Below are 55654 nucleotides of genomic sequence, written 5' to 3'. Positions count from 1 at the left end.
TTTGCTAGTCGCTATGGTCAAACCGAGCGCATTGCTAACCGAATTGCCAAGCAATTAGCGCAGCAAAACTGCGATGTGTTGTTACATAACATCGTACTAGATGGTGCATTACCTAAGAGCGATTATTACATTGTTGGCGCCCCCGTAATGTATGGCAATGCTTGGACACCCATGCGTAAGTGGCTAGCAGCGCATCGCGAGACACTCAGTGCAAAAGTCGTTGCCGTGTTTAATGTAAATCTCACAGCGCGCAAACCAGGTAAGCGCCACATCGACAACAACCCTTATCTTGCCAAGTTACTTGCCTTATTACCCGAGGGTATCCAACACAAACAAGTGTTTGCTGGCGCCTTGGATTACCCAAGCTACCCTTGGTACGACCGGCTAATGATCAAACTGATTATGCACATCACAGGTGGACCCAAACGCTGCGGCCACCGCATCGATTATACCTATTGGCCAGATGTTGACCGCTTCGCCGAACAAATCGCCAGTAGCACACAATAAAAACGCTTAATTACCAAATTGGCTGGTTGAAGCGCCATTAACTTGCCACCATGTTAGAGTAAACGAAACAACTCGAGATGGTTTTATGGCAACAGAAATAAAAAATGTGACGGCAGAAAGCTTTCAGAACGATGTAATGACTGCCTCAACCGAGCGCCCGATTGTTGTAGTGTTCTGGGCGCCTTCGGTTCCAGAAAGTGAGCAATTTTTACAACAGTTGCAAACCACGATCCAAGACTATGCCGGTGGCACTGCGTTGGCCGTCGTGAACGTAGAGCAAGAACAAATGTTGGCACAAAGCGTTGGTTTGCGCGCACTACCAACCACGCTGGTGGTGAAAGATGGGCAACCGCTAGATTCGCTTGAGGGCCCACAGCCTGAGCCAGCCATTACTCAATTGCTTGATCGTCATATCAGCAAAGGGCCAACGCCGCTTGATCAAGCCCGCGCCCTGATTGAGCAAGAGTCCTACACGCAAGCATTGGATATCTTGCAGGTAGCATGGAGCGATGAGCCTCGCTCGGTGGAAATTGCCGCCAATATTTTGCGTTGCTTAATTGAACTACATCGTTTGGATGAAGCGCAAAAAGTACTGTCGAGCTTGGATGCAGGCGTTGCTAGCGACGATATTATTCAAGCGTTGGCTGCCGAAATTGAGCTAGCGAGTGCGCAGGCGGATTTACCTGAAGTTGACGAAATGCGCCGCCAGTTCGAGGCGGACCCATCGCCAGAGAACTGCAAGTCTTTGGCGCTTGTGTTAAACGAAGCAAATCGCTACGAAGAAGCCATGCAGGTTTTGCTAGCTGGTATCAAACGTGATCGAGCGGCAACTGAACTGCGTCCGGTATTGCTAGATATCTTTAAAAGTTGTAAAGATAAGAGTCTGGTTACGCAATATCAACGACAGCTATTTACGCTGATGTATTAAGCAAGGAGGGCAGCGATGCCCATGTGGGAAAAGATTAAGCACACGCTAGTGCGACATCTTTTGAATGTATCAAACCGCGTCATTTTGCTCGCGGTTTTATTATGGGCGCTTGTTGGCTGGATAGGCCTTTGGTTGCTAGGTGAGCAAGACCTATTGCCACTTACCGACTATGTCTACTGGCTAATGGTGACTGCTTCTACCGTTGGCTATGGCGATATGTCGCCAGTCACGCATGGCGGCAAGCTATTCGTGATGCTTTATATCATCCCGTTTGGCCTGTCACTTTTTGCCCTATTAATTGGCCGTGTAGCAGCGGTGTTTACTGACTTTTGGCGACGCGGACTGCGAGGAGAACGCGCTGTGGATATGGATAATCATATTCTTTTGTTGGGGTGGCAAGGGGATCGCTCGCGCCTACTTAGCAAACTAATCAAAGAAGAAGCTTTAGCTAATCGCCAGCGCAGAGTGGTGCTGGTGGATGATACTTTAGAGGAAAATCCACTGCCAACGGTGCTGGATGCCTTTGTTAAAGTGAAAAGTTTTACCACAGATGAAGACATGCAGAAATGCAATTTGGCTAAAGCATCAACTATTGTGATTGCTATGCCATCTGATAACCAAGCCTTCACTGCTGCATTGTATAGTGCCAAAGCGAACCCTAATGCTCACCTAATTGTAAGCCTGCAAGACGATGAACTCGCGCGCATGCTACGACTGCATTGCCCTAATGCTGAGCTAAGCCCAAATATGGAAGTAGAAATCTTGGTCAAGGCGGCAATGGATCCTGGTAGCTCAGAGCTGCATTATGAGCTCATTCACCTAGGTGACGACGAAACCCAATATTCTGTACAGTACCCAAGCGACTTGCCAGCCAAACCAATCGAAGCGTTATTTTTGCAGTTGAAAAAACAGCATAATGCAACGATTCTAGGGGTACGCAGTGGCGACAGTGGAAAACTAAACGTTAACCCGGCGCTGGATATCAATATTCAGCCGGGCGATATTATCTATTACGTTGCAAGCCAACGAGTTAAAAACTGGCAGTGGTAGCCAAAGGAGCACCAATCATGATTATGGAATCTTTGTATGGCCTTGGGCCATTCGCCTTATACTTCGCCATTGCACTGGCGTCGTTGTTTGTTTTTAAGTTTGTTTACACTCTCATCACACCGCATGATGAATGGAAGTTGGTAAAAGAAAACAACGTGGCCGCGGCGGTTGCACTAGTGGGAACGCTTATTGGTTTTGCCATTGCCCTAGGCAGTGCAGCGTCTAACTCAGTCAGCCTAGTCGACTTTGTTATCTGGGCCGTCGTTGCCTTGGTAGCGCAGTTGATCGCTTATGCCATTGTGCGCTTTGCTCTATTGCCAAAAATCGTGCGCCGCATTGAAGAGGGTGAAGTGGCCGCTGGTGTGATCCTGGGTGGTTTATCTATTGCAATCGGTATCTTAAACGCTGCAAGCATGACATGGTGAGGCCGATGACTAAACGATCTCAAAACGTCAACCTGGCGGCCATGCGCAAGCCAGTCGTGTTCCCTTTATCGGCATTGGCGGCAGCGGTTGCCCTGTCTGGCTGTGGTAGCAGTGGTGAGGAAGCCTATTTGTATAACTCGGTCAGTGAATGTGTTGCCGAGCATCCTGATAGCGCCGATATTTGCCAGCAAGCCTATGAAGAGGCTCAGTTAGCTGCACTGGATAGTGGTCCACGCTATGCCAATCAAAACCTTTGTGAAACCGAGTTCGGTGCTGGTCAATGTCAGCCACAAGCAGGTGGCAGCTTCTGGACACCATTTGTCGCTGGTTATCTGGTGGGTGAAATCATTGATGAAGTCGGAGATTACGCTGAGTATAAGTTGAAAAAACGCAGCGGCTACTACTCATCAACCCCTGTCTTTCTGTCAACCAAGTCAGGTCGACCTGCCTACTATGGTATGAACGAGCAAAAACTCGGTAACTTTGGTGATAAAACTGTGCGAGCGTCAAGCTCGGCTTATCAGCGCCAAGCACCAAAAGTTCGCACGGCTTCGACCGTAAGCCGAGGAGGTTTTGGTACAACGGTGCGTAGCTCCTCGTCTAGCAGTAGCTCGCGCAGCTGGGGCGGTTAATGCAGCGCCATAAAATGTCCCCTAGACCTGACTGGCAACAGCAGGCTAGGGAATTTGGCTTTCATTTCCATACCATTGATGGCGATTTGTATTGGGATGAGTCTGTTGCTTGGCAGTTTAGTTTGGCGCAGGTTGAAAATGACCTAGAGGACCCAACGGCCGAACTACAGCAAATGTGTTTGGCTGCGGTCGATGACATTGTCCAGTCGGAAGAATGGTTAACTAAGTTTGCCATTCCAAGTTTTGCGTTTGATTTGGTCAAAGAGTCTTGGCAGCGCCAGCGCTTTAGTTTGTATGGGCGCATGGATTTTAGCTATCACGGGCATGGCCCGGCTAAGTTGCTCGAGTACAACGCCGATACCCCAACAAGTTTATATGAGGCAGGCTTTTTTCAGTGGCTGTGGTTAGAGCAGCAAATTGAGCGAGGAGCGCTGCCGCCAAATGCTGATCAGTTTAACTCTTTGCAAGAAAAGCTTATTAACCAGTTTGCCGCGTTTCGCAAAAAGTTCGCTGGCCATGGCTTGCATATGTGTTGCTCTCCAGACACGGTTGAAGATCGCGGTACTGTGCAATATTTGCAAGATTGCGCCCTGCAAGCAGGTTTGACCAACAAGTTCTTGTATGTCGACGACATTGGTCAATCGAAAGAGGGATTGTTTACCGATAATGACGATGAGGTCATCGAGGCATGCTTTAAGCTCTACCCTTGGGAATTTATGTTGCGAGAGCCAGCTGCAGTGGACCTAGCGTCGGCAAACGTCTGGTGGCTAGAGCCGCTATGGAAGTCGGTGTTATCAAATAAAGCCATCTTGCCTTATCTTTGGCAAAAGCACGAAGGGCACCCGAACCTGCTGCCAAGTTATTTTGCCGATGACAAAACTGCGTCATTGTCTGGTGAGTACGTTCGCAAGCCGATTTTTTCACGCGAAGGGGCAAATATCGACTGGTTGAAAGATGGCGAAGTGGTGACCTCGAGCACTGGCCCGTACGGCGAAGAAGGCTCTATTGTGCAGCAAGCGCATCCACTACCAGTGGTAGATGGCCAGCATATGCTAATTGGAGCATGGATTGTTGGCGATGAGCCGGCGGGTTTAACCATCCGTGAGGATGCTTCGGCGATTACCCAAGACACCTCACGGTTTGTGCCGCACTTTATTGTTGATTGATATGGCGCCCTCCTGCCATATCAATCTTTAGGTGTTAACAATCGTCTTTAAACGAACGGTGTGAGCGCTTGCTGTGTTGATCGATTTCACGGAAAGTTTTCATCGCCTCATCCACATCACCCTCGGCCAGTTGTGTATCCATGGTGGTTAGGTAGGCTAGCAATTGATCCATGCCTTCTTGGTAATTCGCTAAAAAGGCTTCTTTGTCTTCGCCTTCGTATTCGCGCGTTTTAATCGGTTGATAGGTTTTAGACTCTTCTGATTTTTCAATCAGTATGGCAACTTGGTTGCGCGCTTCCTCCAAGTTGCCTTGGCGCATTTCAAAAGCAGTCATGCGCATTGCCGACTTCATATCTTCCATAGCTGTGCCAAGTTCGGCATGGCACTCCCCATCGTGTCCCATCGCTTGTGCCGATGTCGCCAATGCCAGTGCCATGGTTATGGCTACTTTGCTAACGATCGATTTCATTGTTGCTCCGCTCTTATTGTTGATTATGGTTTGATCAAGACAAAATGCCTTACGCACAATTTATAAGATAAGCGCACCAAGAATTGCAATGATTGCGTAGTGAGCAGTTGGAAAGTGTTCAGTTACTCCGCGACGGTATTAACTAAGCGGGCCGACATCTAAGAATGGCGAGGCGTCTAAATCTTCGGCGTCCATCATGCTGGCAACCTTGGTGAGGGCTGCAAGAATGAAATGCTGCTCCCACTCTTCTAAGTGATCAAAACGCTTAGAGAAAGCCTCTTGGAAGGGCAGCGGTGCGCCAGATACGACTTGCTCGGCTTGTTCGGTAAGAATAAGGTTAACTTTGCGCTTGTCTTGATCATTGCGCTGGCGGGTAATTAGCCCTTTGGCTTCTAAACGGTCAAGAATGGTAGAAACGGTTGCTTGGCTTAACGAAATGCTTTTGGCCACTTCGTTTACCGTTGCAAAAGGAATTTTATTGACCGTTTGCAGAACCAGTAGCTGAGGGGTAGTTAAACCCGTACTTCGGCCTAGGCGCTTGGAGTGTAAGTCGGTTGCCCGAATGATTCGGCGCAAAGCAATTAACACTTCTTCCTGACGATCCATTTTATACTCACTTTCAGTTAAAAAAGGCGCCTTGTCGGCGCCTAAATCAGTTAACCGCGCATGCTATCGAAGAACTCATCATTGGTCTTCGTTTGCTTCAGTTTGTCGATTAAGAACTCAATTGCTGGCACGTCTTCCATGTCTGATAGAAGTTTGCGCAGAATATACAAACGCTGCAAGGACGCCTGATCAATGAGGCGGTCTTCGCGGCGCGTGCCTGAGCGGCGAATATTGATGGCTGGGAAGGTGCGCTTCTCAGCGATCTTGCGGTCTAGATGGATTTCCATGTTACCCGTGCCTTTGAACTCTTCAAAGATCACTTCATCCATTTTCGAGCCGGTATCAACCAACGCCGTTGCAATAATTGAAAGCGAGCCGCCTTCTTCCACATTACGTGCCGCACCAAAGAAGCGTTTTGGGCGCTCTAGGGCGTGCGCATCAACACCACCAGTTAATACCTTGCCTGAAGATGGTTGCACTGTGTTGTAAGCGCGGGCCAAGCGAGTGATAGAGTCGAGTAGAATAACAACGTCTTTTTTGTGCTCAACCAAGCGTTTCGCTTTTTCGATTACCATCTCTGACACCTGTACGTGGCGAGCTGGTGGTTCATCGAACGTTGAGGCAATTACTTCGCCGCGAACCGAGCGCTGCATCTCAGTCACTTCTTCTGGGCGCTCATCGATGAGCAGCACCATTAGGTGACATTCTGGGTTGTTGCGAGTAATCGATTGAGCTACGTGTTGTAGCATCAAGGTTTTACCTGCCTTCGGCGGCGATACAATCAAACCACGCTGGCCTTTACCAATAGGCGCCACCATGTCGAGAATACGGCCCGAGATATCTTCAGTAGAACCATTGCCGGCTTCAAGCACTAAGCGATCTTCTGGGAATAGCGGCGTTAGGTTTTCAAACAAAACCTTATTGCGGCTATTGTCTAGTGGCTCGTGGTTGATTTTGGCAACTTTGAGAAGTGCGAAGTAGCGCTCGCCGTCTTTTGGTGGGCGAATTTTTCCTTCAATGGTGTCGCCAGTACGCAAGTTGAAGCGGCGAATTTGGCTTGGCGATACATAAATGTCATCTGGACCAGCTAAGTAAGAGCTGCTTGCTGAACGCAAAAAGCCAAAGCCATCTTGAAGAATTTCTAATACGCCATCGCCATAAATATCTTCACCGCTTTTTGCGTGTTTCTTCAAAATGGTGAATACAAGGTCTTGGCGGCGCGAGCGGTTTATATTGTCGATTTGCATTTCCTGAGCGACTTCGATCAGCTCAGGCATCGATTTCATCTTTAGTTCACTGAGATTCATATTTTTTGTCTAGGACAGATGCCTATAAAAAGGAAGGAAGGAGTTGTGATTAAATTTAGTGTTCAATCGTTATACTTGGCTATTAACGTTGATTAGTCAAGTGCGGATTGGTTCCGCACTTGATTTTTTTGTTACAGATTGCTGTCTATAAACTCTAAAAGCTGTGATTTGGTGAGTGCGCCGACCTTAGTTGCGGCCACTTCCCCACCTTTAAAAATCATCAAAGTTGGGATGCCACGAATACCATACTTAGGTGGCGTGTTTGGGTGCTCATCAATATTGAGCTTGGCAACCACCAGTTTGTCGGCGTACTGCTCGGATACTTCATCTAAGACAGGTGCAATCATTTTACATGGTCCACACCAAGGCGCCCAATAATCCACTAGAACAGGTCGATCGCTCTGCAATACATCCTGCTCAAAGCTATCATCAGACAGTGTCTTAATATGCTCGTTCATTATCGCTTCCATTAGCTTTTAAAAAAAAAGATCCTCTGCAAAGATAGGGACTTTTGCTTCGAATACAAGACTAGCGACGCAATTGTTCTGCTACGCTAATCGCAAAATATGTCAAAATGCCATCTGCGCCGGCACGTTTAAAGCATAATAGCGCCTCATGTACACAGGCTTGCGAAAGCCAACCATTGGCGATGGCTGCCTGCAGCATCGCATACTCGCCGCTGACATGATAGGCAAACGTTGGTGCTTTGAATGTTTGTTTTACTTCCCGAATCACGTCCAAATAAGGCATGCCCGGCTTGATCATCACCATGTCGGCGCCTTCTTCAAGGTCCATTGCAACTTCATGCAATGCTTCGTCAATATTGGCAGGATCCATTTGGTAGGTCGCTTTGCTGGCTCCTTTTAAGTTGCCTGCCGAGCCGACTGCATCGCGAAATGGGCCATAAAATGCCGATGCATACTTGGCTGAGTAAGCCATGATACGCGTTTGTTGATAGCCACCGCTCTCTAATGCAGCTCGGATTGCGCCGATACGTCCATCCATCATGTCGCTCGGGCCTATTACATCCGCCCCTGCTTCGGCGTGTGACAAGGCTTGTTTTACCAGGGCGTCAACGGTGCGATCGTTATCTAGATCGCCGCTGTCGTCTAATAATCCATCTTGGCCGTGCGTCGTGAACGGGTCGAGGGCAACGTCGGTCATTACGCCTAGCTCTGGCACGGCAGCTTTAATGGCGCGCACGGCTCGTTGTGCCAAACCATTTGGGTTCCATGCCTCACTGGCGTCGTCGGATTTCACCTGCGCTGGGGTCACAGGAAAAATAGCGATCAACGGAATGCCTAACTCATGTACGTATTTGGCTTTTGCAACCAATAAGTCAATGCTTAAGCGCTGCACACCAGGCATAGAGTCAACATCTTCAGTTTGTTGCTCGCCCTCAATCACGAAGGTTGGCCAAATTAAGTCGCTTGCGCTTAAGCGGTGCTCTTGCATTAGCTTGCGGCTGAAGCGCGCTTGGCGCATGCGGCGAGGGCGAGTTAATGGATAAGTACGGTTTACCATGGCTTCCTCTAAAACAGTGACATTGGGTCGGCACTAGGCGCTGGCGTTGCTTCTAGTGGCGTCTCACCAAAAATTGGTAAGACGTCATTATTGGTTGGTGCTTGTGGTGCCTGCCTGGTTTGGGTCGGGGCGTTTTCTTCGCGGAACCACTCATCATAACCATCTTGGTCACTGCGCGGCGTTAGCTCGCCAGTTGTGCGATTAACGTGGCGGCGTACTAGGCCTGATGGCTGGGTGAGCTGCTTTTCTGGCACATTGGCGAGTGCTTCACGCATAAAATCAACCCAAATAGGTAGGGCGGTAACGCTACCAAACTCGCTGGCACCTAATGATTCGGCCTCATCGAAGCCAACATAAACAGAAGCGACAATATCTGGGTGGTAGCCAGTGAACCAGGCGTCAACACCATCATTCGTAGTACCTGTTTTACCGGCTAGATCATCGCGCTCCAAAACTAGCGCTCGTCGCGCTGTACCGCGCTGCACGGTGTCTTGCAGTATGCTGTCCATAATGTAGGCAATACGAGGGTCGATTACTTGCGGGGCGATCGGGTCTTCGCTAAATGCTTGCTGGTCACAGCGTTGGCATACTTCCGATGGGCGATGTTGATAAACGATATTGCCCGATCGATCTTCAATTCGATCAATAAACCACGGCTCAACTAAATAACCACCATTGGCAAAAACAGCATAACCACGAACCACTTCTAGTGGTGTCATGCTGTTGGTTCCTAGTACTAAGGATAAGTCTTTCGCAAAGTCTTCTGGGTTGAAACCAAAATTCGCCATGTAGTCAACGGCATTGCGAATGCCCGTTTGCTCGAGTACGCGCACTGATGAGGCGTTGCGAGACTGGTATAAGGCTTGGCGCAGTGGAATGGGACCCAAGTATGAGTCGCCGGCATTTCTAGGTCGCCAAGTGGTCTCTAGCAAACTATCACTGTAAATCACTGGTGCATCGTTAATAATGCTACCCGCTGTTAGACCTTCTGCTAGCGCTGCTGCATAGATAAAGGGTTTCACTGTTGAGCCTGGTTGGCGCGTAGCTTGAATAACCCGGTTGAACTGATTGTAGGAATAGTCATAACCACCAGAGAGCGCCAGAATGCCACCATTCATTGGGTCGATGGCAACAAACGCGCCTTCAGCGGTTGGCAATTGCGCCAAACGCCAACCATTGTTGGTGTTGCGCAGGCGAATGACATCGCCTTCGCTGACCACGTCCGAAGCTGATTCTGGTGCTGGACCTTGGCGATTATCACTGATAAACGGGCGTGCCCATTCCCAGCCAGAGCGAGCAACTAGCACCTGTTCGCCATTGCGAAGGCGAGCGGCGAAGTTCTCTTCCGAAACGGCCATGACGACAGCAGCTTCTAAAAGCTCAGCGTTCGGGCGATCATCTAACGCTTGTTCAACAACTGAAATATCAGTGATGGCATCGAGTTTGGCTTCTGGGCCGCGATAGCCATGACGCTCGTAGTAATCAATCAAGCCTTGGCGCAGCGCTTGATTTGCCGCAGTTTGTTTGTCGGCGTGAATGCTGGTGTAAACATTGTAGCCATTGGCATATACCTGTTCTTCACCATAGCGGTCAATCAGCTCTAAGCGTACCATTTCCGCTATGTATGGCGCCTCGAACTGCAAAGATGTGCGAGTTCTTGTAGCCGTGATGGGCGTGTTAACGGCTGCTTGGTGAGCTGCCGCACTAATATGGCCTACCTCAAGCATGCGATCTAGTACATGATTGCGACGCTTCAGCGCACGCGCTTCATTGGTAAATGGATTAGCCGCAGAGGGGGCTTGGTGCATACCTGCAATCATCGCTAGCTCTGCCAGGGTTAAATCACCGAGGTCTCGGTTGTAGTAAACTTTTGCTGCTGCAGCGATGCCATAGGCGCGGTGGCCTAGGAAGTGCTTGTTTGCATAGAGTTCAAATATTTCGGCTTTATTTAGTTCGCGCTCCATTTGCAAAGCAAGCAAAATTTCGGTGAACTTGCGAGTAAATGTTTGTTCTCTATTTAAGAAGTAGTTGCGGGCAACTTGTTGCGTAAGTGTAGAACCCCCTCCCACATAGTTACCGGTGAGGTATCCTAGGGCTGCGCGGCCAAAGCCGATTGGATCCATGCCGAAGTGTTCTTCGAAGCGCGCATCCTCGACAGCAGTTAATGCTTGCACAAACTGTGCAGGCATTTGCTCAAAGTCGACGGGGTCACGACGTTCGTTGCCATATTCTGCTAATAATTCACCGTCGGCGGCAAAAATACGCAGTGGTTGGCTGAGTCGGTAGTCCTGCAAAGCCTCTACGGCAGGTAGTGTTGGCGTTAAATAGATGCTAACAGCCATGCAAGTCATGGCAAAACCTGATAATAATAGCAAGGCTAAGAGTGCGAACTCGCGCAGAAAAGTAAGAAATCTAAGCATTAAACTATTCGCCTTAGTCAAAAGTTAGCGCCATTATAGGGGTGTCTGGCAAAAGGATCGACCTTATATATGTTGACCTTAGTAGCAATCGCTACTTAATCTAAGGACTACAAGATACATTTATCACTGATGAACGGGGCCTTTGACGTGCGGTTCAGAAAGAAAAATAACATGATGTTGGGCATCGATATTAGTTCGACGTCCGTTAAGCTGCTGGAAATCAGTCGCAGTAACAGTGGCTATCGAGTTGAGAGTTATGCGCTCGAACCGCTGCCTGAAGGCGCTGTAACCGAAAAAGACATCAAAGAAACCGAGGCAGTTGGGCAAGCGATTGCAAAGGTTGTGCAAAAATCGCGCACCAAGCTCAAAAATGCCGCGGTGGGGGTTGCTGGGGCATCAGTGATTACTAAGTTGATTGAGTTGTCGGAGGATCTCGATGAAGATGAGATGGAGACACAGATCAACTTGGAAGCCGATCAGTACATTCCGTTCCCACTTGAAGAAGTGCGCTTGGACTTTGATGTGCTAGGGCCGTCAGAGAGCCATGATGGCATGGTGGAAGTGTTGCTGGCAGCTTGCAAAAGCGAAGATGTTGAATCGCGTGAAGACAGTCTTGAACTTGGTGGCTTGATTGCCCACGAAGTAGATTTGGAAGCCGAAGCACTGCAACGCTCATTCCGATTAATCGCCGACGATCTTGGTGCTGATCTAGATAGCGAGTTGCCAATTGCCATCGTTGATATTGGTCACACCACTACTACGTTAACGGCACTGCAGGGGTCGCGTAACTTATACACGCGTGAGCAATTGTTCGGTGGTAAGCAGTTAACCGAAGAAATTATGCGCCGCTACAGCATGAATGTGGCGGAAGCTGGTTTGGCCAAAAAGCAAAATGCACTGCCAGATGACTACCAGGATGAAGTGTTGTTGCCATTTATGGAAAACGTAGTCCAGCAGGTGCAACGTTCATTGCAGTTCTTCTATGCTGCAACAAACTTTAATGACGTTGCCATGGTAGTGTTGGCGGGCGGCACATCGTCGCTACCTGGCTTAGCAGAACTGATTGAAGAAAAAATTGGCCCACGTACCGTGGTTGCGAACCCATTTGCCAATATGGCGGTATCGTCGAAAGCCAACGTGACAGCATTAACCAATGATGCTCCTGCATTAATGATTGCCTGCGGTTTGGCGCTAAGGAGTTTTGAAGATGGCAAATATTAACCTACGCCCATGGCGTGAGGAACGCCGCAAGCAGCGGGCGCGAGAGATGATCTTAATGATGATCGGTGCGCTGGTGTTTGCTGGTGCGTTGGCATTTGGCTGGCTAAGTTACATGGACAGCCAGATTAATGCCCAAAAAGCGCGCAATAATTATTTGGATCAGCAGATCGCAATTTTGGATCAGAAAATCGTTAAAATTCGCGAACTGCAAGACCAGCTGCAAGCCTTGATTCAGCGCGTAGAAGTGATTCAGTCACTAGAAGCCGAACGAACCCTAATTGTGCAGTCATTCGATGAATTGGTTGAAGCCATTCCAGAAGACGTGTATCTCACTAGCTTTAGATTACAGGGCAACACCTACACGCTGAACGGCCGCGCTGCTTCAGCACCTAACATCAGTGCTTTTATTCGCAATCTTGAGCGCCAAGCAACCTTGTTCGATTCAGTTGCCCTACCTGAAAGTAGTGCTGAGCTAGACGCGCAAGGCGCCGAAGTTGGCCGTGTATTTGTTATGGAAGCCAAACGTGTGAATCCAGCCGCGCAGGAGGAGGAATAATGGCGAAGTCTCCAGTAGCCGATTTTTTCGCCGGCTTTAAAAAATTCGATCCAAACAACGATTTGGGCAACTTTGGTGTATGGCCGCCGGTTGTGCGTGTTACCGCGTTGATTTTAATTGTTGCCTTGGTATTAGGCGCCACCTATTACTTCCAAATTGGCGACAAGCAGGCGCAACTAGAGCGTGAGCAAGCCGCGGAAGTGCAGAAAAAGAATACCTTGCGCATTAAAGCTGGTCAGGCAGCCAACCTAGAAGAATACGAGCGTCAAAAAGAGCAAGTAGAAGAGCAGTTTGAAGTGCTTAAAAAGCGCTTGCCGACTGAATCGGAAATCAGTGAGCTCAACAGCAGTCTAGGTTTTAGTGCCCGCCAAACAGGCCTTGAGCTCATTAGCCAACGCATTGGCTCGCCGGTTTCGCGTGACGAGTTCTTTGAGCAGCCAATCAACCTTGAACTGGTGGGTAGTTATCATGAAGTGGGTAACTTCATATCGGCAGTCGCACGCGAACCCCGCATTGTGACACTGCACGACTTTAGTATTGCCCGCGAAGGTGATAGTTCACCAGAGAAGTTACGCGTTACCATGCAAGCCAAAACCTACCGTTATAAGGAGACAGGACAGTGAAACGCTTAGTACCCGCTATACTGACCCTGTCGGCAGTAAGTATTTTGTCTGGTTGTGCTGAAACAGATATCTCAGACTTGCAGGCTTATTCACGAGAAGTGCAGACACTCAGTGCACCACCAGTGAAGCCATTGCCTGAGTTTCCTGAGCCAATCGCGTATCAGTATCAGTCGTTTGAAGATCGCTCACCTTTTATGCCTAAGCAATCGGTGGCAGATATCATTCAAAGTATTAACAGCCAAGGCGTGCGACCAGACAGCAACCGTGCCAAGGAGCCACTTGAGGACTATCGAATAGAGTCGTTAAGAATGGTTGGTACGATTGCCCTTGAAGGCGGCGCGCTGGAAGCCTTGGTACTAGATCCATCCGGTATCGTGCACAGTATTCGTCGCGGTAATTATTTGGGTCAAAACAACGGCCGCGTTGTCGGCATAAACGAAACACAACTTGAATTACGTGAGATTGTCCCGAATGGACAGGGCGGCTGGATTGAACGGCCACGCACGGTATCAATGGCGGAACAATAGTGGGGATCAAGCGATGAGGAACTCGCCAATGCAACAGAAATATAAGAAGTTTGGATGGCTAGCTTGCATATCTTCGCTGCTGTTAGCCGTGAATGCATGGGCTGTCACCATGACAGATATCCAGTTTACCTCGCAACCTGGTGATAAGGTTGAAGCGGTATTGGTATTCGACGGGCCTGCACCAGAGGCGGATAGCTATGCCATTGAGAGCCCAGCGCGCATTTCGGTGGATTTAACCGATACCGTCGCCGAGGGTGTAGACCGTTACCACACTATTTCGCGTGGCAATACTCGCTCAGCAACGGTTATCTCAGCTGGTGAGCGCACGCGTGTGGTGTTTAATCTTACTCAGCTAGTGCCGCATACGGTAACAACTGAAGGCAACCAGTTAATTATCAACATTGGTGAAGGCCGCGCTGTGCCAGCCTCAACTCAGCCAACCGTTGATAACCCACAAATCGATTTAGTCGGTAGTGCACCAACTCGCACCTCTTCAGCCAATCGTGCGGTGCGTGAAGTAGCGGATATTGATTTCCGTCGTGGTGAAAACGGTCTAGGTCGTGTCTTGATTCGCTTTAGCAACTCAGCCGCCGATGCCCGCATTGACGATCGTGGTGATCAGATTGTTGTCGAAGTACCTGGTTATGCACTGCCGGAAGAGCTGTCGCGCCGTATTGATGTAACAGACTTTGCGACCGCGGTTCGGTTTATCTCACCATTCAATCAGCCAAATGGTGCCCGCTTTGTTATTGAGCCAGAAGGCGTTTATGAGTATGCCGCCTACCAGACAGGTGATGTGCTAAGCATCGATGTGAAGCCGCTCACCCGCGCTGAAGCAGAAGCCAAGCGCGAAGCGCGTTTCCCATACGATGGTGAGCGCGTAACCTATAACTTCCAAACCATCGAAGTGCGTTCTGCATTAACCGTACTTGCGCAAAAAGCTGGCTTTAACCTAGTTGTGTCTGAGACGGTTCAGGGCAATATCACGATGAAGCTCGACAATGTGCCTTGGGATCAAGCACTAGAGTTGGTGTTAAAAGTATCTGGCCTAGACTCGCGCCAAGAAGGCAATGTCATCATGGTTGCGCCAGCAGAAGAGATTGCTGCGCGTGAAAAGCTTGAACTAGAAGCGAATGTGCAAACTGAAGAGCTTGCACCGCTGCAAACCGACTTTATTCAAGTGAACTATGCCAAAGCGCAAGATATCTCGAATATCATCTCATCAGAAACGGCGTCTATTCTGTCGCAGCGTGGCTCGGTGACGTTTGATCAGCGTACTAACACGCTTATTGTTAACGACATTCCACAGAACATCGAAAAGGTTCGCTCAGCGATGGCGATTCTCGATATTCCTGTGCGCCAAGTAATGATTGAAGCCCGAGTTGTACGAGCCAACGAAAATGCCGCTAGCTCTCTTGGTGTGCGCTGGGGTGCAGGCTCTGTTGGTCAAGCCGGTGGTGTGATCGGTGCTGGTACAGGCTCGTTGGAAGGCGTAAGTGGTCTGCTAGGTGCTGGTGATGCATCAGGTTTGGGCGCGCCAGACTCACTATTCGTTGACCTGCCTGCAACCTCTGCTTTGGGTTCACCTTCAAGCTTTGCAGTTGGCTTTATTAACGAGGCAAGCAACTACCTCATCGAACTTGAACTCTCGGCGCTAGAAGGTTCAGGTAATGGTGAAGTGATGTCGCAGCCTAAAGTGATTGCAACCGACGGTGGTACATCAAGCATCTTGTCTGGTACGCAGATTCCATATGCTACGTCTGATGGCATTGAGTTCCGAGACGCAGCGCTATCGTTAGATGTTAGCCCTCGTATCACGCCAGATGGTCGCATCTCGATGGATTTGATCATCAATAAAGACTCAAAAGGTGAAGATACTCTCGCTGGTCCGGTGATTAACCGTAATGAGGTGAAAACGTCGGCATTGGTTAACGATGGTCAGACCATTGTACTGGGTGGCATCTATGAAACGGTCGAATCTTCGAGCGAGGTCAAAACTCCGCTATTGGGTGATTTGCCAATCATTGGTAATCTATTCCGCAAAACTAGTTCCGAGAATAGCAAGAGCGAGTTGTTAATCTTTATTACACCGCGCTTGATCGAATCATCTAACGAGTAAAACATGGCGTTAACGACCATAGCATTAGTCGGCCCCATGGGGGCCGGCAAAAGCACAATTGGCCGGCTGCTGTCAGAACGACTCAGCCGGCCTTTTGTTGATAGTGACAAAGAAATTGAAGAGCGAGCAGGCGCTTCTATTCCTTGGATTTTTGATATTGAAGGGGAAAAGGGCTTTCGCGAACGCGAGCAGCAAACATTATTTGAGTTGCTTGAGCAGGGCGATATGGTGCTGGCCACCGGTGGTGGCATTGTTGGCCGTGACGCGAACCGTAAAATGCTGCGCAAATACGCGCAAGTGGTTTACTTGCAAACCAGTGTTGCAACCCAGCTTGCTCGCACCGCCGCCGATAAAAACCGGCCATTGCTGCAAACCGACAATCCCGAGCAAGTGTTAACCGATTTGCTTGCCAAGCGTGAGCCTTGGTACCAAGATGTTGCCGATATTACCGTTAGCACGGATGTACTAACGCCCGAGGCCGTTGTAGAAGAAATAATTCGAGGATTACATGGCAATCACTAATGTTGATTTGGGTGAACGTAGTTACCCAATTTTTATCGAGCCTGCTTCATTAAACCAAAAGGACAAACTGGCTCCGTATATTCATGGTAACCAAGCCATGATTGTTACCAACGAAACCATTGCGCCCTTGTATCTTGATGCATTGCAAGCCGCACTACCGTTCACCGCTGATGTGGTGATACTGCCAGACGGCGAAGCATATAAAGACTTAGAGCACTTTAATCAAATTCTGACTGCCTTAATTGAGAAGCGCCATAGCCGTAAGACCACACTTATTGCATTAGGTGGTGGGGTAGTTGGGGATATGACGGGCTTTGCCGCCGCCGCTTACCAGCGTGGTGTTAACTTTATTCAAGTGCCTACTACTTTGCTGTCGCAAGTAGACAGTTCGGTGGGAGGCAAAACTGGTGTTAACCACCCGCTTGGCAAAAACATGATTGGCGCTTTTAAGCAGCCGCAAGCGGTACTGATTGATCCGCATGTGTTCCGCACCTTGCCAGAACGAGAGCTGAGTGCGGGCATGGCTGAGGTCATCAAATATGGCTTGATCTATGACGCTGATTTTTTTGCTTGGCTTGAAGCCAATGCGGCAAAAATGATGGCGCTTGATTTGGATGCCTGTATTTATGCCATTCAACGCGCTTGTGAAATTAAAGCCGAAGTAGTGGCCAAAGATGAAACCGAGCAGGGAATACGTGCTTGGCTGAATCTAGGTCACACCTTTGGTCATGCCATCGAAGCCCATATGGGTTATGGTCAATGGCTGCATGGCGAAGCGGTCGCAGCGGGTACCATGCAAGCGTTAGACTTATCAAAGCGCTTAGGTTGGATTGATCAAACAGTGATTGATCGCACTCAAGCGTTATTTGAAATTTGTAAACTACCGGTTAAGCCGCCAGCTATGACGCGTGATGAGTTCCTTAAGTACATGGCCGTCGACAAAAAAGTGATCGACGGAACGCTGCGTTTAGTGCTGCTCGAACAGCTCGGTAAGGCCACCGTCACAGCAGACTTTTCAGCTGCGCAATTGAATGCGACACTGGACGAAACCATCGCTTAAGCCATAACAATAAATAAGGGAGCGACTCAGTGCAGAGCAACTATCTCGACTACTTCGGTATGACCCTGGATCCGTTCAGTGGCGATGCTGGCCAGTTGTTTTGCGCTGTGTCTGGGCGAGCGGAACTGCTTGAACAAACTCTGCAAATGGCGGAGTTTGCCGAAATGGTGCCAGTCATTACTGGCCCAGCTAAGGCCGGTAAATCGACCCTGCTGCGCCAGCTGTTTGATCAATTGGCAGTTGAACACCAAGTTGTGATGTTGCCAGCTAAGCGCTTCGCCGAGCAACCTGAATCGATTGATAATTGGCTAGCAGATGCCTTCAACCTTGAAGGTTATGCGCACGCCGGCAGAGCCTTGGTAGGTTTTATCAACGACCAAGAACAAGCGCCGATTTTATTAGTGGATGATGCGCAAGCGCTAGATGAAATTACCATCGCACTGCTTACCAAGTTTCGCCAGAATGGCCTGCGCTTGGTCTTTACGCGCTTAGATAGCAAGCCGTTGGCAAAGTCGGTACTGCCCTTATATGAGCTTGCTTTAGAGCCGATGGACTTGCAGGAAGCAACACGCTACCTAGGTGAATACTTCCGCGCCGCTGGCGTGCCCGAGGGTGTGCCACTAGATAATAAAACCTTGCACAAACTTGTTGCCGCCAGTGATGGCTGGCCTGGCCAGTTGAATGCACTCGTGCGCCAGCATTTGGTGAAACAAGTTGGCCAGCCGGTTGCGAGCACTAAGCGTATACCTTGGCCACATTTAGCTGCTGGCACGGCCGTACTGGCTTTGGTCATCGTCAGCTTTTTATGGCAGTTTAACCAAGTTGAACCACCACCAACGGAAGTGGCCATTAATCCACAGCCAATCGCCACTCCGCTGGTAGCGACGCCAGTTGTGCAAGTCAGCTCAGTGCTGAGCGTGCGCGAACGATTACAAGCCGCGGCCGCTGAGCTAGAAGCCGCAAAAGCGGCGCCTTTGGCTACACCTGTGCTAGAGCAGGTAACCGTACAAGCAAGTGTTTTACCAACCCAAGCACCTGTGCAATCGCCTACTCAGGCACCAACCCAAGCGCCTGAAAACAACACGACAACAGCCGTTGTCGCGCAAGCAACCCCAATACCAGCGGCGTATCGGTTGCAGTTTTTTGGCAGCTGGGAGCAAGATAGCGCCGAACAATTTTTACAGCAGCAAAATACTCAAATCTCGCTTTACGTTGAACAAACAGAACGTGATGGCAAGCCGTGGTACGTTGTACTAACGGAACAAGGATACGCCGACCGCCAACAAGCGCTAGCGGCTATCGAGGAACTCCCTAGCGGACTGAAATCACTTCAGCCGTGGGCAAGAAGACAATAAACGTTTGAAGGAATCTAGGATGAGCAAACGACTCTGGACCATGGCCGCACTGGCCTCAACGATTGTGCTTGCTGCGTGTCAGCCAGTAAGTGAAGAAGTCACAGATGATACGCCTGCAGCGGGCGGAGATGCACCAGGAGATGCTTCTGGTGACGGCACCGATAGTGATGCGCCGATTGTTATTGGTGGCGATGGAAGCGGATCTGAGGATCCAGCTACAGCAACCATAGGTATAAACGATACTCCTTACCTAATGGGCATTGATGCAGTTCCACAAAATCCAGGGAGCTGGCACCTAACAAACGTAACGTCGGTAATTACTGCTACGGTTACAACAAAAAATAAAACTTCAGTACCTGATGGCACTATGGTTATGTTTAAGGCTAGTGCTGGGTATATAGTGGGTGATGATCCTGCAATTGATACAATCTCAAACGGCGATGCTAAAGACCGGTTTGCTATTTGTTTTACAACTGGCGGTCAATGTTCTGTTACTTGGTATAGTGGCCCAGAGGAGAATATGACCGATACATACGAAGGAGATGTATCGGTTCTGGCGTTTACAGCTGGTTCGAATCCATTTGAAAATACAACCAAAGGCGATATAAATAACCCTCTTTATGATAACGGAGAGCGCTTCACATCTTGGGGTGAGCCATTCAACGATCTCAATAATGATGGCGTTGTCACTTCCTATGAATACCGTTATAAACCGCCTGTTTACACGAATAACAAGCCAATCTATGCAACCGAGTATTACTACGATGTGAATCAGGATCAGTCTCCAACTAGTTTATTTGCTGATTATTATGGTCACCATTGCGCTGACGACGCTCAGTCACCTGGTTGTGGTCAAGATGCATGGCTTTCAAGCAATCTCAGGATTATCGAATCATCTACATTGTTAGTGTTAACACAGTTAACCCCAGGGTTGAGTAGTCAAGACTTGGCTGCAGGTAGTGAAGTGGAATACACATACTCACTTGGGGATGTAAAAGGTGTTGGTTTGGACGGAACAGCAATTGAAAGTCATATTCCGCCTGCAGGAACAACTGTCACTGCTGAATGTGATGGCGATGTTGAGGCCGAAATAGCGAATGCAGTTGTTCCTGATGTTTATCAGAAGTCTCCCCATCTGTTTGCTATTACATTTAAAGCAAAAGCAGACGCAGCAGTGGGTGAAAGTGTGAGCTGTAACCTTTCACTTGAGTCCGGTGATTCTACGTACCGAGACGATGTTGTGTTCAACATTATTTAAGAAGTCATGGCTCGCTAGGGATTCCTAGCGAGCCATTTTTATTACCAAACCGCTTTTCCCTTCTTTTAGCTAAACTGGCACAATACGTCAAAATTATACTGTTGCAGTTGGAGCCAGCATGACGCTGAAAAATGATCGTTTCTTACGTGCCCTACGTCGCCAGCCTGTTGATCGCACACCAGTGTGGATGATGCGCCAAGCGGGGCGTTATTTGCCGGAGTATCGTGCAACGCGCGCCGAAGCCGGCAGTTTTATGGATTTATGTAAGAATGCCGATCTGGCGTGTGAAGTGGTCATGCAGCCGCTGCGCCGCTATCCGTTAGATGCCGCTATTCTGTTTTCCGATATTCTCACCATTCCCGATGCCATGGGGCTTGGCCTGTATTTTGAAACCGGTGAAGGGCCTAAGTTTACTTCCACCATTAAAACTGCGGCCGATGTTGCGGCATTGCCAAAGTTGGACGTTAACATTGACCTTGGCTATGTGATGAATGCGGTGCGCACCATCTCGGCTGAGCTCAATAACGACCTGCCATTAATCGGATTTTCGGGCAGCCCTTGGACGCTAGCGACCTATATGATTGAAGGGGGCTCTAGCAAAGATTTCCGCAACGCCAAGGCCATGCTATACAACGACCCTGAAGCCATGCTGTTGTTGCTAGACAAACTAGCCGATGCAGTGACAGATTATTTACTGGCGCAAATTGAAGCAGGTTGTCAGGCCGTGCAAATTTTTGATTCCTGGGGTGGGGCGCTGTCGCACGATGCCTATGAAAAGTTCTCGTTGGCGGCCATGCAAAAGTCAGTTTCGGCGATTAAAGCAAAATACCCAGATGTCCCAGTGATATTGTTCTCTAAAGGTGGCGGTCAGTGGCTAGAAGTGATGGCCGATACAGGTGCGGATGCGCTCGGGTTGGATTGGACGACAGATATTAGTCAAGCACGAGCGCGGGTAGGCGATCGAGTCGCTTTGCAAGGCAATATGGACCCAGCAGTCTTGTACGCCAAACCAGAGCAAATACGTGCCGAAGTGGTGCGCATCCTTAAAGGCTATGGCCATGGCACGGGGCATATTTTTAACCTTGGGCATGGGGTGACGCCAGAGGTAGACCCTGAGCATGCTAAGGCATTTTTTGAAGCGGTGGTAGAGCTGTCACCGCAATATCACCAGAGCTAAGTCATGGCCAAAAGCAAAGTCCAATTTGTTTGCACTGACTGTGGTGCTGAGTTTGCCAAGTGGGCAGGTCAGTGTAGTGAGTGCAAAGCGTGGAATACCATCACCGAGTTTCGCCCTGGCAAGGCCACCGTGGCACAAGCGCGTAAACAAGGTTTTGCTGGCCAGCTCAGTACAATCGCCAAACTTAGTGATGTATCGCTGGATGAGAAACAGCGCATTCACACTGGTATTGGTGAACTAGATCGGGTGCTGGGTGGTGGGCTCGTGCCGGGCTCTGCTATTTTGATCGGTGGTCACCCAGGGGCGGGAAAATCAACGATTTTGCTGCAAACAACTTGCAAGTTAGCGGCTGAACAGTCGGTGCTTTATGTCACTGGCGAAGAGTCGCTACAGCAGGTTGCTATGCGTGCTAAACGCTTGCGCTTACCAACCGATCAGCTTAATGCGCTCGCTGAAACCTCGGTGGAGCAAATTCTACAAACCTGCAACGACGTGCAACCAAAAATCTTGGTGATCGACTCCATTCAGGTGGTACATGTTGAAACCGTTGAATCGGCGCCTGGCAGTGTTAGCCAAGTACGTGAATCGGCCGCGTTATTAACTCAGTATGCCAAAGCCACTGGCACTGTGCTGTTATTGGTTGGCCATGTCACCAAAGATGGCAGCCTAGCTGGGCCGAAAGTGCTCGAGCACATGATCGATGCCTCGGTCATGTTAGAAAGCTCTGGTGACTCAAGGTTTCGCACCCTGCGAGCAATTAAAAACCGTTTTGGCGCGGTAAATGAGCTCGGTGTGTTTGCCATGATGGAGTACGGCTTAAAAGAAGTTGCCAACCCGAGTGCAATCTTTCTAAATCAGCATGAAAAACCAGCACCCGGAAGCTTGGTGACAGTGGCTTGGGAAGGCACACGGCCAATTCTAATTGAGCTGCAAGCCTTGGTTGATGAAAGCCATTATGGCAACCCTAAGCGAGTCACGGTGGGCTTGGATACCAATCGCTTGACCATGCTGCTGGCGGTGTTGAATCGCCATGCGGGTGTATTCACCGGTGATCAGGATGTGTTTATTAATCTGGTTGGTGGTATGCGCGTCAATGAAACGTCATCTGACTTAGCCATGTTATTGGCGGTTTTATCTAGTTTGCGCGATAAACCCTTAGATCAGCAGCTTTGTGTATTTGGCGAAGTTGGTTTATCAGGTGAAATTCGGCCAGTGCCCAATGGCCAAGAGCGGCTAAATGAAGCGGCCAAACACGGTTTTACCCATGCCATCGTGCCGAAAGGTAATATGCCTAAGCAAGGTGTAGCAGGGTTAACGATAAATGCTGTAACAAGGTTAGACGAAGCGTTGTCACTATTGCGTTGATTTGTATCCAATTGTCACCTCTGCTGTCGAAAGCCGCTGGGCACTGCTATTTGTTAATAAAACAGCGGTGAGGCGGTTAAGATGTCTGGTTGTCTCGTTTATAGTGATATTGGCACGGTTGCAGAGCGGCTCACTGACCTTCTGCATCGCGACCGGCCAACTTGGGTGATGTATCGCGCTAGTGAGTGGGATGCAGCCATTGAAGTCGTCAGTGTGCATCAAGTGGCGTGGATAATTCTCGCCGCCCCCCTTAACTGGCAAACTCTATCGGCCATTGCCGAGTTACGCCGTTTGGCGAGCGATCCACCCATTGTATTATTCGCCGATTCAGTACAAGCCGACTTGCGAAGTGTATTGGCTGAGCATAGAGTCGCGCTCCTGCCACAAATGGCGCTTGAAACCTTATTCTCGCAACAAAGCGACGACATGCTCAACATGATTGCTAGCCAGTCTGGGGCCGACTTGACTCACCACTTTAGCAGCGGCATACACAGCCGCTCGCAAGGCTGATTGTGGTGATGCGCCGGACAAACATGCTGCTAGCCAGGCGCCGGCCAGTGCATCGCCTGCGCCAGTGGTATCCTGCACAGCAACGGCCATTGCCGCTTGCTCATAATGCTCGCCGTCGACCACTGAAACCGCACCATGTTGACCATTTGAAATCAGAGCCGTAATACCATCTTGTTGCACTCTGTTGATCACATCATTGATATTATTAGTGCCTAGTAGAGCATTAAACTCCGCCAAATTGCCCATCAAATACCTTGGTTTGGCATCATAGAGCTGCTGGAATAGCGCTAGGTGCTGTTGCACTAGGCCATGATGACCAAGGGTTAAGGCAAACGGTAAGTCCTTCGCAGCAACTAATAATTCCGCCCCTGTCTGGAAGTTGGCCAAGTACCCTTCTAGCAGTTGCAATGCAGCATCCTTCCTCAATTGGCTTGCCTGCAACTCACTGGCAGCACCCACGCAAGCCAACATGGTTCGCTCGCCATGTTCATCAATTAAGATATTGCACTCGCCAGTCGCTTGGGTACTGAGCGCTAGGTGATGTTGCAGGTTATGGTGGCGCAAAATTTCTTCTGCTTCATGGTCTTCTTGATGGCGACAGCTAATAAGTTGGCAAGGGATTCCTAACTGCACCATTATGACCATCGAATTGATCAGGGAGCCAGCAAGCGCACGGCCTAACTGTTTACCCGGTATGGCAGCTGGCGTGGGCAAAAAGTACTGCTCCCCTGGCGTGTAACCCATGGCAGTTATGTCATGGCTTTGGAGTTTGTATTGTTGATCAAAGAGTAGGTGGGCGTAACCGTTAACTGTTGTCATCATCACTTCGCCAAATCGAGTTTGCTAGGGTACCATGTGCCTATCTTTCTCCAAGCTGTAATCACCATGCCCGCGAGCAAACAATCATCATCGACTGCTAGTAAATCGACTGCTACGAAAAAGTCTGGCTCAAAACCGGCTGCTGCAGGTAAGAAAAAGCCCACTCAGCCTAACCAAACTCGTGCTAGGAAAAAAGGCACAACGTCTGCTAGCAAGCGTACCACTGGCTCGAATAAAAAATCATCGGCTGATCGCCAGCGTGCGGCGAGTAAACGCGGCCAAAAGACCAATTCGAAGAAGCCCAGCCCAACCAAGCGTCGGTGGTTGAAACGCCTTGGTAAAGCATTAGCGGTGGTCGCGGTGCCGTTTTTTATCGTCTTTCTCTATTTCTATATTGAAGTGGTAGGACAGTTCAAGGGGCGTCTTTGGGACCTGCCAGCGCGGGTGTATTCAGCACCCGTTGAACTTTATGCCGGTGCCGACATCGCCAAAGACCATTTATTATGGGCGTTGAACCATCGTGGTTATCGGTCGGTTGATCAGCCAGATAGTCCAGGAGAGTACCAGCTTCGCGGCACGCGTATGCACCTTGTGAGCCGGCCTTTTGTTGGCTTAAATGGGCAACAGGCAGGCAAAGAGCTGATTATCGACTTTGTGGGCCAACGTATGACGCGAGTGGTAACACCAGATGATTCGGGTTATGCACAACTAGAGCCTGTTGAGATTGGCAACATCTACCCAGGCCAAGGTGAGGACCGACTGCTGATTCAATATGAGCAAGTGCCAGCTACCATGATTGATGGCTTAGTTGCCGTGGAAGATCGCAGCTTCTGGTGGCACATGGGAGTGTCTCCGGTTGGTATTGCGCGTGCATTTATCGTCAATATGCAAACCGGCGCGCGCACCCAAGGCGGTAGCACCCTTACTCAACAGTTGGTTAAAAACTTATATTTAGATTCCACGCGCAGTTATACCCGCAAAGCCATTGAAGCGTTGATGGCCGTTGCGTTAGAGATTCGCTTCGACAAACAAACCATCATGCAAACCTACCTTAATGAGGTGTTTCTCGTGCAAGATGGTAATCGGGCGATTCATGGGATAGGCCTAGCGTCACAGTACTTGTTTGCCAAACCAGTTAACGAACTCGACATTGCCGAGCAAGCGTTGTTAATCGGTATGGTTAAAGGCCCGTCTGTCTATAATCCTGTTCGCTCACCTCAACGAGCTAAGGCTCGTCGAGACGTGGTACTCGGTGTAATGCTCAGTGAAGGCGTGATTGATCAAGCTGCGTATCAACAAGCCATCGCCAAACCGCTGGCGCTTAATATTCAGCGCCGCAGTGGCGGTTATCCAGCCTTTATGGATATTGTTCAGCAACAACTTCAGGCTGACTACGATAAAGCCCAACTACATAGCGAAGGCCTAAAAGTCTACACAACCTTCCGCCCTTGGTTGCAAGAAACTGCCCAAACACGGGTAGCTGAGCAGCTAGAGCGCCTTGCTAGGCAAAAGAATTTAGCCGAACCACCACAAACCGCACTGGTGGTGACGCAACCTCATACTGGTGAAGTACTTGCGGCGTTGGGTGATCGACAGCCTGGTTTAGCTGGTTTTAATCGGGTGGTAGATATGCGCCGCCAGGTCGGCTCGGTGATTAAACCCGCGGTTTATCTCGCTGCACTGGCCCGGCCAAATCATACATTAATTAGCCCAATCGCTGATGAACCAATCAGCATTAGCTTACCGGAAGGGGGCACTTGGGAGCCGCAAAACTACGACAATATAAGCCATGGGGTAGTGCCCTTGTATCAAGCATTAGCCAAGTCATATAACCAAGCGACCGCTAGGTTAGGCATGGAGGTAGGGTTGCCAGCGGTTTTTGATACGCTACAAGCGCTAGGCGTGCAGCGTGACATTCCACGCGTGCCATCGGTGTTATTAGGTGCTGTGGAACTATCGCCGCTAGAAGTAGCTAGTATGTATCAAACCATCGCTAATGATGGCTACCATTCACCGCTGACTGCAATTCGGGGGGTGCTCAACGTGCAAGGCCAATTGCTCACCCAGTATCGCAACGACCCGCAACGGCGAGTGGACGAGCAAGCCGTACACCTTTTGCATTATGCAATGCAAATGGTTATGCGCGAAGGAACGGGTAACTCAGCTTATAATTTGCTGCCTGAGTCACTCAACTTACAAGGTAAAACGGGCACCACAGATGATCAGCGTGATGCTTGGTTCGCTGGCTGGAGTGGCAACTTTTTGATGGTTAACTGGGTAGGCTATGATGATAACCGAGCGACACCATTTACCGGCTCCAGTGGCGCTTTGCCAATCTGGACGCATGTACTAGACAGCCTTGTCCCACAGCCGCTTACCGTCGATGTGCCAAGTGGCATTGAGTACCACTGGGTCGACCCGGTAATGGGGTATCGAACCAGTGAAGGCTGTGAGTCGGCGATGGTCGTGCCATTCTTATCTGGTACCGAGCCACAAGATTTTCGCCGCTGTGGTGGCGGCAGAACATTGAGTGACTGGCTAGACAACTGGTTTAACTAAAGCTTATGTCTGATATTTTGGTCAACTGGGTGCGCTTAGTGCTCGCTGCCATTGCTAGCAATGGTGTTGATGTAGCGCCATTATTGCGCCAAGCGGGTCTTACGCCCAGCATGCTAGCCGATGGCAATGCTCGGGTGCCGGCCATTCAGGTTTATCAGGTGTGGTATCTAGCACAAGAGCAGCAGGCGATGCCCATGCTAGCACTGGATATCGCGCCCTTTGTTACCGCTGGCAGCTTTCATGCATTAGGGTTTGGCATGGCGGCATCGGCTAACCTAGATGAAGCCTTGCAGCGTTTTCAACGTTACGCTAGCGTGATGGCAAGCCAATTGCGGGTCAGTTATACCCCTGAACCCAGTGCAGCCCGCTTGCGCTTGGAAGCCAGTCCACTGGTCATTTCTTATGAGCAATCTGAACTTGGCATCGATGACCGACACCTAGATAGTTTTCGCTTGTGTGCGTTAACAACCTTTGTTGCCTTGTTGCGCACCGTGATCGGGCAACAGTTGCCGCTGTTGGAAGTTGGTAGTCCAATTGCGAATGCTGATTTGCGCCAGTGGCTAGCCGCCCCAACTAAGCGTAGCCGGCAAACTTATTTGGTGTTCGATAACAAGCGGCTACCAACAGCACTACATGGTAGTAACAGTCTTTTAGCATCGGTTCAGGATAATGTGGTCGAAGCATATCTGAGGCTGTTTATTGGCGACATTAAGGCGCAGGTCGCGGCCGAAGTGATGACGCTATTGGCGGCGGGCAACTGTTCACTAGCCGCAGTGGCGCAACGCTTGCAAACCAACGAGCGGCAACTGCAACGCCAGCTAAAACAAAATGGTTATAGCTTTCAGCAGGTGGTTGATGAGGTTCGATTCGATGTCGCCAAGCGCCTGTTATCGAATCGCAATATAACCGTGCTAGAAATTGCATTGCGATTAGGTTTTAGTGATGCAGCAAACTTTAACCGAGCATTTAAACGCTGGAGTAGCCAGTCACCTACGGCGTGGCGAGCGCAACAAGATGCAACGAAAGATGTATAAAACAGTTCTTTTCTCTTTTCTGTTGGCGGTTACGGCCGCAGTCAACGCACAAACTAACTGGCATGCGCTCTTTAGTTTGGGTGTGCAAGGAAATGCTGATGACCAGCGGCCCATGCCAAAGTTTAGTGAGTCGCACCCAACACAAATGAGTGCTGACCTAGCGGGTATTTATTACGCCACAAGTCCACAGTCGTTAGTTGGCGGTGTGGTGAGCGGTTACCGGCAAACCGATCAAACCGACGAATCTGGCTGGCAAGCATTGCACGGCTGGCTTTATTCGGTATCTGGAATCAAATTCTTTGGGCCAAGTAACAAGGCATCTGCTTATGTGCGCGGTGATCTAGGCATTAGTCAGGGCTTGCTGACTAAGACCGACGCAGCCTGCTTTGGTTGTCTACTTGATGATCAGTTGAGTGAGCGACTAAAGCCAGGTGTGGGCACTTTATTAGGCGTTGGCTATGGATTACCCATTGCCAACGCTAATCGCATTATGGTGGGGGTGAACTGGTCGCAGCAAATGCTCAACGACCAACAGGTGTCGAAGATTGGCCTATCACTCGGTGGCCTATTCTAATCAGCAAATCCAGTAGGACGAAGATAGCGAGTAACTGCCATAAGCGCTGAATGCTTGGTAGTACGTCGTGCCAGTTAAGCTGAGACTGACATAACTGAGTCATAATCGGCACTGCATGCGTACTGGGGAAGAATTGGCCAATGTAGGTAAGCCAAGGCGCTTGTTGATCCACTGGCCAGCTAAAGCCGCTGAGTAGCAGCAACGGCAATGACATTGGCACCCAATAAAGAAACACGGCATCGGGTGAGCGAATAAAGTAGCCAGACAGTTTACCCAGGTAGAGTGCTGCCAAGGCCATTGGCAGCCACACTTGTAACAGTATTGGCCAGCTGCTGATGGTAATACCAAAGTGGCGTAGAACGCCGCCAAACAAGTAGATAAGTGCCAATAATGAACCCAACAAGGCAACCAGTTTGCTCTGCCAAGAATGTGCCTGGTGCGCACTTTGCCAATAAGCAGCGGCAATGATGAGTGTCTGTTGCAATAAAAAAGCGAAAATTGCCGGCACGAGGTAGGCGAGGTAGCTATCTTGGTGCTTGGTTTCCTCTAGCACTAATAATCGCTCATTGCTGTGCCCAAGCTGCCAATAGGCATGTTGGTCGCGATAGCGCTGGCTCCAGTCATCAACAACCAAGTTAATGGCTTGCGCAGCACTACTGTAATTGAGCAAATTATTGGCATCCAAATTCACCACAAGCTGTGCCTGCTCAGCATTGCTAAGCTGCTGATGAAAGTTGGCTGGAATAACAATCGACGCCGGCGCGAAGATCTGTGTCATCATATGTTCAACCGAGCTGACGTGCAGTGCTTGTGTGGCGCCTAGTGCCCGTATCAAATCGCGGCTGGCCGCGCTTTGGTTGAGATCAATAACGCTAATATCGATTGGCTGCACCGATTCCGCTTGGTAGGGCAGTGGATACACCCAGCTATATATTAACGCCGCGCCTAACCAGATCATCCAAACCGCCGGCTGCTGAAGTACGTGTTTGACCTTACCCATGTTGCGCCCTCACCTTAAATTGCCACAAGTACACACCAGCAACGAGCCAGCCGCTCGCCTGCAGCAATAAAATCACCATGGCAGTGGCGTCTTGACCTAACCATACTCGGTACACCGAAGTAATCGGCAATAAGTTGGCCCATAGTTGAGCGGTCAGTGGCATGCTATCAAATGGAAAGCTCACCCCCATAAATGCGAGCGCCGTGGCTGCTACCACCGACATGCCATTAAGCGCTAAACGTCGGTTACCGGTAAGGCCAAGCATAAATAGTGCAATGCCGGTCATGGCAAGCAGGTTTAACGCCCCAGCCAGCATTGTTGCCAGGTCTGGCGTGCGCCCTGCAAGCCAGCTACAAACGGCTTGCAGACACCACAGCCAAGTTAGGTAGCCAATAAAAGCGACCGCAGCCTTAGGGCAGGCGCGACGCGGCTGGGTGTCGGCCATTAGCCAAACAATCAATAGCGAAAAACATAGGTTCCAAGCTTGCAGTAAAAAGCCTGGTAACAATGCTTGTCGGTAACTGAGCTCTGGGTTGTTTTGCCGTTGCCAAACCATGGCAACTGGGTTGGCTAGCCAAGTTGCTTGCTGTATCGCACTGCCATTGGTTAAAAACTGCTTGGCTTGCTGTCGAACTGCATCCGTGATGGTTTGCTGCAAAAGCTGGCTGTGAACTTGATTAGCCTGTAAATAGTTGGCCATGTTCAACTTGGCATGTATAGCCAATGGTTGTCGGTTACTTAAGCTTTGTTCATAACCCGATGGAATGGTTAGGATGCCTGCTATATCGCCACTAGCAAGCGACCGTTCTGGGCTTTGCGCATAGGTGATCGTTTGCAAGCGCTGGCTAGCATCTAGCTGGCGCACCAATAAACGGCTACTCGGGCTTTGGTCAAGGTCGATCACCGCTAAGCGTGTATCCACTGGCCGCTCGGACGACATAATCGCCAATAGCGACGAAAAAACGAGTAACGGCACCCATAGCATTAGGGCTAGGCTGGTTTTATTCGAAGAAGTCATCAGCAACCTCGAACTTAACCGTCATGCCAGCGCGCAGTGCCGCTTGGCTTTGTGGGCGCAAATGCACTTCGAAGGTTTGTAGTTCATACTCTCCAGGCTGGCTAGCAGACCATGTGCCCCACTTACCAACAGGGCTTACCCAGGTAACTGCAAAGTCCATCGTTGTTTGCAGCGCTGGCACATACGCCGCGACCACCTGGCCTGGTTGCCAAAGTTTGTCCTCGCGCAGGTGCACGACTACCCACTGATCATCTGGGTTGACTAGGGTAACCGCAGGTATACCCGCTGGCGCAACTTCGCCGACGTCGAGTAGCAGTTCGCTCACTTCGCCACTGATCGGTGCAATCACTTCTGCTTCTTTTAGTGCCGCTTCAACTTCCGCTAGCTTGCCGTAGGCGGCTGCCAAGTCTTGCTCGGCGGCTGTTTTGGTGTCGTTGTCGGCGCCTTCTACGGCAAGTTGATACTGGCTTTTAGCCGCTTCACTGGCTAACCGTGCCGATTGCGCTTTGGTTTTGGCCTCATCACGTTGTTGTTGGGCAATTAAGCCTTGGCTAAACAGTAGCTCTAGTCGTTCAGCGGTTGTGTTGGCAAGCTCTGCCGCCGCCGACGCCTGTTGCCACTGATCATGCAGCGCCGACAGCTCTTGTGTTCGAGCACCTTGATTCACTCGGTTGAGCTGCGCTTGTTTGGCATTCACACCTGCTAGAGCTTGTTCGCGCTTCGCTTCAAGTTCTGGTGTTGCTAAACGCAGCAATGCTTGCCCGGCGGTCACTTTATCCCCCAAGCGCACAAGCTGAGTTTCAATGCGGCCAGGAATCTTCGCCGCAACATTGATACTAGCGGTTTCAACTTGGCCTAATAAAAACTGTCGTTGTGGCTGTTCGTTGAGTAAGTAAACACTGCTCATCACAATAGTGAGCACAATAATTAACAAGCTAAAAATATAGGGCTTTAACGTTTTCATTCGTGGTATCCATTAAATGGCAGAGAAATACACTTGCTCATCACCAGCAAGCTTGGCGAGTTCAGCTAAGGCAATATGGGCCTGTAACACGGCTTGCTGCTGCTCAAGTTCAATAGCGGCATAATTCAGCTCCGCATCGGTAATGTCTTGCACGGTGGCTAACCCAGCAGCAAAAGACTGATCAGCGAGGCGTCGCTGCTGACGAGCGAGGGCTAGGCGTTGCTCAATGGCCGATACTTGCTCGAGTGCGTTTTGCAGGCGGTTTTGCTGCTGATTAATGGCTAGTTGCACATCACGAACTGCTGCTTGGCGCTGGTACCTAATTTCTTCGACTGCACTTTGCGCTTGCTGCAGTTGCTGCAGGCGCCCGCGTCGATCGACCAGTTGCCATTGCCAGCCGATACCCACAGCAGTTTCTGGCTCACTTGCCGCTAACTCATCGGCGATCAGCTCATGCTGAGCAAATACGAATACTTTTGGCAAAAGACTAGCGCGACTAACTAAGGCTTGTGATTGGCTCGCTGCCTCTTTTGCTGCCAGTGCTTGCAGGTCTGCATTGGTGGTCAATACTTGTGAATCATCAATCACAACTGAACTCGGTATTGGCATGGTTAGCGTTACGGAGACTGGCTTTTCCAACAACGAGGTTAGTGCCTGATTGGCCAGCGCTTGGTCGTTCTTTGCTTGCAGCAATAACTGGTTGGCCATGGCGAGTTCGGTACGAACCTTTAGCACGTCAATATCTGCAAGCTGGCCTTGTTGCTGCATTTTGCGCGCCCGATCTAAATGACCGGTTAGGCGGCCCACTGCTTGCTGGCGAATGGCTACCTGCTGGTTTGCCAATTGCACACTGCGATAGCGTGTCACTAACGTGGGCAGTTGCGCTAACCTGACAGACTCACTTTGCGCCTGGTGAGCAGCAAGGGCATGTTCGGCTGCCTTTGCTGTGTGGCGAACTTGACCACCACCATATAACAACCAGTCGGCTTGTAATCTTGCTTGATTAAACTGTTCTGGCCGTAACTCTTGTTCGAGCGACATTGGTTGCATGCCAGGTGCTAGTGGCGGTACCTCTGTTGTGGTGGTAAGTGGCTCTGTCAACCAGGTTGACTTGCCATTGATCGATAAATTTGGCACCCAAGCATGACTAGCTTGGTTAGCTTTTGCTTGGGCTTGTGCAAGAGCCGCTTGTGCCGCTTGCTGCTCGGGTGTTGCTAAATGCTGCCACAATTCAGTAATGGAAGCTGCCTGGACACTGGCAGTAGTGACCGAAATGCTAAACACTAGTAGGGTAACGATTGAACGCATAACTTTTTACTCGCTAAACTGAGGCGGGCATAATGCGCGTTAACCCAATAGGTCGCTTGTCATTCTGCGACAATTGCTTGTTAATTAAGCATTCTAGAAAGTATTTGTTCAGCTTTAGCCGAAGTACACTGTTTGAGGAGTGAAAGATGAAACTTGTTGCCAGCGACCTAGATGGAACCCTATTAAATGCCGCCCATCGAATCTCTCCTTATACCCAGCAAGTGCTACAGGATATGGTCGCCTCTGGTGTTACCTTTGTGTTTGCCACGGGCCGCCACTTTCGAGATGTGCAATGGTTGCATGACCAGTTGCCGATTCCAGCGTGGAAAATATCGGCCAATGGGGCGCAGGTAGTGACCCCAAAAAATGAAGTATTTCGCCACCATACCTTAACCAAAGCTCTGGTTGAGCAAGCCATCGTATTGACGTCGGATATGCCGGTGTCAATCAACCTATATACTGATCAACATTGGTTTACTAATCGCCAAGAGGTGGTTGAATATAGTGAGCAGCGCGAGTTCGATTTCACTGCCGAAAAAACTCCGTTGCTTGGCCGCGACGATGTGATCAAAATCTTTTTTATGGCCGATCACGATGCCTTGTTGGAAGTTGAAGCACGGTTAAATCAAGAGGTCACAGAGCCAATGGCCATGGCATTCTCGTTGCCAACCTGCTTGGAAATTATGGCACCAAAGGTCAACAAAGGTGTGGCGCTAACGGAAGTCTGTCAGCATCTAGGCGTCGATATCGCCGATGCTTGGGCATTCGGCGATGGGATGAACGACGTTGAAATGCTCACCGCGGCTGGCAAAGGTTTTGTTATGCAGAATGCCCTCGAGCGAGTGAAAGCGGCTTTACCGCAATTGCCAATCATTGGTCATCATAATGATGATGGCGTCGCCAAGGTGTTAGCCGAGCAGCTTCAGCGATAAATACCTTTGGGCAGGCCCCAGTTCCATTTTAATGCGGCACTGCGCAGGGCAAAGATTAGGCTGCCACATAACAATGACGAAGCAAAAATGGGTAGCGCTAAGGCTTGGCTGAGCACAAAGAGCAGTGCGCCCAAAGCACTGGCAGTGGCATAAAAGGTGCCGGCAAATACCAGAGGCACTTCATTAAGGATTACGTCGCGAATCACGCCGCCCATGACGCCAGTCACCACGCCCATAATGGCGGCAATTACCCAGTGGTGGCCTAACTCCAAGGCTAAACTGGTTGCGGCAATGGTAAATAGAGCCATTGCTAGGGCATCTGGAATGACAAACCAGCGGCTTGGAATATGTAGTTTGCGGGCTAACAAAAACGTGGCCACTGCGCCAATGATGGCGGGAAGCAAGTATAGGGGGTCATTCACCCAAAAAACGGTACGATCCAGCAGGATGTCTCGTGTAGTACCGCCCCCTAATGCTGACACTATGCCTACTAGAATCACACCAAACAGGTCAATATGTTTGTTGCCTGCTTCAATAACGCCAGCCCCAGCGGAAACAAATACGGCCGCCATCATAAACAGGTAGACAATTTGCAACGTATCCATAGGAAACCTCGTTGAAAGATGGCGCGATTGTGCCGACAATTGCGAAAATTGATAGCATCACTAAGCAGCTTATTCTTGCCAAAATGTTAGGCAGTGTTGACAGTGTTGTTATGCTCATAGTTTGCGCTCAGCGCGTTAAGTGGATAAGGCAATGATTCAAGTAAATTTGATTACCGGCATGCTAGGGACAGGCAAAACATCCGCCATTAAACACTGGCTAACGCAAGCACCCAAAAGCGAGCGCTGGGCCGTACTAGTGAACGAATTTGGCGACATTGGCATTGATGGCCGGTTGCTTGCCAACGAAGGTATTCAGGTAAAAGAGGTGCCTGGAGGCTGCTTGTGCTGCACCGCAGGTGTACCTTTTCAAACCGGCTTAAACGAGCTAATTCGACGAGCCAAGCCTGACCGCATACTCATTGAACCTACAGGGTTAGGGCATCCCAAAAATATCATCGAAAGTTTGCTAGCACCTCAGTATCGTGAGGTGTTGAACTTACAAACTGCGGTTTGTTTGCTTAATCCAAAACACGCGCGCAGCGACAAGCACCTAGCACATCAAACCTTTAATGATCAGCTGGCCATTGCTGATATGGTGTTGCTGAATTATCAAGATCAGGCCTCGCAGGAAGACAATGAAGCGGCCATGAACTTATTATCTGAGCTAGACAAGCCCTATGTGGTGGCTGAGTTTGGCCAGTCTGACTGGCAGCTGCTTAACCAGTCTCACCAGGCAGTAGAGCTCGCTAGTCATGCACATCATCACCATCACCCAACTGCGATTAAAATAACAGCGGCGTTAGAAGGTGAGCGTTGGCGACGTTTTCAATCACAAGGCCAAGGCATGCTAGCAGTGGGTTGGGTACTCGACGCAAGCATCGAACTGGATGCAGGTACCATACAAGAGTGGGTACAAGGCTTACCCATTGTTAGAGCCAAGGCGGTATTTAATAGTAACGCCGGATGGTTGCAGCTGCAGTGGGCTGATGGGTGCTTGTCGACTATGCCAGCGCCGTCGGCGCTAGATAGCCGCATCGAACTAATTGCTGACTTAGCTGAGCTGAATGAGCTCGAATTGGCGGCGACACAGTTTGAACAACAGCTAGGCCCTGCTAAATAGCTAAAAGACGGTTGGTGTTCAAGGAGCTTACTACGCGACACGGCGCAAGTACGTCCATGTAGCCTCGACACCCGCTCCCTGCGGGAGACGGTCGCTCAGCAAGCACCGTGAACACCAAGTTAAGCCATTAAGCGAATGGCGTGACAGCTAGACCCTGCTTAAAAGCATCAAGAACAATTAGGAGTAAATATGAGAATTTTGCACACCATGTTGCGGGTTGGGGACCTTGACCGCTCAATTGAATTTTATACCAAGGTGCTTGGTATGCAGTTGCTGCGCAAACGTGACAATGAAAAATATGAGTACACACTTGCCTTTGTTGGTTATGGTCCAGAATCTGAGGAGGCGGTGCTGGAGTTAACCTATAACTGGGGGGTTAGCGAGTATGACCTTGGGGATGCTTATGGCCATATCGCCATAGAAGTCGACAGTGTTTATGATGCCTGCGATGCCATTCGCGCTGCTGGCGGTGAAATTACTCGTGAGCCAGGCCCAGTGAAAGGTGGCACAACAGAAATTGCCTTTGTTAAAGACCCTGATGGCTACAAAATTGAGCTAATTCAGAAGAAAACCGCATGAGTCAGCCGCTGGCGCTAATTACCGGCGCTTCGGCTGGTATGGGTGCTGTGTATGCGCGCTTATTAGCTGAGCAGGGCTATCGCCTGTTGTTGGTCGCGCGCAATGTGCAAGCACTGGAGCAACTTGCCAATGCGCTGCCAACACAGGTTGACTATGCCGGTGTCGACCTCGCCTGCAGAGAGGCGAGGCAAGCGTTTTTTTGCCAGTACGTCGGCGAGCTAGCGCAAGTCGAGTTGTTCATCGCTAATGCAGGAATGGGGCAGCGACAAGTATTAACTCGCCAAGCATTGCAAGACATCGATGCCACCATGCAGCTTAACTGCCAAGGCCTAACTGAGTTATTACAGCAAGTGGGGCAGGCTATGCTTAAACGAGGGCAGGGGAAAGTGATCCTAGTGTCTTCTATCGTTGCTTGGATGCGCAGCGCAGATTACGCACTTTATAGCGCCAGCAAAGCGTATGTGTTGCATCTGGGGCAATCAATATACAAATCGTGGCGCCAGCAAGGGGTGCAGGTTATGGTGTCTTGCCCAAGTACCACTGAAACCGAGTTCTTCCAGCGCTCTGGGCAGCAGTTAAGTTGGTTTCAACGGCAGATGGCAATGAGCGCCGAGCAGGTTTGTCGGCAAACCTTGCGGCATTTAAAACAGGGCCGCAAGGTCTCTGTACCAGGGCGTTTAAACCGATTGATCGCTTTTTTCTTGCGCCTTGCTTGAGTCGTTACGACGGTTACGCGCTTGCTCGTAGATTTCTGGCAGCTGGCGCCCACCAGCCAACGGCAGCCTCAGGTGCAGGGCCGTTTTGGCAAGCATGTAAGCACTAATGGGTGAGGTGACAAACAATACTGCCATGACCAAAAATGCTTTAATCGATAACGTATCCTCGCTGCCTTGCCAGAGCATCGCTGCTAGCAATAAGGCACCCATTCCAAGCGTTGATGCTGGCGTTGGCGCATGCAGGCGTGAGTAGGAATCCTTAAACCTAACAATGGCGACGCCAGATAATAGGAAAAAGAGCGCCGCGAGAATTAATAATGCTGCAATAAAATATTCCATGGTGCCTCTATTCAATAATGTCGCCGCGAAGTAGGTACTTACACATCGCCGTGGTACTGATAAAACCTAGTGTTGCGATCAACAAGGCTGCTTCGTAGTAAAGCGACGTGTGCTCAGCCATACCCAGGCAAAGAATCAAACCAATACTGTATACAAACAACTTATCCATCGCGATGACACGATCGACAATGGTAGGGCCTTTGATTAATCGCCAAAAGGTGCCCACCATGGCCACGCCAATAAACCCCATGGTCACGTAAACAATGCTATCTAGCATTCGAAAGCCTCACTTAGTAGACGTTGGTAGCGGTTGTTAATGTTATCGATCAACGACTGTGCATCTTGTAGGTTCAATACATGTACATACAAAATTGATAGGTCTTCACTTACTTCTACAGACACCGTTGCTGGAGTAAGTGTGATTGAACTGGCCAAAATACTAATTGGAATAGGGTGCTTAAGGCTTAAAGGAATGGCAACAAACTGGCTGTTGAGCTTGCTGCGCCGACCTAAAAACATTGGCACCACGGCGATATTCGACTTTAAAATGTCAACCAATAGCAGCGCTAGATACTTCACCATTTTTATCGGCCGTTTCACCCGTGGCCGGTCTTCTTGCAAGCGCCCGGTGATGAGGGGGATGAGCGTGGCTAAAATGGCTGCAATCAGTAATGTGCCAGCAGACAAACTCTCGTTTAGCCATGCCCAGGCAACAAAAATGATCAGGCTATGCATTGGACTAGGAAACCACTTTTTCATTTGCTTTAGCCTCCCATGCCGACTTGGTGCATTTGATTAGCCATTTGGCTTAAGGGTTCAAAAATAGTACCCGCCCAAATGACCATAAATAGGTTTAATGTGATCAGCAGGGCCACAGCAGTCAGTTGTGGCCATGCCACCTGGGCATCTTCATCTGCTTTGGCATTGCTATGCTTCCAAAAAATGACTGAGCCGGCGCGCGAAAAGGCGATCAGCGTTGCCAAGCTAGCTATTAGCATCAATGGATACAGCCACAGCATTTGGGATGTGGTCGTCGCTGCTTGCATAATGGCAAACTTACCAATGAAGCCAGCCAGTGGTGGCATGCCTATCAGTGCGATGGCGACAACAAAAAACACGCCACCCAAAATTCTTGCATTATGCACCGGTCGACTTGGCACAAATCGGTCGTCGGCTTTGCCTCGCTGTTGGCTTACCATATCAGCAATTAAAAAGAGTGCGGCGCCCGCAAAGGTGCTGTGGGCTAAATAATAAAGCCCTGCGGCAGTGGCTTGTGGATTATTTAGCGCGATAGCAAACAGTAGTGCGGCAACCGAACCAATGATTAGTTGGCCGGCAAGGCGGCGCAAACTATAAGCCGCTAGCGTGCCAATAATGGCCACTAACATAGTGAGTACGGCCACAGGCCAAACCCAAGGGGCAATAAAGTTGGCCAGCTCACCGGCCTGGTCGCCGAAAATGCCAACAAATACCCGCCAAATCGCATACAGGCCTACTTTTGTCATAATGGCAAACAGGGCTGCCACTGGAGCACTCGCTGCAGCATAGGTATTGGGTAGCCAAAAATGTAGTGGCAAGGCTGCTGCTTTCAGGGCAAACACCAAAAACAGCATTAGCGCACCGGCTTGCAACAGAATGGCTTGGTCGCCCTTAATGACGCTCACTTTAATGGCCAAGTCGGCCATATTTAGCGTGCCAGACGAAGCATAAATCAACCCTAAGCCAATTAAGAAGCACGACGAACCAACTAAGTTCAGTACAACATAATGAATGGCCGCTTGCGTTTTGGCTTTACCGCCTGCGTGAATAAGCAGGGCATAGGAAGCAATCAGTAACACTTCAAAAAACACAAACAGGTTGAACAAGTCACCGGTTAAGAAGGCACCGTTTATCCCCATAATTTGAAATAGAAACAGTGGGTGGAAAAAACTGCCCTGTCTATCGATGCCAGAAAAACTATAAAGCATCGCAGGAATTGCCAGTAGCCCAGTTACTAGCAGCATATAACTAGCAAGGTTGTCGGCGACCAACGAGATACCAAAGGGTGCATCCCAGTTACCCACTTGATAAATAATGGTATCAGGCTGCCAAGCCAGCAATGTGATAATGGCTATATTACACAGTAGCGTCAGAATGCTCACCCAGCGGGTAAGCTGTATTTTATTTACCAACCACGGCAGCATGGTAATGATGGCGCCGATCATAGGCAGCAAAATTGGCAAGATTGGTAAATGCTGCATCATTGCTCAACTTCCTTGGTAATATCTTTTGGTTTTGACTTGCCATCTACGTGGTCGTTACCTAAATCGGCACGGGCACGTATTGCCAGAATGACCACAAAGGCTGTCATCGCAAAGCCGATAACAATGGCGGTAAGCACCAGTGCTTGCGGAAGTGGGTCGGTATAGCTACTACCTGACCCGAGAATAGGTGGCTGGCCTTTGACTAACTGACCCGAAGCAAATAAAAAGAGATTCACAGCGTACGTGAGCAGGGTTAAACCGAGAACCACAGGATAGGTTCTACCGCGTAAAATAAGAAACAGGCCACAAGCCGACAGCAGCCCGATGCAAAAGGCAATTGCAATTTCCATTAATCTTCCTTCTCAGAATATGGTTCAACGACCGTCAGCTGACCAAGTTTGGCCAAAATCAACATGGCAGCGCCAACAACCGTTAAATAAACACCTAAATCGAACAACATGGCAGAAGCGAGTTCGAACTTACCAAATACCGGCCAAGTAAAATAATCAAACCAGGATGTTAAGAATGGTTTCTGCCACAGCCAGCTACCCAAACCAGTCAATAAGGCGATCGACAAGCCAGCGGCGATAAAGCCGACATAGTTGGCATAAAAACGTTTCTGAATCCAGTCGTTACCATGGCCAATGTATTGCTGCACAATGGCAATGGCGGTAATCAAACCAGCAATAAACCCACCACCGGGTAAGTTGTGGCCACGTAAGAATATGTAAGCGCTAATCAGTAGTGCGAGTGGCAAGATAGACTGTGAAACCTGTTTGAGAATCAACGGATACTTATCTCGACTCCAAGGCAAGCCATCTTCGTTCGTTGCTGGTAAGAATAAGCGCATGCCCGCCGTGAGTTTATAAATACCCAGTGCCGCAATGCCCAACACGGTTATCTCGCCGAACGTATCAAAACCGCGGAAATCAACCAAGATGACATTCACCACATTGGTACCACCCCCACCGGTTTTACTATTAGCAAGGAAGTAGTCAGAAATGGTCTCAATCGGGCGCGTTAGCATGGCGTAGGTAAGGGTTGCCATAATACCGCCAAAAATACCGGCCAAGCCAATATCGCGCAGCAGTCGCCCTGGCTTGGATTCTTTTGGCGTTGTTTGCGGCAAGAAAAACAAAGCTAGCAGAAGAAGAATTGTAGTAATTACTTCCACTGAAATTTGTGTCAGTGCCAAGTCAGGTGCCGAGAAGCGCGCAAACGCCAGCGATACACCCAGCCCTACAATTGAAATCAGCAGGGCGGCAAACAAGCGTCGGCGGTTATTAACCACGGTTGCGAGGGCTGCGATGGCTATTAAGGCGGTACCCGCCCATACCTCGGCGGTTAACGGGGTAATTACGACATTGTCGCCAACTAGTGATAGATTGAGCAGCGGTGCAGCCAATAGAATCAGCAAGGCAACACTCAACCAGGCAAGGTAGTACTGCAGTGAGCGCTTATCGATCAGTGCTTCGATGCGGCGGATAAAGGTGATGACCTGATACAACCATGCATCAAAACGTTCATTGGCATCCACTTCTTTAAAGTGCGATTGAAACTGGAACAACACCTTGCGCCGGGCATAAATGCCAATACCGCCAGCGAGTGCCAATGCACTCATCAATAATGGCAGGTTAAAACCATGCCAAATATATAGCGGAATGTACGGCAGAGTGCCGCCCAGTACGGCCACGCCGGCTGACTTGAGTAAGTCACCCACTAGCAGAGCCGGGAAAATGCCTACGAGTATGCAAAGTGCTACCAGCACTTCGACTGGAATACGCATGTAGCGAGGTGGCTCGTGTGGTGTTTTTTTCAGCCCCTTCGGTTCGCCATTAAAGAATACGTCGTGAATAAACCGCAGCGAATAAGCAACCGACAGGGCGCCAGCGATGGTTGCTAATAATGGAATCAGCCATGACAAAGCACCAATGGCGCTTTGCTCAAGTGTTTCGGCAAAGAACATCTCTTTAGACAAAAAGCCGTTGAGCAGTGGTACACCAGCCATCGACAGTGCTGCCACAATACAGAGCACAGCAGTATGTGGCATGTACTTAAACAACCCATTAATTTGGCGCATATCACGCGTGCCCGTTTCATGGTCAATAATGCCCACGCCCATAAATAGGGAGGCTTTAAAAACGGCATGGTTGACGATGTGGAACAATGCAGCCACGGCAGCAAGCTCAGTGCCCATGCCTAATAACAAGGTAATTAACCCGAGGTGGCTGATCGTTGAATAAGCAAGCAAACCTTTTAAGTCGTGCTTAAACAATGCCGTATAGGCGCCGAGTAATAAGGTTGCTAAACCAACCAAAGAAACGGTTACAAACCAAGCATCATGCCCAGAGAGCACTGGGAACATGCGAGCTAATAAAAAGATGCCCGCTTTCACCATGGTGGCTGAGTGCAAGTAAGCACTGACGGGTGTTGGTGCGCTCATCGCATGCGGTAACCAGAAGTGGAATGGGAACTGAGCCGATTTAGTAAAGGCGCCGATTAACACGAGCGCCAAAATCACCGGATACCACTGGTGTTCCACCAGCAGCCTGCCGCTGTTTAGTACCGCTTCTAATTCCAAGCTGCCAACCACTTTGCCTATCAGCAGAATGCCAGCTAGCAGAGCTAAACCACCAGCGCCAGTAATGGTTAACGCCATGCGCGCACCTTTGCGCGCTTTACCCGTGCTAGACCAAAAGCCAATTAGCAAAAATGAGCTAATACTTGTCAGCTCCCAGAACGCCCACATTTGCAGCAGGTTGCCCGAGTTAACAATGCCTAGCATTGCTGCCATAAACAGAATTAAGTAGCTGTAAAATCGCCCCATTGGGTCTTTAGACGACAAATAATAGCGGGCGTAGAGAATAATGAGCAGGCCAATGCCTAAGATAAGTAAGGTGAAGAGCAGTGCTAAGCCATCCATACGAAAGCTTAGTGTTAGGCCTATTTGAGGAATCCAGTACCAAGTTTGTTGCACCACTTCACCAGCCAATATGGCAGGCGCGTGGTATAGGGTGATCAGCAATGCCGCAAAAGGAAGCACCGCAGTGATCCACGCAACTTGGTTACGACGAGTAGGGTTGGCCAGTAGCGGCGCAATCACACCAAGCAGTGGTAAAACAATAATCCATGCAATATTCATAAGGGTTGTAGTTCTCAAATGAGTCCATGACGGTCCAGAGGACAAAGCCTAATCCCAGCTTAGCAGCTCTTTGGCACCCTTACGGTATTTAAAATAAATTCACATGGCAAATACAGAATCGCTACGGTTCATTACTATTTTGTCGTTCGTAGTACTCTTTTAGCTGATCTTTTTTGGTTTTCTCCCACAACCCAACGCCGGAAAAATAGCCGGCGCGGCCAATCGCATGCGCGGCCACTGGTGCGGTGATAAAGGTGAATACAATGATGGCCATTACTCTAGTCGTCACACCCGACTCGCTAAAGAACACCGCCACGGCAATCATTATTAACGTGATCGCTAACACGCCAGACTTAGTCGTAGCATGCAAGCGAGTGACTAGGTCTGGCAAGCGAATAATGCCAACGGCTGCAACCAGCATCAGGGCGCTGGCGAGCACTAGGATGATGCTGACGAGTGCTTCAATCATCGTTCACTCCTTTTAACTGGATAAACTTTGCGATACCAATAGCCGTTAAAAACGCAGTGAGCGCCATCACAATGGCAATGTCTAAAAACGCCGATACTTGCGTATCTATCGCATGTATACCCACCATGGCCACCACCAACGAGGCGATAAGTTCAAGTGCCACGATTCTGTCTGGCAATGCCGGACCGCGTAACAATCGCCAAAGCGCTAGCAGCATGGCAATCATAATAAACAGGTAACTAACTGTAATTGCTATACTCAACATGCGTCTACCTCAGCACCTGTAAGATACGCTGCTCAATTTCACTGAGCTCCGCTCTAAGTTTTTGTTCATCGTCTAAGAACATGGCATGTACAAACAGTGTTTTTTTGTCTTCCGACACTTCCATACTAAGTGTACCTGGCGTTAGTGAAATAAGATTGGCCACTAGGGCGATCTCAAAGTCGGTTTTGGCTGCTAATGGCATGGCAATTACACCCGGTTGCATGTACCAAGGGCGAGTAACTATATCCATAGCCACTTTCCAGTTTGCGACCAGTAGCTCCCAAATAAAAAACAACGCAAAGCTAATGGTTTCTGGTAGTCGCCGCGGGTAGGTGTAAAGCGCTGGCACCGTGCGGTGTATTAACCAAATAACGGCATACCCTAAGCTAAAACCAAAAATGACGTTCAGCGCGGTAAACTGGTTGGTCAGTAGTGCCCAAGCCAATGCTAGCAGTAAGTTAAACAGAAACCCTATCATGGCTGTCCTCCTAGCACGGCATTGATGTAACTTTGCGGGTTGAGTAGCTGCTCAGCAGTCGCTTGCGATAGCAAAATAAATGGCTCAGCAGCAAAGCCGATGATCAGTGTCATGATCGCCATCAAAGCAATAGGTACAACGCCCCATAAAGGCAGCTTGACTGTTTCTGAAAGGGTTTCTGGTTTGGCTTTCCAAAACGCTTCGGCCCAAATTTTAATCATTGAGTACAGCGTCAGTAGCCCAACGAACAGAGCCACGCCGGTTGCAAGCCATTGCTGGCTAACAATACCGGCTTCGATAACCAAATACTTGGCAAAAAAGCCAGAAAGTGGTGGCAGGCCAGCCAGTGACATAGCAGGAATCAGAAACAGTGCCGCCAAGAAGGGACGCTCACGGTACAAGCCGCCCATCGACTTTAACTGATAAGTGTTCTGCAGCAGGTGCGTCATACCACTGATTAAAAACAGGTTGGTTTTAACAATAATGTGATGGAACAGATAAAACACACCGCCGGCAATGGCAAGCGGCGTAAAAATCGCCAATGCCAAGATCATATAACCAATCTGGCTGATGATGTGAAACGACAGAATGCGGCGAATTTCAAACTGACTAGCAGCACCCAGCACGCCTGAAAGCATGGTAAATACGCCCATCCATAATAGTATTTGATGGGTGAAATTAATGTCGCCAATAAATATCAAACCAAACACGCGGTATAGCGCATACACGCCCACCTTGGTTAACAAACCGGCGAATACCGCAGACACAGCAATAATTGGCGTGTGGTACGAGGCCGGTAGCCAGAAGAAGAATGGGAAGGCACCGGCTTTGATTGAAAAGGACACCATAAACATCAGCGCGATGGCGTTGAGCAGCCCTTGTTGTTCAACGTCCTGTAGTTTCACCGCAAGGTCCGCCATGTTGAGCGTGCCGACGGTGCCATATAAGATACCGATGGCAGATAAAAAAAGTGCTGATGAAAACAGGTTGATGGTGACATACTTAATCGCCCCTTCCATCTGGGCGCGCTCGCCACCTAGGGTTAGTAAGCCAAAAGAGGCCAGCAACATCACTTCAAACCAAACAAACAGGTTAAACAAATCACCGGTTAGAAAGGCGCCACTCACACCTGCTAACAGAATATGCAGCAATGGGAAGTAGCCAAATTTTATATGTGTGTTTGGTGTTGTGACCAAGGAGTACAACACCGCGGTAAACGCTACAATGCCGGTGACGACCACCATAATGCTAGCTAGGTAATCTGCCACCAAACTAATGCCAAATGGCGCCTGCCAACCGCCTACTTGCAATACAATGTAGCCTTGTTGGCTTACTTGCCAAGCTAGCGTTGCACTCGCTGTTAGGTAAAGCAGGGTTGCGAACACGGACACACGCTTTTGCCATTTGCTGCTGCGCCAAAGCGCTAGTGTGATAGCGCCTGCCAATAGCGGAATGAGGATAGGTAGGAACACCAAATTATTCATTGATCGGTTTCCTTCATTTGATCAAGGTCGTCTGTTTGCACCACTTCGTTAGCACGGTGGATTAATACGACAGAGAACGCCAGCACCCCAAAGGCAATCACAATGGCGGTTAAAATCAGGGCCTGCGCGAGCGGGTCGGCAACGCCTGCGGGTGGTTGTTTGGTTGCGGCATCTAACAACGGCGGTGCGCCGCTTGTCAGCCCAGCACTAGTGAAAATGACCAGGTTAGCAGCGTTACTCAACAGAATCAGCCCCATTACTAGTTTCACAATCGAACGGCGCAGCATCATATAAATCGATGCAGCAAACAGAATGCCAATGGCAACGGCCATTAATGCAGACATATTATTGGCTCCCTATTAAACGTTCAGACAAAGCAAAAAACATGGTGGTAATCGTACCGATGACGGCAAGATAGACCCCAATATCGAACACCAACACGGTCGACAGCTTGATAGTGGTGCCAAACAGGTCAAGGCTCAGCCACTGAGCGGTAAAAAAAGATTGGCCAAACAGCAGTGCTGGCAGTGTTGCGATGAGGCCAAAGATTAATCCCCATGCCAGAATATCTTTTGGGTCTACTTTCAGTAGTCGGCGCGATGCTTTGGCGCCAAATACAATCAAATAAAGGGAGAACGCCCCAGCTGCAACCAAACCTCCGATAAAGCCACCACCTGGTTCGTTATGGCCTCGCAGTAGCAGAAACACAGAAAACAACAGTTGCAGCGGCAAAATGACAACGGTAGCGGTGCGCATAATTAGCCCAGAACTGGGCGCAAAACCTTGCTTCATAAACGGCTCCTACGTAGTCGAATCATGGAATAAACCCCCAATGCAGCTAGGGCTAAAACGAATATTTCACCTAAGGTGTCTAAAGCGCGGAAATCAACCAAAATCACATTAACAATGTTGCGCCCTTGGCCAAGTGGGTAGCTTTGCTCAACAAAATAATGCGAAATGCTCTCTGCCCAGCGGTTTTCTTGTGCTGCTAGTACCAGCAGGGTCATCATAAAGCCGAACCCTGCTGCAACGGTGGCATCAACAAAGCGTTGAAGGCGCGTTGAGTAGTGCTTAAGGCCTGGCAGCTTGATCAGTACTAGTACCAATAGCAACACCGTGAGCGTTTCAACCAGTACCTGAGTGATACCCAGATCTGGGGCAGAGAAGTGAATGAATATCAAGGCAACAACAAAGCCTACCGCACCCAAAGCGATGATGGCGGCAAAACGTTGCTTACTGGCAATGGCATATAGGGTGGCCGTTAACATGACAAACAGCATGCCTACTTCGTAGCTTTCTAAGGCATCAAACGACATACCCGGCCAGCCATACTGCACCAGTAAGGTGCTTAAAATAGCAATTGTGGTGATGGCAATGATCAGCACTAGGTAGCGGCCTAAATAGCCATTTTGCAATACTCTAGTTTGCCAATCAGCAAAGCTCAGGTTGCCTGCTAGCGTTAGCTCGTAAAGTTTCTCGCTGCCAAAGCGGCGGCTTAACCAACGCAAGCGAGTGGCGAGTACTCGTGTTTTTTGCCAAACAGATGCCAATAAAATACCCAACACAATGCTTGCGCCGGATAGTGCAAGCGCCTGAGAAAAGCCATACCAAAGTGATAGTTCAATGACCTTTGCGCCAGTCATCTGACTAGCAATTTGATCCGCCAGTGGTTGAACTACCCAAGCAAATACGCCAAGCAATAGCGCCAGTGTTGAAAAAACAATTGGCCCAACCCATTGCTGCCAAGGTTCGCCATGCACGGGTAGGGCGGGGCTTTTGCTGCGCAGCGGTTGCCAGACTAGGCTCGCTGCCACGGCAATGGTTAACACAGCAGTTAAAAACACCATTGCCGTGAGCAACCAATCGCCAGTATTGGCTTTTAAGGTTAGTTCTTTAGCAATAAAACCAAGCGCCGGCACGATTCCTGCCAATGACCAAGCTGCCATACCGGTGACAACAAGCGTGCTACGCGGTAGTGGGCGCACACGGCGCAAGTTGCGAGTGTGTGATTGATGCTCAATGATGCCAGCCAGCATAAATAGCGAGGCTTTGTATAATGCATGCGCAATTAAGAACGTGGCAAAGGCGTAGTTTGCGTAATCAGAACCAATGCCAATTAACATGGTTAACATGCCTAGAGCGGTGACGGTTGTATAGGCAAGAATCTTTTTTAAATCTACTGCTAAAAAAGCTAACCATGCGCCAAGCAGCATGGTAATGGCGCCCGCACCAGTCACCAAGGTTGTCCAAACGATTTGCTCGGCAAACACAGGGGCTAACTGTGCCATTAAAAAAACGCCTGCTTTCACCATGGTCGCCGAGTGTAAATAGGCGGACACAGGCGTTGGCGCTGCCATGGCATTGGGTAGCCAGAATTGAAACGGGAACTGCGCCGACTTAGTGAAGCAGCCTAGTAGAACAAGCACTATGGCTGCGGTAATCCAATTGCTCGATTCAGCAATAAGCGACATTTCACTGAGTAAAAAGGTGCCTTGTTGGTAGCCAAGCATAATCATACCGGCTAATAGCGCCAGACCGCCGCCCACGGTGACAAGCAAGCCTTGCAGTGCCGAAGCGCGTGCTTTAGCTGATTCGTGGTTAAAGCCAATCAGCATGTAGGAAGCAATACTAGTCAGCTCCCAGAACACAAATAACAGCAAAATGTTGTCGGCCAAGACCAAACCAACCATGGCGCCCATAAATACAAACAGCCATAGGAAGAATCGGCCAAGGTCTGGGTGGTTTTCAAGGTACTTGCTGGCGTACAGCACAATGGCCGTGCCAATGCCGCTTATAAGGCTTAACATGAGCCAGCTAAGGGCATCTAGGTGCAAAGCTAGGTTTAGTCCAATGCTTGGCACCCAAGAATATTGAATGATGCGTTCATTGCCTCTCAAAACGTCGGCAAGTGCTGGTGCGGTAAGGCAAAATATCAGCAGTGGAAACAGCGCTAACCAACTGCCATGCCAGCCTTTTTTTATCCATAGTGGCGCAACCACCGCGGCGATAAATGGCAGGGCGATACTCAGTAGCATTATGGCGGTCTCCTTAAATTACCTTTTTTAACTATACGAACATTTTTGAAAAACTACCGAATGAAGATTGAGTAATACGATCTTTATATTGAAAAAACAATATGAAGTGATTGGAACGTTCAATTTTACCTTCGAGTGGGTTGAGCCTAGCATAGCCAGCGTTAACTTATTAACCAGTTCATTTACTAGAGATCGAGGACATATAGATGTTGCCTAACAAAGAAGGACAAGCAGTTCCTAACGTAAGCTTCCCTATTCGCGAAAATGGCGAGTGGAAAACCGTTACAACGGACGACCTATTTAAAGGTAAAAACGTAATCGTTTTTGCGTTGCCTGGTGCGTTTACACCAACTTGCTCTAGCACACACTTGCCACGCTACAATGAGCTAGCACCTGTATTTGCCAAAGAAGGCATTGATTCAATTATTTGTCTATCGGTTAACGACCCATTCGTAATGGATGCATGGCAAGCAGATCAAAATGCCGAGAACATCTTTTTCTTGCCAGACGGCAACGGCGAGTTCAGCGAAGGCATGGGCATGCTAGTAGGTAAAGAAGACTTGGGCTTTGGTAAGCGTACATGGCGCTACTCTATGCTTGTTCGTGACGGCGTTATTGAGAAGCAGTTCATCGAGCCAAATGAACCGGGCGACCCGTTCAAAGTGTCTGATGCGGATACCATGTTGAACTACATCAACGACCAAGCTGAGCAACCTAAGCGTGTGACTATTTTCAGCAAACTAGGCTGCCCACACTGTGCCCGTGCTAAAAAGGCACTAGAAGGCGCTGGGTTGAAGTACGAAGAAATTTCACTAAGTGGTGCAGGTCTTTCATATTCTTCATTGCAAGCAGTGACTGGTCAGGGTACTACACCACAGGTATTCGTTGATGGTCAGCGCATCGGTGGCGCCGACGAACTAGAGGCGTGGCTAGCTGCTTAAGCAAAGCGAGTCAGGAAATAGATAAATAAAGGCGGCCCAAGGTCGCCTTTTTTTAGTTGGTGTTTTTTGTCGGTATCTGAATGAGCACTGTCGTGCCTTCGCCAACTTTTGAGGTTATCTTCATTGTGCCACTTAGCACATTGGTAACAAGGTTGTGCACAATGTGCATGCCTAGGCCACTGCCCCCTTTACCTAGCTTAGTGGTAAAGAAAGGCTCTAATACGCGAGACAGGTTTTCTTCTGCGATGCCTGCGCCATTATCACGAACAATTATCTCGGCCGTTTCTCCGTGATCAACTAACTCAGCCGTGATAGTCACCTTACCTTCATCCTCGGGTTCGAAAGCATGTACTAGGGCATTGTTTATTAGGTTGTTAATGACTTGATTTAATGGTCCTGGATAGCTGCTCATTTGAATGGGTGCGTTGCCTTCAACGACTAGGTCAACTGGGCGGTGTTTAAACAAGTGGCGTAATGTCGCTTCTACTTCGTGCAAATATTCAACGAGCTCGAAGTCACGGGCTTGTTCACTGGTTCTATCTACCGACACTTGCTTAAATGATTTCACTAAATCGGCAGCAGCCCCTATGTTGCTTTGCATGATTTTTGCGCTATTGGTAATGGTATCGAGATAGTTTGTCAGTTCGCTGCGCATGATTTGCCCAGATGTGAGCTGTTTTTGAAAACGCTCTACCGTGTCGACCAGGGTACTAGCCATCATAATGCTGTTGCCTAAGGGAGTATTGAGTTCATGCGAAACGCCAGCGACTAATGCACCAAGCGCAGATAACTTTTCGGTTTCCACCAACTCTTTTTGCGCCCGTTTTAACTGCTTAATGGTGCTTTCGAGTTCAGTGTTTACCGCCGAGAGCTCCGCGGTACGCGCATCAACCCTGTCTTCTAAAGTTTGAAACAAGTCTTTTAAGGCAATGCGTGCTTCATCAATTTGCTGCGACAGAGCGCCTAGTTCGTCATTGCGATCTAGGGCCACAGGTGTGTCTAGGTTGCCTTTGGAAATGCCTTGAGCTGAACTAATGATTTGATTAATCGGGTTGGTGACCTGTTTTTTAAGTAACCAAATCACTGCCACAAGGCTTAGTGCTGCTTGTGCAATGAATATAAATAGTAGTCTAAGTGCTTCTCTAAAGGCTTCTTGGTACTCAAGTTGAAGGCTATAAACCATTTCGACATGGCCGATGACCTCCCCTTCGTAATCGATGTCGCCTCGCAAAGTGAACTGATAATCGTGAGGGGTGGGGCTCACATACTCAGCAAAAGGCGCACCAAATGAGTCTTCAACATAAATTCTTTGCACCGCTTTATCACTAGCAATGCCATCAATCAGCTGTTTGATACTTTCACTATTATACGTCCATACAGCTTCGCTAGCGCTACGAAGCAGAACGTTAAAGGCTTGCTCTGCTTGCTCACGGGCGGTGACGTTAACCGTGTTCTGGAAGCGAAAATAGATTTCACCAGCACCAAAAAACACCGCAGGTGAAGCAATCGCGACCAAGATGGTAATAATCAGCGTCCAAAGTAGACGATTTCTTTGCACCAGAGTTTTCATCATCTCTCAGCCTAGATTGGTCTGTATCAGTGTAGGCACAAGTTCTGATTATTGAAAATTTGTTGTCCACTAAAGCTGTGAATAAGTCTGTGAGGTAGTCGCTGATAAGCAGCGCCAGCCTAGAACTGGCGCAGGGGAGCACAGTTTGCTGGTGTTTCGATCAAACCCAGCCGCGCAAGGTTCTTTCAAAAATAGCACGCAATAATTGGTCATCTAGCTGTGGGCAAACCGAACCAATAAATTGCTGTCGCTCCAGTGTGGCTAAGCCGTGCACAAGCGCCCAGCCCTGCATAGCTGCCGTCATTAAATCTTCTTCTGTCATCTTGCGAGAAGACATTTCCTGAGTGGCTCGAAAAAACAAGCTTTCAGACGAATCGGGTACTAAACCGTCTTGCTCTACTGGGGCGCTAAATAAAAAATCGAACCACAGTGGATTTTCTCGAGCAAACGTTAGGTACGCTTTGCCCATGGCAAACATACGGGTGCCTGCATCTTCGTGAGCTTGATAAGCGGCTTCGATCGTAGCATCAAACTCGGCCTTAATACCCAGCCGTATGGCGTTGGCTAAGGCCGCCTTACTATCAAAATGCTTGTATGCAGCTGTGGCAGACACACCAATGCTCATTGCTAGTTTTCGCAAAGACAAGGCATCAGCTCCCGAGTCTGCGATGGTTTGCATGCCAGCAGAAATTAACGATTGAGCGAGCTGCCCATGATGATATTGGCCGCGTGGTTTAATTTGCACATTGAACCTCTTCTTTTAACGACCACAATAATAAGTTGAAGGGCGGGCAAAGGCGAATGCCCAAGCCCACGTAACTTGCGTTAACTTGTATAGATTTAAGAACTAAAACAACGCTCAACTTCTGGCTCACGCAGCCAAATAATAGTGAAAATGCCAAGAATGGTGCCAAACGGTACAGCAAACAACAGCAGAATGCCGGTTATAAAGCACAGCATATGCAAACGACCATTCTGTAAGGCCCAGCCTACTAACACATTTACCGCAACGTGCAGTACGGTTAAGAAGATGATTAGGCCTTTCATCACATCAATCATTTGAATGAAAAATGGATCGCTAGCGAGGGCTGCATCATTTTGTTGCACTAAATAAGCAACAAAATCTAGGGCGCCGATACCGGCGAACCCTATGAGACCAATGGCGCCATAAATGTAGTAGGCTATGGCAAGTCCTCTGATCTTCTTTGGCATTTCCATAGTGGTTCCTTATGGGCAAGGGTTTGGCTGTGATTGATGTAGTGCGTCTATCTCAGCGAGTAATTCGGCTGATAGGTTAACGTTGACGCTGGCAATGTTTTCTTGCAGCTGAGCCATGGTTGTAGCACCAATAATGTTGCTGGTGACAAACGGGCGGCTGTTAACAAACGCTAGTGCTAGTTGAGTTGGCGTTAACCCATGGCGCTCGGCTAACTGACTGTAGGCTTCGGTCATTTTAACACCCAGCTCACCACTGTAACGCTGAAAACGGCTGTATAACGTTAAACGCCCCTTTTCAGGCTGAGCACCATTGCGGTACTTGCCCGTTAGCATGCCAAATGCCAGCGGCGAGTAGGCCAGTAGTCCTACTTGCTCGCGGTGCGCTACCTCGGCGTTGCCAACTTCAAAGCTGCGATTAAGCAGGCTGTATGGGTTTTGAATAGACTGCAGGCGGGGCAGGTTATGGCGTTCAGCCAGCTGCAGGGCATGCATGGTGCCCCATGGGGTTTCATTGCTGTTGCCGATATAGCGTACCTTGCCAGCTTGCACCAACTCATTAAGGGCTTCGAGGGTTTCTTGCAAAGCAATGTGCTCATGCTCGGCTTGATGCTGGTAGTCTAGGCGGCCAAAAAAGTTAGTGGCGCGCTCTGGCCAATGAATCTGATACAGATCGATGTAGTCAGTTTTCAGTCGCTTAAGGCTAGCATCACAGGCCTCAATGACATGCTGGCGTGATAACCGAGAGCCACCGCGAATATGCTCCATACGAGGGCCTGCAACTTTACTGGCAATGACTAATTTGTCGCGATCACTGCGCTGTGCTAGCCAGCTCCCAATGTAGGCTTCGGTTCGCCCTTGCGTGTCTGGCTTTGGCGGCACTGGGTACATCTCGGCGGTGTCAATAAAGTTGATGCCCTGAGAAACCGCGTAATCTAGTTGCTCGTGCGCTTCGGCCTCGGTGTTTTGTTCACCATAGGTCATGGTGCCTAGGCAGATTAGTGAAACGTCTAAGTCGGTTTGTCCTAACTTGCGAAATTGCATAAATGATTCCCATTGATTAATAGCGCCAGATACTTACGCTCAACCAGATCAGACTGATTAACGCGGCGAACAATGCATGTTGTGCTAATTTGCCATTGAGTGCTCGGCCTTGGCTTTTGAGTGTACGCTCGGCAATTACAATACTGGTGAACACAATAGCAAATGGCAAAATGGTGGCGGCAAAGTAATAACTTGCCCAGGCGGAGGCTAATGCTGCCATGGTCAATAGCAAAAGGTACCAGATTTTGGCACCCCGCGAACCCATAAGAACCGCTAGGGTTAATTTTCCATGCAGTTTATCGCGCTCGGCATCACGCATATTGTTGATATGCAATACAATTGCAGCCCAAGCCGCCTGCGCGATTAGCATGGCAAGCACTAGTTCATTGATCGCGCTGTTCTGCAAAAAAACGGTGCCAACCACCGCCACAGGGCCATAAAAAAATGCTACGGCTAGGTCACCCAGTGCTTTATAACCATAGGGTTTTTTTCCAAGGGTGTAGGCTAGCGCAGCCCAAATAGATAGTGCGCCAAGCAACAACAGCCACCAAGCATAGGCTTGCGTGCTGGTCGCAAGGCTGGCAAGACCTGTTAATACAGTAGCCACGGCTAACACAATCAAGGCGTGCTTTAGTTGCTTAGCCGTTAATAAACCGCTTGCTAGGGCGCGCGGTGGCCCCAAGCGGTCTTGGTCGGTGCCACGTAACCCATCACCTAGGTCGTTGGCGACATTGGCAATGATTTGCAGTAATACAATGGTGGCAATGATAAAGCTGGCATTCAGCCAGTTGATTTGACCGTAATACTGTACTGCTGCCAAAGCGGCAAACGGGCCAGCTAAGGCAAGCGGTAAGGTTTTAGGGCGTGTGGCCAGTATCCAGGCTGCTAACCGCATTTCAGTGTATGCTCCAAGCGATGTTTTATTCGCTCGTAGCATACAGAATCTGCACGAAAAATCTCGGTATGAAAGCCCAATGCAACGGCATTAATAACATTGGTATGAGAGTTATCAACAAACAAAGTTGATTGTGGCGATAAACCACAGGTTTGCACCGCTTGGTCAAACAGCTTTGGGTCGGGCTTTAAGCGGCCAAAATCGGCTGAAATAACGCCGGAATTAAAGTACTGCCACATTGGCCTGTGTTGCATGCGCTCAAAAATTGGGCGTGGCAAATTGGCTAGAAAATGGCAGGAAATGCCGAGTTTCACCGCTGATTCAAGCAGCTGAATGCCTTCACGCAATGGTGGCATGGCCAAGTTTGCCGTTGCATCAAGTAAACGATTCAGCTCCGCTTCTGTTAGGCCGGTTCGATCATTAGCGCGTTGCATAAAGTCGTCGAGCGATAACTTGCCCGCTGCAAACGCCATCCAGTCGGCGTGACAGTAAATACCCTGCTTTACCAAAGCGTAAGCATCTGGGTCGTCTACTGCAGCCTTGACTGCCTTGTCTGGCAACCAGCGAAGTAGTACGTTACTTAGGTCGAATAGTACATGTGTGATCATGGCATCAGTATTGCGCGATGCGCGCTATTTGATACCGACCTAGATCAATGAACTTGCTCGTGCTAGCTGATTTAACTCAAGCTAGCGTTTACGCTTGCGTTGCTGTGGCTTGAATCCGGAAGGCTTGCTTGAGAGCCAATGAGCAAACTCGGCAATACGATCAACGCTGCGCAAGCGCTCAATGCTATGATAGTGGCGCGCCATGTCCTTCTCGCTTATTTCCGCATGTATGTGATTGTGGCAAGGGCGGCAAAGCCAAGCAGTAGAGCTGATGCGCTCATTGCGGTCGAACATTTTGCGCACCCATTTCTTACTGTGTAGCGAGCGCGGTATTAAATGATGGCGTGTGAGTGCAACGCCGGTTCGCTGGCATAATTCGCAGGCGTCTGGTTTTTCCGGCAGTCGAATCGCTGGTGTCGTCATTTCAAGGAAACGCTTTTGTATACCAATGAATATAAAGCGATGCTGATTGCAGCAACGCAGGTAAGTGACTTGCTCGAGCAGCGTTTGCCAGAGCTTAAGCATATTGGTTTACCTACTTGGTTGTTATTACGCACGCTTGCAAGTGATGGTGCAATGACCATAAGTCAGCTGGCAGCACAGCGAGGCGTTAGCCGCCAGTCGGTACACAAGCAAGCTGCAACACTAATCAAGCAAGGCTGGATTGTTAGTGATTTACATCCTACGGACAAACGCTGCAAGTTGCTAAAACTTACCAACGAAGGTTTAGACAGGGTCGCGCGCTTAGAATCTGCCATCGATAAGCAGGCCATTGCATTGGCGCGCATGGTTAAAGATGAAGATATCGAAATGGCACTAGAGCCAATGCTGCTTATTGCTAGTGTGTTACGCCAATCATGCAAGTAAATAGTTTTGCGCCAATTACTAGCGCTAATAGTCGCATCGTTATACTGGGCTCCATGCCGGGTGTTCGGTCACTCAACGAAGGGCAGTATTATGCCCACCCAAGAAATGCATTTTGGCCAATAATGGCTAGTCTAGGGTTGTGCTCGTTGGCAGAGGATTATCACCAAAGGGTATCCGAACTCACTCAGTCTGGTGTGAGTCTTTGGGATGTGCTCAGCCACTGTGAACGCGCTGGTAGCCTAGATAGTGCGATCAACAGCAAAACAGAAGTCGCCAATGAACTAGTGCCGTGGTTTGCCGGTATGCCAGAGCTCAGATTACTTGGCTTAAATGGCGGCGCGGCATGGCAAAAATACCACAAACATTTTGTTAAGCCTGGGTTGCACCCGCCTCAGGTAGCACTAGTAAAACTACCATCAACAAGCCCAGCCTATGCAGCCATGACTTTTGAGCAAAAACTCGCCAAGTGGCGCGAGGCGTTGGCTTCACCATCTGGATAAAAGA

At 49.3% G+C, this 55654-nt stretch carries 60 protein-coding genes (1 of these 60 running past the window's edge); 28 read left to right on the top strand and 32 right to left on the bottom strand.

Translation table 11 applies throughout. From position 1 onward, the window contains the following. The 6 genes from hemG to DUW71_RS02370 all read left to right on the top strand — a co-directional run. Positions 1–507 carry the 3' portion of a menaquinone-dependent protoporphyrinogen IX dehydrogenase gene (gene hemG, locus DUW71_RS02395; protein ID WP_158583840.1) on the top strand. The gene continues 21 nt to the left of window position 1, outside the view, so only the last 507 of its 528 coding nucleotides appear in the window; its start codon lies off the left edge, out of view; it ends in the stop codon at positions 505–507. An 85-nt stretch (positions 508–592) separates the two neighbouring features. Next, positions 593–1435, top strand: a complete 843-nt coding sequence (locus DUW71_RS02390) for a tetratricopeptide repeat protein (protein ID WP_119393640.1) — start codon at positions 593–595, stop codon at positions 1433–1435. Between the two features lie 15 nt (positions 1436–1450). Then, positions 1451–2485, top strand: a complete 1035-nt coding sequence (locus tag DUW71_RS02385) for an ion channel (RefSeq protein WP_119393639.1) — start codon at positions 1451–1453, stop codon at positions 2483–2485. A gap of 17 nt (positions 2486–2502) precedes the next feature. Beyond that, on the top strand, positions 2503–2910 hold the full coding sequence (locus tag DUW71_RS02380) for a DUF350 domain-containing protein (protein ID WP_119393638.1): 408 nt from the start codon (positions 2503–2505) through the stop codon (positions 2908–2910). A gap of 5 nt (positions 2911–2915) precedes the next feature. Continuing rightward, the gene (locus DUW71_RS02375; protein WP_158583839.1) at positions 2916–3542 is read left to right on the top strand and encodes a DUF1190 domain-containing protein; all 627 of its coding nucleotides are present in this window, start codon (positions 2916–2918) and stop codon (positions 3540–3542) included. Then, positions 3542–4708, top strand: a complete 1167-nt coding sequence (locus tag DUW71_RS02370; RefSeq protein ID WP_119393636.1) for a glutathionylspermidine synthase family protein — start codon at positions 3542–3544, stop codon at positions 4706–4708. The genes DUW71_RS02375 and DUW71_RS02370 overlap by 1 nt, the downstream gene beginning before the upstream one ends. A 34-nt stretch (positions 4709–4742) precedes the next feature. On the opposite strand, the gene DUW71_RS02365 is transcribed toward DUW71_RS02370, so the two are convergent. The 6 genes from DUW71_RS02365 to DUW71_RS02340 all read right to left on the bottom strand — a co-directional run bounded on the left by DUW71_RS02365 (position 4743) and on the right by DUW71_RS02340 (position 11034). Continuing rightward, the gene (locus DUW71_RS02365; protein ID WP_119393635.1) at positions 4743–5177 is read right to left on the bottom strand and encodes a cytochrome b562; all 435 of its coding nucleotides are present in this window, start codon (positions 5175–5177) and stop codon (positions 4743–4745) included. Positions 5178–5315: 138 nt separating this feature from the next. Beyond that, positions 5316–5783 (bottom strand): MarR family winged helix-turn-helix transcriptional regulator, encoded by a 468-nt coding sequence (locus DUW71_RS02360; RefSeq protein ID WP_119393634.1) that lies wholly within the window; start codon positions 5781–5783, stop codon positions 5316–5318. 50 nt (positions 5784–5833) lie between these two features. After that, positions 5834–7090 carry a transcription termination factor Rho gene (gene rho / locus DUW71_RS02355; RefSeq protein ID WP_119393633.1) on the bottom strand — a complete coding sequence of 419 codons (1257 nt, stop codon included), beginning with the start codon at positions 7088–7090 and terminating at the stop codon, positions 5834–5836. 131 nt (positions 7091–7221) lie between these two features. Beyond that, positions 7222–7548, bottom strand: a complete 327-nt coding sequence (gene trxA, locus DUW71_RS02350) for a thioredoxin TrxA (protein ID WP_119393632.1) — start codon at positions 7546–7548, stop codon at positions 7222–7224. A gap of 70 nt (positions 7549–7618) precedes the next feature. Beyond that, positions 7619–8614, bottom strand: coding sequence for a porphobilinogen synthase (gene hemB / locus DUW71_RS02345; protein ID WP_119393631.1), 996 nt, complete (start codon positions 8612–8614; stop codon positions 7619–7621). A gap of 8 nt (positions 8615–8622) precedes the next feature. Then, the gene (locus DUW71_RS02340) at positions 8623–11034 is read right to left on the bottom strand and encodes a penicillin-binding protein 1A (protein ID WP_119393630.1); all 2412 of its coding nucleotides are present in this window, start codon (positions 11032–11034) and stop codon (positions 8623–8625) included. Between the two features lie 171 nt (positions 11035–11205). Between DUW71_RS02340 and DUW71_RS02335 the strand changes: the two genes are divergently transcribed. The 12 genes from DUW71_RS02335 (at position 11206) to DUW71_RS17545 (ending at position 23327) form a co-directional block, all read left to right on the top strand. Next, entirely contained in the window at positions 11206–12255 is a 1050-nt protein-coding gene (locus DUW71_RS02335; RefSeq protein ID WP_325048578.1) for a pilus assembly protein PilM, read from the top strand. Continuing rightward, positions 12242–12811: a PilN domain-containing protein gene (locus DUW71_RS02330; RefSeq protein ID WP_119393629.1), complete on the top strand. Its 570-nt coding sequence runs from the start codon at positions 12242–12244 to the stop codon at positions 12809–12811. The genes DUW71_RS02335 and DUW71_RS02330 overlap by 14 nt, the downstream gene beginning before the upstream one ends. After that, on the top strand, positions 12811–13434 hold the full coding sequence (locus DUW71_RS02325) for a type IV pilus inner membrane component PilO (protein ID WP_119393628.1): 624 nt from the start codon (positions 12811–12813) through the stop codon (positions 13432–13434). The genes DUW71_RS02330 and DUW71_RS02325 overlap by 1 nt, the downstream gene beginning before the upstream one ends. Continuing rightward, the gene (locus DUW71_RS02320; protein ID WP_119393627.1) at positions 13431–13961 is read left to right on the top strand and encodes a pilus assembly protein PilP; all 531 of its coding nucleotides are present in this window, start codon (positions 13431–13433) and stop codon (positions 13959–13961) included. Before DUW71_RS02325 ends, DUW71_RS02320 begins: the two co-directional genes overlap by 4 nt. A 28-nt stretch (positions 13962–13989) precedes the next feature. Continuing rightward, positions 13990–16080, top strand: a complete 2091-nt coding sequence (locus DUW71_RS02315; RefSeq protein ID WP_158583838.1) for a type IV pilus secretin PilQ — start codon at positions 13990–13992, stop codon at positions 16078–16080. Between the two features lie 3 nt (positions 16081–16083). Then, positions 16084–16602: a shikimate kinase AroK gene (aroK, locus tag DUW71_RS02310; RefSeq protein ID WP_119393625.1), complete on the top strand. Its 519-nt coding sequence runs from the start codon at positions 16084–16086 to the stop codon at positions 16600–16602. Then, entirely contained in the window at positions 16589–17662 is a 1074-nt protein-coding gene (gene aroB, locus DUW71_RS02305) for a 3-dehydroquinate synthase (protein ID WP_119393624.1), read from the top strand. The genes aroK and aroB overlap by 14 nt, the downstream gene beginning before the upstream one ends. A 29-nt stretch (positions 17663–17691) precedes the next feature. Continuing rightward, positions 17692–19017, top strand: a complete 1326-nt coding sequence (locus tag DUW71_RS02300) for an AAA family ATPase (protein WP_119393623.1) — start codon at positions 17692–17694, stop codon at positions 19015–19017. Between the two features lie 19 nt (positions 19018–19036). Then, a complete protein-coding gene (locus DUW71_RS02295) occupies positions 19037–20275 on the top strand; it encodes a hypothetical protein (RefSeq protein WP_119393622.1) in 1239 nt (412 codons plus the stop codon). A gap of 118 nt (positions 20276–20393) precedes the next feature. Continuing rightward, a complete protein-coding gene (hemE, locus tag DUW71_RS02290; protein WP_119393621.1) occupies positions 20394–21452 on the top strand; it encodes a uroporphyrinogen decarboxylase in 1059 nt (352 codons plus the stop codon). 3 nt (positions 21453–21455) lie between these two features. Then, complete coding sequence (radA, locus tag DUW71_RS02285) at positions 21456–22817, top strand: DNA repair protein RadA (protein ID WP_119393620.1); 1362 nt, start codon at positions 21456–21458, stop codon at positions 22815–22817. A gap of 81 nt (positions 22818–22898) precedes the next feature. Beyond that, positions 22899–23327: a hypothetical protein gene (locus tag DUW71_RS17545; protein ID WP_158583837.1), complete on the top strand. Its 429-nt coding sequence runs from the start codon at positions 22899–22901 to the stop codon at positions 23325–23327. On the opposite strand, the gene DUW71_RS02280 is transcribed toward DUW71_RS17545, so the two are convergent. Continuing rightward, positions 23220–24149 carry a carbohydrate kinase family protein gene (locus tag DUW71_RS02280; RefSeq protein WP_119393619.1) on the bottom strand — a complete coding sequence of 310 codons (930 nt, stop codon included), beginning with the start codon at positions 24147–24149 and terminating at the stop codon, positions 23220–23222. The two genes, DUW71_RS17545 and DUW71_RS02280, sit on opposite strands and share 108 nt — an antisense overlap. Positions 24150–24182: 33 nt before the next feature. On the opposite strand from DUW71_RS02280, the gene mrcB reads away from it, so the two are divergent. Genes mrcB through DUW71_RS02265 form a run of 3 tightly spaced genes read left to right on the top strand, consistent with a single transcriptional unit; the run spans position 24183 to position 28313 of the window. Then, positions 24183–26705: a penicillin-binding protein 1B gene (gene mrcB, locus DUW71_RS02275; RefSeq protein WP_158583836.1), complete on the top strand. Its 2523-nt coding sequence runs from the start codon at positions 24183–24185 to the stop codon at positions 26703–26705. 5 nt (positions 26706–26710) lie between these two features. After that, complete coding sequence (locus tag DUW71_RS02270) at positions 26711–27739, top strand: helix-turn-helix domain-containing protein (protein WP_119393617.1); 1029 nt, start codon at positions 26711–26713, stop codon at positions 27737–27739. Continuing rightward, positions 27732–28313: a hypothetical protein gene (locus tag DUW71_RS02265; RefSeq protein WP_119393616.1), complete on the top strand. Its 582-nt coding sequence runs from the start codon at positions 27732–27734 to the stop codon at positions 28311–28313. Before DUW71_RS02270 ends, DUW71_RS02265 begins: the two co-directional genes overlap by 8 nt. Here the strand turns inward: DUW71_RS02265 and DUW71_RS02260 are convergent. From DUW71_RS02260 to DUW71_RS02245, 4 genes are read right to left on the bottom strand one after another with little or no spacing between them, the layout of a single operon-like run. After that, a complete protein-coding gene (locus DUW71_RS02260) occupies positions 28261–29313 on the bottom strand; it encodes an ABC transporter permease (RefSeq protein ID WP_119393615.1) in 1053 nt (350 codons plus the stop codon). The two genes, DUW71_RS02265 and DUW71_RS02260, sit on opposite strands and share 53 nt — an antisense overlap. Continuing rightward, entirely contained in the window at positions 29306–30331 is a 1026-nt protein-coding gene (locus tag DUW71_RS02255; protein WP_119393614.1) for an ABC transporter permease, read from the bottom strand. The genes DUW71_RS02260 and DUW71_RS02255 overlap by 8 nt, the downstream gene beginning before the upstream one ends. Further along, a complete protein-coding gene (locus tag DUW71_RS02250; RefSeq protein ID WP_119393613.1) occupies positions 30315–31295 on the bottom strand; it encodes an HlyD family secretion protein in 981 nt (326 codons plus the stop codon). Before DUW71_RS02250 ends, DUW71_RS02255 begins: the two co-directional genes overlap by 17 nt. Positions 31296–31307: 12 nt before the next feature. After that, entirely contained in the window at positions 31308–32603 is a 1296-nt protein-coding gene (locus DUW71_RS02245) for a TolC family protein (protein ID WP_119393612.1), read from the bottom strand. A gap of 146 nt (positions 32604–32749) precedes the next feature. Between DUW71_RS02245 and DUW71_RS02240 the strand changes: the two genes are divergently transcribed. Further along, the gene (locus DUW71_RS02240; RefSeq protein WP_119393611.1) at positions 32750–33535 is read left to right on the top strand and encodes a Cof-type HAD-IIB family hydrolase; all 786 of its coding nucleotides are present in this window, start codon (positions 32750–32752) and stop codon (positions 33533–33535) included. Here the strand turns inward: DUW71_RS02240 and DUW71_RS02235 are convergent. Next, positions 33526–34140: a trimeric intracellular cation channel family protein gene (locus tag DUW71_RS02235; protein WP_119393610.1), complete on the bottom strand. Its 615-nt coding sequence runs from the start codon at positions 34138–34140 to the stop codon at positions 33526–33528. The genes DUW71_RS02240 and DUW71_RS02235 overlap by 10 nt on opposite strands. Positions 34141–34291: 151 nt before the next feature. Between DUW71_RS02235 and DUW71_RS02230 the strand changes: the two genes are divergently transcribed. From DUW71_RS02230 to DUW71_RS02220, 3 genes are all read left to right on the top strand, one after another. Further along, positions 34292–35260: a CobW family GTP-binding protein gene (locus DUW71_RS02230; RefSeq protein WP_119393609.1), complete on the top strand. Its 969-nt coding sequence runs from the start codon at positions 34292–34294 to the stop codon at positions 35258–35260. Between the two features lie 189 nt (positions 35261–35449). Continuing rightward, positions 35450–35839: a lactoylglutathione lyase gene (gene gloA, locus DUW71_RS02225; protein ID WP_119393608.1), complete on the top strand. Its 390-nt coding sequence runs from the start codon at positions 35450–35452 to the stop codon at positions 35837–35839. Next, a complete protein-coding gene (locus DUW71_RS02220; protein ID WP_119393607.1) occupies positions 35836–36555 on the top strand; it encodes an SDR family NAD(P)-dependent oxidoreductase in 720 nt (239 codons plus the stop codon). The genes gloA and DUW71_RS02220 overlap by 4 nt, the downstream gene beginning before the upstream one ends. Here DUW71_RS02220 and mnhG (DUW71_RS02215) read toward each other — a convergent pair. The 13 genes from mnhG (DUW71_RS02215) to mbhE form a co-directional block, all read right to left on the bottom strand. Further along, a complete protein-coding gene (mnhG, locus tag DUW71_RS02215; RefSeq protein WP_119393606.1) occupies positions 36517–36894 on the bottom strand; it encodes a monovalent cation/H(+) antiporter subunit G in 378 nt (125 codons plus the stop codon). The two genes, DUW71_RS02220 and mnhG (DUW71_RS02215), sit on opposite strands and share 39 nt — an antisense overlap. A gap of 7 nt (positions 36895–36901) precedes the next feature. Further along, positions 36902–37171 carry a K+/H+ antiporter subunit F gene (locus DUW71_RS02210; RefSeq protein ID WP_119393605.1) on the bottom strand — a complete coding sequence of 90 codons (270 nt, stop codon included), beginning with the start codon at positions 37169–37171 and terminating at the stop codon, positions 36902–36904. After that, positions 37165–37653 (bottom strand): Na+/H+ antiporter subunit E, encoded by a 489-nt coding sequence (locus DUW71_RS02205; protein ID WP_119393604.1) that lies wholly within the window; start codon positions 37651–37653, stop codon positions 37165–37167. The genes DUW71_RS02210 and DUW71_RS02205 overlap by 7 nt, the downstream gene beginning before the upstream one ends. Positions 37654–37658: 5 nt before the next feature. Continuing rightward, positions 37659–39137 (bottom strand): monovalent cation/H+ antiporter subunit D, encoded by a 1479-nt coding sequence (locus DUW71_RS02200; RefSeq protein ID WP_119393603.1) that lies wholly within the window; start codon positions 39135–39137, stop codon positions 37659–37661. Then, the gene (locus tag DUW71_RS02195) at positions 39134–39487 is read right to left on the bottom strand and encodes a Na+/H+ antiporter subunit C (protein ID WP_119393602.1); all 354 of its coding nucleotides are present in this window, start codon (positions 39485–39487) and stop codon (positions 39134–39136) included. The genes DUW71_RS02200 and DUW71_RS02195 overlap by 4 nt, the downstream gene beginning before the upstream one ends. After that, positions 39487–42279 carry a monovalent cation/H+ antiporter subunit A gene (locus DUW71_RS02190; protein ID WP_119393601.1) on the bottom strand — a complete coding sequence of 931 codons (2793 nt, stop codon included), beginning with the start codon at positions 42277–42279 and terminating at the stop codon, positions 39487–39489. The genes DUW71_RS02195 and DUW71_RS02190 overlap by 1 nt, the downstream gene beginning before the upstream one ends. A gap of 121 nt (positions 42280–42400) precedes the next feature. Then, positions 42401–42748 (bottom strand): monovalent cation/H(+) antiporter subunit G, encoded by a 348-nt coding sequence (gene mnhG / locus DUW71_RS02185; RefSeq protein ID WP_119393600.1) that lies wholly within the window; start codon positions 42746–42748, stop codon positions 42401–42403. Beyond that, positions 42741–43013, bottom strand: a complete 273-nt coding sequence (locus tag DUW71_RS02180) for a monovalent cation/H+ antiporter complex subunit F (protein ID WP_119393599.1) — start codon at positions 43011–43013, stop codon at positions 42741–42743. Before DUW71_RS02180 ends, mnhG (DUW71_RS02185) begins: the two co-directional genes overlap by 8 nt. A gap of 4 nt (positions 43014–43017) precedes the next feature. After that, positions 43018–43491 carry a Na+/H+ antiporter subunit E gene (locus tag DUW71_RS02175; protein ID WP_119393598.1) on the bottom strand — a complete coding sequence of 158 codons (474 nt, stop codon included), beginning with the start codon at positions 43489–43491 and terminating at the stop codon, positions 43018–43020. Beyond that, on the bottom strand, positions 43488–44975 hold the full coding sequence (locus DUW71_RS02170) for a Na+/H+ antiporter subunit D (RefSeq protein ID WP_119393597.1): 1488 nt from the start codon (positions 44973–44975) through the stop codon (positions 43488–43490). Before DUW71_RS02170 ends, DUW71_RS02175 begins: the two co-directional genes overlap by 4 nt. After that, the gene (locus tag DUW71_RS02165; RefSeq protein ID WP_119393596.1) at positions 44972–45319 is read right to left on the bottom strand and encodes a Na+/H+ antiporter subunit C; all 348 of its coding nucleotides are present in this window, start codon (positions 45317–45319) and stop codon (positions 44972–44974) included. The genes DUW71_RS02170 and DUW71_RS02165 overlap by 4 nt, the downstream gene beginning before the upstream one ends. 1 nt (position 45320) lies before the next feature. Then, positions 45321–45767, bottom strand: a complete 447-nt coding sequence (locus tag DUW71_RS02160) for a Na+/H+ antiporter subunit B (protein ID WP_119393595.1) — start codon at positions 45765–45767, stop codon at positions 45321–45323. Next, entirely contained in the window at positions 45764–48010 is a 2247-nt protein-coding gene (gene mbhE, locus DUW71_RS02155) for a hydrogen gas-evolving membrane-bound hydrogenase subunit E (RefSeq protein ID WP_199671130.1), read from the bottom strand. The genes DUW71_RS02160 and mbhE overlap by 4 nt, the downstream gene beginning before the upstream one ends. A 206-nt stretch (positions 48011–48216) precedes the next feature. Between mbhE and DUW71_RS02150 the strand changes: the two genes are divergently transcribed. After that, entirely contained in the window at positions 48217–48951 is a 735-nt protein-coding gene (locus DUW71_RS02150) for a glutathione peroxidase (protein WP_119393593.1), read from the top strand. A 52-nt stretch (positions 48952–49003) separates the two neighbouring features. On the opposite strand, the gene DUW71_RS02145 is transcribed toward DUW71_RS02150, so the two are convergent. The 7 genes from DUW71_RS02145 to DUW71_RS02115 form a co-directional block, all read right to left on the bottom strand. Further along, entirely contained in the window at positions 49004–50524 is a 1521-nt protein-coding gene (locus tag DUW71_RS02145; protein ID WP_119393592.1) for a sensor histidine kinase, read from the bottom strand. Between the two features lie 157 nt (positions 50525–50681). Next, complete coding sequence (locus DUW71_RS02140) at positions 50682–51266, bottom strand: TetR/AcrR family transcriptional regulator (protein ID WP_119393591.1); 585 nt, start codon at positions 51264–51266, stop codon at positions 50682–50684. A 95-nt stretch (positions 51267–51361) separates the two neighbouring features. Next, positions 51362–51739, bottom strand: a complete 378-nt coding sequence (locus DUW71_RS02135) for a hypothetical protein (RefSeq protein WP_119393590.1) — start codon at positions 51737–51739, stop codon at positions 51362–51364. Positions 51740–51748: 9 nt separating this feature from the next. Next, positions 51749–52780 (bottom strand): NADP(H)-dependent aldo-keto reductase, encoded by a 1032-nt coding sequence (locus tag DUW71_RS02130; protein ID WP_119393589.1) that lies wholly within the window; start codon positions 52778–52780, stop codon positions 51749–51751. 16 nt (positions 52781–52796) lie between these two features. Continuing rightward, entirely contained in the window at positions 52797–53675 is an 879-nt protein-coding gene (gene menA, locus DUW71_RS02125) for a 1,4-dihydroxy-2-naphthoate octaprenyltransferase (protein WP_158583835.1), read from the bottom strand. Next, on the bottom strand, positions 53666–54283 hold the full coding sequence (locus tag DUW71_RS02120; protein WP_119393833.1) for an HAD-IA family hydrolase: 618 nt from the start codon (positions 54281–54283) through the stop codon (positions 53666–53668). The genes menA and DUW71_RS02120 overlap by 10 nt, the downstream gene beginning before the upstream one ends. A gap of 81 nt (positions 54284–54364) precedes the next feature. Continuing rightward, the gene (locus DUW71_RS02115) at positions 54365–54706 is read right to left on the bottom strand and encodes a hypothetical protein (RefSeq protein WP_119393587.1); all 342 of its coding nucleotides are present in this window, start codon (positions 54704–54706) and stop codon (positions 54365–54367) included. 15 nt (positions 54707–54721) lie between these two features. On the opposite strand from DUW71_RS02115, the gene DUW71_RS02110 reads away from it, so the two are divergent. Continuing rightward, on the top strand, positions 54722–55150 hold the full coding sequence (locus DUW71_RS02110) for a MarR family winged helix-turn-helix transcriptional regulator (RefSeq protein WP_119393586.1): 429 nt from the start codon (positions 54722–54724) through the stop codon (positions 55148–55150). Next, complete coding sequence (locus DUW71_RS02105; protein ID WP_119393585.1) at positions 55141–55650, top strand: DNA-deoxyinosine glycosylase; 510 nt, start codon at positions 55141–55143, stop codon at positions 55648–55650. Before DUW71_RS02110 ends, DUW71_RS02105 begins: the two co-directional genes overlap by 10 nt. The last annotated feature ends 4 nt before the right edge of the window (positions 55651–55654 follow it).

The sequence above is a fragment of the Salinibius halmophilus genome (assembly GCF_003577475.1).
Lineage (GTDB): Bacteria > Pseudomonadota > Gammaproteobacteria > Pseudomonadales > Natronospirillaceae > Salinibius > Salinibius halmophilus.
Note: the sequence above shows the minus strand (reverse complement) of the source record. Positions and strands in the feature narration are given on the sequence as shown.

What these genes read in the sequence shown, in the direction of transcription:
- DUW71_RS02390 (WP_119393640.1), top strand. Translation starts at nt 593, where the DNA reads ATGGCAACAGAAATAAAAAATGTGACGGCAGAAAGCTTTCAGAACGAT.
- DUW71_RS02385 (WP_119393639.1), top strand. Translation starts at nt 1,451, where the DNA reads ATGCCCATGTGGGAAAAGATTAAGCACACGCTAGTGCGACATCTTTTG.
- DUW71_RS02380 (WP_119393638.1), top strand. Translation starts at nt 2,503, where the DNA reads ATGATTATGGAATCTTTGTATGGCCTTGGGCCATTCGCCTTATACTTC.
- DUW71_RS02375 (WP_158583839.1), top strand. Translation starts at nt 2,916, where the DNA reads ATGACTAAACGATCTCAAAACGTCAACCTGGCGGCCATGCGCAAGCCA.
- DUW71_RS02370 (WP_119393636.1), top strand. Translation starts at nt 3,542, where the DNA reads ATGCAGCGCCATAAAATGTCCCCTAGACCTGACTGGCAACAGCAGGCT.
- DUW71_RS02365 (WP_119393635.1), bottom strand. Translation starts at nt 5,177, where the DNA reads ATGAAATCGATCGTTAGCAAAGTAGCCATAACCATGGCACTGGCATTG.
- DUW71_RS02360 (WP_119393634.1), bottom strand. Translation starts at nt 5,783, where the DNA reads ATGGATCGTCAGGAAGAAGTGTTAATTGCTTTGCGCCGAATCATTCGG.
- rho (WP_119393633.1), bottom strand. Translation starts at nt 7,090, where the DNA reads ATGAATCTCAGTGAACTAAAGATGAAATCGATGCCTGAGCTGATCGAA.
- trxA (WP_119393632.1), bottom strand. Translation starts at nt 7,548, where the DNA reads ATGAACGAGCATATTAAGACACTGTCTGATGATAGCTTTGAGCAGGAT.
- hemB (WP_119393631.1), bottom strand. Translation starts at nt 8,614, where the DNA reads ATGGTAAACCGTACTTATCCATTAACTCGCCCTCGCCGCATGCGCCAA.
- DUW71_RS02340 (WP_119393630.1), bottom strand. Translation starts at nt 11,034, where the DNA reads ATGCTTAGATTTCTTACTTTTCTGCGCGAGTTCGCACTCTTAGCCTTG.
- DUW71_RS02335 (WP_325048578.1), top strand. Translation starts at nt 11,206, where the DNA reads ATGATGTTGGGCATCGATATTAGTTCGACGTCCGTTAAGCTGCTGGAA.
- DUW71_RS02330 (WP_119393629.1), top strand. Translation starts at nt 12,242, where the DNA reads ATGGCAAATATTAACCTACGCCCATGGCGTGAGGAACGCCGCAAGCAG.
- DUW71_RS02325 (WP_119393628.1), top strand. Translation starts at nt 12,811, where the DNA reads ATGGCGAAGTCTCCAGTAGCCGATTTTTTCGCCGGCTTTAAAAAATTC.
- DUW71_RS02315 (WP_158583838.1), top strand. Translation starts at nt 13,990, where the DNA reads ATGCAACAGAAATATAAGAAGTTTGGATGGCTAGCTTGCATATCTTCG.
- aroK (WP_119393625.1), top strand. Translation starts at nt 16,084, where the DNA reads ATGGCGTTAACGACCATAGCATTAGTCGGCCCCATGGGGGCCGGCAAA.
- aroB (WP_119393624.1), top strand. Translation starts at nt 16,589, where the DNA reads ATGGCAATCACTAATGTTGATTTGGGTGAACGTAGTTACCCAATTTTT.
- DUW71_RS02295 (WP_119393622.1), top strand. Translation starts at nt 19,037, where the DNA reads ATGAGCAAACGACTCTGGACCATGGCCGCACTGGCCTCAACGATTGTG.
- hemE (WP_119393621.1), top strand. Translation starts at nt 20,394, where the DNA reads ATGACGCTGAAAAATGATCGTTTCTTACGTGCCCTACGTCGCCAGCCT.
- radA (WP_119393620.1), top strand. Translation starts at nt 21,456, where the DNA reads ATGGCCAAAAGCAAAGTCCAATTTGTTTGCACTGACTGTGGTGCTGAG.
- DUW71_RS17545 (WP_158583837.1), top strand. Translation starts at nt 22,899, where the DNA reads ATGTCTGGTTGTCTCGTTTATAGTGATATTGGCACGGTTGCAGAGCGG.
- DUW71_RS02280 (WP_119393619.1), bottom strand. Translation starts at nt 24,149, where the DNA reads ATGATGACAACAGTTAACGGTTACGCCCACCTACTCTTTGATCAACAA.
- DUW71_RS02270 (WP_119393617.1), top strand. Translation starts at nt 26,711, where the DNA reads ATGTCTGATATTTTGGTCAACTGGGTGCGCTTAGTGCTCGCTGCCATT.
- DUW71_RS02265 (WP_119393616.1), top strand. Translation starts at nt 27,732, where the DNA reads ATGTATAAAACAGTTCTTTTCTCTTTTCTGTTGGCGGTTACGGCCGCA.
- DUW71_RS02260 (WP_119393615.1), bottom strand. Translation starts at nt 29,313, where the DNA reads ATGGGTAAGGTCAAACACGTACTTCAGCAGCCGGCGGTTTGGATGATC.
- DUW71_RS02255 (WP_119393614.1), bottom strand. Translation starts at nt 30,331, where the DNA reads ATGACTTCTTCGAATAAAACCAGCCTAGCCCTAATGCTATGGGTGCCG.
- DUW71_RS02250 (WP_119393613.1), bottom strand. Translation starts at nt 31,295, where the DNA reads ATGAAAACGTTAAAGCCCTATATTTTTAGCTTGTTAATTATTGTGCTC.
- DUW71_RS02245 (WP_119393612.1), bottom strand. Translation starts at nt 32,603, where the DNA reads ATGCGTTCAATCGTTACCCTACTAGTGTTTAGCATTTCGGTCACTACT.
- DUW71_RS02240 (WP_119393611.1), top strand. Translation starts at nt 32,750, where the DNA reads ATGAAACTTGTTGCCAGCGACCTAGATGGAACCCTATTAAATGCCGCC.
- DUW71_RS02235 (WP_119393610.1), bottom strand. Translation starts at nt 34,140, where the DNA reads ATGGATACGTTGCAAATTGTCTACCTGTTTATGATGGCGGCCGTATTT.
- DUW71_RS02230 (WP_119393609.1), top strand. Translation starts at nt 34,292, where the DNA reads ATGATTCAAGTAAATTTGATTACCGGCATGCTAGGGACAGGCAAAACA.
- gloA (WP_119393608.1), top strand. Translation starts at nt 35,450, where the DNA reads ATGAGAATTTTGCACACCATGTTGCGGGTTGGGGACCTTGACCGCTCA.
- DUW71_RS02220 (WP_119393607.1), top strand. Translation starts at nt 35,836, where the DNA reads ATGAGTCAGCCGCTGGCGCTAATTACCGGCGCTTCGGCTGGTATGGGT.
- mnhG (WP_119393606.1), bottom strand. Translation starts at nt 36,894, where the DNA reads ATGGAATATTTTATTGCAGCATTATTAATTCTCGCGGCGCTCTTTTTC.
- DUW71_RS02210 (WP_119393605.1), bottom strand. Translation starts at nt 37,171, where the DNA reads ATGCTAGATAGCATTGTTTACGTGACCATGGGGTTTATTGGCGTGGCC.
- DUW71_RS02205 (WP_119393604.1), bottom strand. Translation starts at nt 37,653, where the DNA reads ATGAAAAAGTGGTTTCCTAGTCCAATGCATAGCCTGATCATTTTTGTT.
- DUW71_RS02200 (WP_119393603.1), bottom strand. Translation starts at nt 39,137, where the DNA reads ATGATGCAGCATTTACCAATCTTGCCAATTTTGCTGCCTATGATCGGC.
- DUW71_RS02195 (WP_119393602.1), bottom strand. Translation starts at nt 39,487, where the DNA reads ATGGAAATTGCAATTGCCTTTTGCATCGGGCTGCTGTCGGCTTGTGGC.
- DUW71_RS02190 (WP_119393601.1), bottom strand. Translation starts at nt 42,279, where the DNA reads ATGAATATTGCATGGATTATTGTTTTACCACTGCTTGGTGTGATTGCG.
- mnhG (WP_119393600.1), bottom strand. Translation starts at nt 42,748, where the DNA reads ATGATTGAAGCACTCGTCAGCATCATCCTAGTGCTCGCCAGCGCCCTG.
- DUW71_RS02180 (WP_119393599.1), bottom strand. Translation starts at nt 43,013, where the DNA reads ATGTTGAGTATAGCAATTACAGTTAGTTACCTGTTTATTATGATTGCC.
- DUW71_RS02175 (WP_119393598.1), bottom strand. Translation starts at nt 43,491, where the DNA reads ATGATAGGGTTTCTGTTTAACTTACTGCTAGCATTGGCTTGGGCACTA.
- DUW71_RS02170 (WP_119393597.1), bottom strand. Translation starts at nt 44,975, where the DNA reads ATGAATAATTTGGTGTTCCTACCTATCCTCATTCCGCTATTGGCAGGC.
- DUW71_RS02165 (WP_119393596.1), bottom strand. Translation starts at nt 45,319, where the DNA reads ATGTCTGCATTAATGGCCGTTGCCATTGGCATTCTGTTTGCTGCATCG.
- DUW71_RS02160 (WP_119393595.1), bottom strand. Translation starts at nt 45,767, where the DNA reads ATGAAGCAAGGTTTTGCGCCCAGTTCTGGGCTAATTATGCGCACCGCT.
- mbhE (WP_199671130.1), bottom strand. Translation starts at nt 48,010, where the DNA reads ATGCTACTGAGTATCGCCCTGCCATTTATCGCCGCGGTGGTTGCGCCA.
- DUW71_RS02150 (WP_119393593.1), top strand. Translation starts at nt 48,217, where the DNA reads ATGTTGCCTAACAAAGAAGGACAAGCAGTTCCTAACGTAAGCTTCCCT.
- DUW71_RS02145 (WP_119393592.1), bottom strand. Translation starts at nt 50,524, where the DNA reads ATGATGAAAACTCTGGTGCAAAGAAATCGTCTACTTTGGACGCTGATT.
- DUW71_RS02135 (WP_119393590.1), bottom strand. Translation starts at nt 51,739, where the DNA reads ATGGAAATGCCAAAGAAGATCAGAGGACTTGCCATAGCCTACTACATT.
- DUW71_RS02130 (WP_119393589.1), bottom strand. Translation starts at nt 52,780, where the DNA reads ATGCAATTTCGCAAGTTAGGACAAACCGACTTAGACGTTTCACTAATC.
- menA (WP_158583835.1), bottom strand. Translation starts at nt 53,675, where the DNA reads ATGCGGTTAGCAGCCTGGATACTGGCCACACGCCCTAAAACCTTACCG.
- DUW71_RS02120 (WP_119393833.1), bottom strand. Translation starts at nt 54,283, where the DNA reads ATGATCACACATGTACTATTCGACCTAAGTAACGTACTACTTCGCTGG.
- DUW71_RS02115 (WP_119393587.1), bottom strand. Translation starts at nt 54,706, where the DNA reads ATGACGACACCAGCGATTCGACTGCCGGAAAAACCAGACGCCTGCGAA.
- DUW71_RS02105 (WP_119393585.1), top strand. Translation starts at nt 55,141, where the DNA reads ATGCAAGTAAATAGTTTTGCGCCAATTACTAGCGCTAATAGTCGCATC.